At 49.5% G+C, this 57,671-nt stretch carries 52 protein-coding genes and 2 pseudogenes (1 of these 54 running past the window's edge); 8 read left to right on the forward strand and 46 right to left on the reverse strand.

The window, feature by feature from the left end; genetic code table 11:
• The 3 genes and pseudogenes from UF06_RS11350 to UF06_RS11360 form a co-directional block, all read right to left on the reverse strand.
• Positions 1-368, reverse strand: a pseudogene (locus tag UF06_RS11350) (transposase); the annotation flags it as partial.
• Positions 369-419: 51 nt separating this feature from the next.
• On the reverse strand, positions 420-998 hold the full coding sequence (locus UF06_RS11355) for an NAD(P)H-dependent oxidoreductase (protein ID WP_045570564.1): 579 nt from the start codon (positions 996-998) through the stop codon (positions 420-422).
• 1 nt (position 999) lies between these two features.
• On the reverse strand, positions 1,000-1,899 hold the full coding sequence (locus tag UF06_RS11360; RefSeq protein WP_045570565.1) for an EamA family transporter: 900 nt from the start codon (positions 1,897-1,899) through the stop codon (positions 1,000-1,002).
• 120 nt (positions 1,900-2,019) lie between these two features.
• Between UF06_RS11360 and UF06_RS11365 the strand changes: the two genes are divergently transcribed.
• A complete protein-coding gene (locus tag UF06_RS11365; RefSeq protein WP_045570566.1) occupies positions 2,020-2,499 on the forward strand; it encodes a MarR family transcriptional regulator in 480 nt (159 codons plus the stop codon).
• Between the two features lie 55 nt (positions 2,500-2,554).
• Here UF06_RS11365 and UF06_RS11370 read toward each other — a convergent pair whose 3' ends face one another.
• A complete protein-coding gene (locus UF06_RS11370; RefSeq protein WP_045570567.1) occupies positions 2,555-2,779 on the reverse strand; it encodes a hypothetical protein in 225 nt (74 codons plus the stop codon).
• A 273-nt stretch (positions 2,780-3,052) separates the two neighbouring features.
• On the opposite strand from UF06_RS11370, the gene UF06_RS11375 reads away from it, so the two are divergent.
• Positions 3,053-4,015, forward strand: a complete 963-nt coding sequence (locus tag UF06_RS11375; RefSeq protein ID WP_045570568.1) for an L-threonylcarbamoyladenylate synthase — start codon at positions 3,053-3,055, stop codon at positions 4,013-4,015.
• A 269-nt stretch (positions 4,016-4,284) separates the two neighbouring features.
• Entirely contained in the window at positions 4,285-4,887 is a 603-nt protein-coding gene (locus UF06_RS11380) for a DedA family protein (protein ID WP_226972832.1), read from the forward strand.
• Positions 4,888-4,906: 19 nt separating this feature from the next.
• On the opposite strand, the gene UF06_RS11385 is transcribed toward UF06_RS11380, so the two are convergent.
• Both UF06_RS11385 and UF06_RS11390 read right to left on the reverse strand, forming a co-directional pair.
• The gene (locus tag UF06_RS11385) at positions 4,907-5,884 is read right to left on the reverse strand and encodes an ion channel (RefSeq protein ID WP_045570569.1); all 978 of its coding nucleotides are present in this window, start codon (positions 5,882-5,884) and stop codon (positions 4,907-4,909) included.
• 87 nt (positions 5,885-5,971) lie between these two features.
• Entirely contained in the window at positions 5,972-6,883 is a 912-nt protein-coding gene (locus UF06_RS11390) for a LysR substrate-binding domain-containing protein (RefSeq protein ID WP_045570570.1), read from the reverse strand.
• Between the two features lie 100 nt (positions 6,884-6,983).
• Here UF06_RS11390 and UF06_RS11395 point away from each other — a divergent pair, with 100 nt between their 5' ends.
• Both UF06_RS11395 and UF06_RS11400 read left to right on the forward strand, forming a co-directional pair.
• Positions 6,984-8,237, forward strand: a complete 1,254-nt coding sequence (locus UF06_RS11395; protein WP_045570571.1) for a D-amino acid dehydrogenase — start codon at positions 6,984-6,986, stop codon at positions 8,235-8,237.
• Between the two features lie 294 nt (positions 8,238-8,531).
• The gene (locus tag UF06_RS11400) at positions 8,532-10,073 is read left to right on the forward strand and encodes an alanine/glycine:cation symporter family protein (RefSeq protein ID WP_045570572.1); all 1,542 of its coding nucleotides are present in this window, start codon (positions 8,532-8,534) and stop codon (positions 10,071-10,073) included.
• Between the two features lie 120 nt (positions 10,074-10,193).
• Here the strand turns inward: UF06_RS11400 and UF06_RS11405 are convergent, their stop codons facing one another.
• The gene (locus tag UF06_RS11405; RefSeq protein WP_039424320.1) at positions 10,194-10,787 is read right to left on the reverse strand and encodes a GPR1/FUN34/YaaH family transporter; all 594 of its coding nucleotides are present in this window, start codon (positions 10,785-10,787) and stop codon (positions 10,194-10,196) included.
• 157 nt (positions 10,788-10,944) lie between these two features.
• Complete coding sequence (locus tag UF06_RS11410) at positions 10,945-12,648, reverse strand: chitinase (RefSeq protein WP_045570573.1); 1,704 nt, start codon at positions 12,646-12,648, stop codon at positions 10,945-10,947.
• Positions 12,649-13,191: 543 nt separating this feature from the next.
• Between UF06_RS11410 and UF06_RS11415 the strand changes: the two genes are divergently transcribed.
• A complete protein-coding gene (locus UF06_RS11415; protein WP_052702553.1) occupies positions 13,192-13,590 on the forward strand; it encodes a hypothetical protein in 399 nt (132 codons plus the stop codon).
• Here UF06_RS11415 and UF06_RS11420 read toward each other — a convergent pair.
• From UF06_RS11420 to guaB, 12 genes and pseudogenes are all read right to left on the reverse strand, one after another.
• Positions 13,582-14,184, reverse strand: coding sequence for a 4Fe-4S cluster-binding domain-containing protein (locus UF06_RS11420; protein WP_052702554.1), 603 nt, complete (start codon positions 14,182-14,184; stop codon positions 13,582-13,584). The genes UF06_RS11415 and UF06_RS11420 overlap by 9 nt on opposite strands.
• Before the next feature lie 2 nt (positions 14,185-14,186).
• Positions 14,187-14,693 carry a hypothetical protein gene (locus UF06_RS11425; protein WP_045570574.1) on the reverse strand — a complete coding sequence of 169 codons (507 nt, stop codon included), beginning with the start codon at positions 14,691-14,693 and terminating at the stop codon, positions 14,187-14,189.
• Positions 14,693-14,902, reverse strand: coding sequence for a DUF2997 domain-containing protein (locus UF06_RS11430; RefSeq protein ID WP_045570575.1), 210 nt, complete (start codon positions 14,900-14,902; stop codon positions 14,693-14,695). The genes UF06_RS11425 and UF06_RS11430 overlap by 1 nt, the downstream gene beginning before the upstream one ends.
• Complete coding sequence (locus tag UF06_RS11435; protein WP_045570576.1) at positions 14,895-17,240, reverse strand: hypothetical protein; 2,346 nt, start codon at positions 17,238-17,240, stop codon at positions 14,895-14,897. Before UF06_RS11435 ends, UF06_RS11430 begins: the two co-directional genes overlap by 8 nt.
• Positions 17,240-18,931 (reverse strand): hypothetical protein, encoded by a 1,692-nt coding sequence (locus UF06_RS11440; protein ID WP_045570577.1) that lies wholly within the window; start codon positions 18,929-18,931, stop codon positions 17,240-17,242. The genes UF06_RS11435 and UF06_RS11440 overlap by 1 nt, the downstream gene beginning before the upstream one ends.
• Positions 18,931-22,383, reverse strand: coding sequence for an AAA domain-containing protein (locus UF06_RS11445; RefSeq protein ID WP_045570578.1), 3,453 nt, complete (start codon positions 22,381-22,383; stop codon positions 18,931-18,933). The genes UF06_RS11440 and UF06_RS11445 overlap by 1 nt, the downstream gene beginning before the upstream one ends.
• A 15-nt stretch (positions 22,384-22,398) precedes the next feature.
• Positions 22,399-23,994, reverse strand: coding sequence for an AAA family ATPase (locus tag UF06_RS11450; protein ID WP_045570579.1), 1,596 nt, complete (start codon positions 23,992-23,994; stop codon positions 22,399-22,401).
• A 68-nt stretch (positions 23,995-24,062) separates the two neighbouring features.
• Complete coding sequence (locus tag UF06_RS11455) at positions 24,063-24,389, reverse strand: glutathione S-transferase domain-containing protein (protein WP_045570580.1); 327 nt, start codon at positions 24,387-24,389, stop codon at positions 24,063-24,065.
• A gap of 258 nt (positions 24,390-24,647) precedes the next feature.
• Positions 24,648-24,953 carry a hypothetical protein gene (locus UF06_RS11460; RefSeq protein WP_045570581.1) on the reverse strand — a complete coding sequence of 102 codons (306 nt, stop codon included), beginning with the start codon at positions 24,951-24,953 and terminating at the stop codon, positions 24,648-24,650.
• 22 nt (positions 24,954-24,975) lie between these two features.
• A pseudogene (locus UF06_RS28375) lies at positions 24,976-25,320 on the reverse strand (group II intron reverse transcriptase/maturase); the annotation flags it as partial.
• A gap of 826 nt (positions 25,321-26,146) precedes the next feature.
• Positions 26,147-27,700 (reverse strand): glutamine-hydrolyzing GMP synthase, encoded by a 1,554-nt coding sequence (gene guaA, locus UF06_RS11470; RefSeq protein ID WP_045570583.1) that lies wholly within the window; start codon positions 27,698-27,700, stop codon positions 26,147-26,149.
• A 113-nt stretch (positions 27,701-27,813) separates the two neighbouring features.
• A complete protein-coding gene (gene guaB, locus UF06_RS11475; RefSeq protein WP_039424315.1) occupies positions 27,814-29,277 on the reverse strand; it encodes an IMP dehydrogenase in 1,464 nt (487 codons plus the stop codon).
• A gap of 231 nt (positions 29,278-29,508) precedes the next feature.
• On the opposite strand from guaB, the gene xseA reads away from it, so the two are divergent.
• Positions 29,509-30,840, forward strand: coding sequence for an exodeoxyribonuclease VII large subunit (xseA, locus tag UF06_RS11480; protein WP_045570584.1), 1,332 nt, complete (start codon positions 29,509-29,511; stop codon positions 30,838-30,840).
• Here the strand turns inward: xseA and UF06_RS24405 are convergent.
• From UF06_RS24405 to trmJ, 20 genes are all read right to left on the reverse strand, one after another.
• Complete coding sequence (locus tag UF06_RS24405; protein ID WP_082069687.1) at positions 30,833-31,057, reverse strand: zinc ribbon domain-containing protein; 225 nt, start codon at positions 31,055-31,057, stop codon at positions 30,833-30,835. The two genes, xseA and UF06_RS24405, sit on opposite strands and share 8 nt — an antisense overlap.
• A 37-nt stretch (positions 31,058-31,094) precedes the next feature.
• Positions 31,095-32,117, reverse strand: a complete 1,023-nt coding sequence (locus UF06_RS11485) for a sensor domain-containing diguanylate cyclase (RefSeq protein ID WP_045570585.1) — start codon at positions 32,115-32,117, stop codon at positions 31,095-31,097.
• A gap of 426 nt (positions 32,118-32,543) precedes the next feature.
• Complete coding sequence (der, locus tag UF06_RS11490) at positions 32,544-34,034, reverse strand: ribosome biogenesis GTPase Der (protein ID WP_045570586.1); 1,491 nt, start codon at positions 34,032-34,034, stop codon at positions 32,544-32,546.
• 180 nt (positions 34,035-34,214) lie between these two features.
• Entirely contained in the window at positions 34,215-35,375 is a 1,161-nt protein-coding gene (gene bamB / locus UF06_RS11495; protein WP_045570587.1) for an outer membrane protein assembly factor BamB, read from the reverse strand.
• 12 nt (positions 35,376-35,387) lie between these two features.
• Complete coding sequence (locus UF06_RS11500) at positions 35,388-36,002, reverse strand: YfgM family protein (protein WP_045570588.1); 615 nt, start codon at positions 36,000-36,002, stop codon at positions 35,388-35,390.
• A 67-nt stretch (positions 36,003-36,069) separates the two neighbouring features.
• The gene (gene hisS, locus UF06_RS11505) at positions 36,070-37,338 is read right to left on the reverse strand and encodes a histidine--tRNA ligase (protein ID WP_045570589.1); all 1,269 of its coding nucleotides are present in this window, start codon (positions 37,336-37,338) and stop codon (positions 36,070-36,072) included.
• 61 nt (positions 37,339-37,399) lie between these two features.
• Positions 37,400-38,518 carry a flavodoxin-dependent (E)-4-hydroxy-3-methylbut-2-enyl-diphosphate synthase gene (ispG, locus tag UF06_RS11510; RefSeq protein ID WP_039424301.1) on the reverse strand — a complete coding sequence of 373 codons (1,119 nt, stop codon included), beginning with the start codon at positions 38,516-38,518 and terminating at the stop codon, positions 37,400-37,402.
• Positions 38,519-38,524: 6 nt separating this feature from the next.
• Entirely contained in the window at positions 38,525-39,448 is a 924-nt protein-coding gene (locus tag UF06_RS11515) for a RodZ domain-containing protein (protein WP_045570590.1), read from the reverse strand.
• Between the two features lie 400 nt (positions 39,449-39,848).
• Entirely contained in the window at positions 39,849-40,973 is a 1,125-nt protein-coding gene (locus UF06_RS11520) for a bifunctional tRNA (adenosine(37)-C2)-methyltransferase TrmG/ribosomal RNA large subunit methyltransferase RlmN (protein ID WP_039424297.1), read from the reverse strand.
• 224 nt (positions 40,974-41,197) lie between these two features.
• Positions 41,198-41,623, reverse strand: coding sequence for a nucleoside-diphosphate kinase (ndk, locus tag UF06_RS11525; RefSeq protein ID WP_039424295.1), 426 nt, complete (start codon positions 41,621-41,623; stop codon positions 41,198-41,200).
• Positions 41,624-41,686: 63 nt separating this feature from the next.
• Positions 41,687-42,985 carry an aminopeptidase PepB gene (pepB, locus tag UF06_RS11530; RefSeq protein WP_045570591.1) on the reverse strand — a complete coding sequence of 433 codons (1,299 nt, stop codon included), beginning with the start codon at positions 42,983-42,985 and terminating at the stop codon, positions 41,687-41,689.
• A gap of 153 nt (positions 42,986-43,138) precedes the next feature.
• The gene (gene iscX, locus UF06_RS11535; RefSeq protein ID WP_045570592.1) at positions 43,139-43,333 is read right to left on the reverse strand and encodes a Fe-S cluster assembly protein IscX; all 195 of its coding nucleotides are present in this window, start codon (positions 43,331-43,333) and stop codon (positions 43,139-43,141) included.
• Positions 43,334-43,380: 47 nt separating this feature from the next.
• Positions 43,381-43,719 carry an ISC system 2Fe-2S type ferredoxin gene (gene fdx / locus UF06_RS11540; protein WP_039424290.1) on the reverse strand — a complete coding sequence of 113 codons (339 nt, stop codon included), beginning with the start codon at positions 43,717-43,719 and terminating at the stop codon, positions 43,381-43,383.
• Between the two features lie 12 nt (positions 43,720-43,731).
• Entirely contained in the window at positions 43,732-45,585 is a 1,854-nt protein-coding gene (hscA, locus tag UF06_RS11545; protein ID WP_045570593.1) for a Fe-S protein assembly chaperone HscA, read from the reverse strand.
• Between the two features lie 20 nt (positions 45,586-45,605).
• On the reverse strand, positions 45,606-46,121 hold the full coding sequence (gene hscB / locus UF06_RS11550) for a co-chaperone HscB (protein WP_045570594.1): 516 nt from the start codon (positions 46,119-46,121) through the stop codon (positions 45,606-45,608).
• Positions 46,122-46,176: 55 nt separating this feature from the next.
• Positions 46,177-46,500, reverse strand: a complete 324-nt coding sequence (gene iscA, locus UF06_RS11555; RefSeq protein WP_045570595.1) for an iron-sulfur cluster assembly protein IscA — start codon at positions 46,498-46,500, stop codon at positions 46,177-46,179.
• A 73-nt stretch (positions 46,501-46,573) separates the two neighbouring features.
• The gene (gene iscU / locus UF06_RS11560; RefSeq protein ID WP_039424283.1) at positions 46,574-46,957 is read right to left on the reverse strand and encodes a Fe-S cluster assembly scaffold IscU; all 384 of its coding nucleotides are present in this window, start codon (positions 46,955-46,957) and stop codon (positions 46,574-46,576) included.
• A gap of 47 nt (positions 46,958-47,004) precedes the next feature.
• Positions 47,005-48,219, reverse strand: a complete 1,215-nt coding sequence (locus UF06_RS11565) for an IscS subfamily cysteine desulfurase (RefSeq protein WP_045570596.1) — start codon at positions 48,217-48,219, stop codon at positions 47,005-47,007.
• A 30-nt stretch (positions 48,220-48,249) separates the two neighbouring features.
• The gene (gene iscR, locus UF06_RS11570; RefSeq protein WP_045570597.1) at positions 48,250-48,756 is read right to left on the reverse strand and encodes a Fe-S cluster assembly transcriptional regulator IscR; all 507 of its coding nucleotides are present in this window, start codon (positions 48,754-48,756) and stop codon (positions 48,250-48,252) included.
• A 112-nt stretch (positions 48,757-48,868) separates the two neighbouring features.
• Positions 48,869-49,600, reverse strand: coding sequence for a tRNA (cytosine(32)/uridine(32)-2'-O)-methyltransferase TrmJ (trmJ, locus tag UF06_RS11575; RefSeq protein WP_045570598.1), 732 nt, complete (start codon positions 49,598-49,600; stop codon positions 48,869-48,871).
• A gap of 243 nt (positions 49,601-49,843) precedes the next feature.
• Between trmJ and suhB the strand changes: the two genes are divergently transcribed.
• Positions 49,844-50,647: an inositol-1-monophosphatase gene (gene suhB, locus UF06_RS11580; protein WP_045570599.1), complete on the forward strand. Its 804-nt coding sequence runs from the start codon at positions 49,844-49,846 to the stop codon at positions 50,645-50,647.
• Between the two features lie 176 nt (positions 50,648-50,823).
• Here the strand turns inward: suhB and secF are convergent, their stop codons facing one another.
• The 6 genes from secF to UF06_RS11610 all read right to left on the reverse strand — a co-directional run.
• Positions 50,824-51,771 carry a protein translocase subunit SecF gene (secF, locus tag UF06_RS11585; protein ID WP_045570600.1) on the reverse strand — a complete coding sequence of 316 codons (948 nt, stop codon included), beginning with the start codon at positions 51,769-51,771 and terminating at the stop codon, positions 50,824-50,826.
• 14 nt (positions 51,772-51,785) lie between these two features.
• The gene (secD, locus tag UF06_RS11590) at positions 51,786-53,642 is read right to left on the reverse strand and encodes a protein translocase subunit SecD (RefSeq protein ID WP_082069688.1); all 1,857 of its coding nucleotides are present in this window, start codon (positions 53,640-53,642) and stop codon (positions 51,786-51,788) included.
• Positions 53,643-53,663: 21 nt separating this feature from the next.
• Positions 53,664-53,993 (reverse strand): preprotein translocase subunit YajC, encoded by a 330-nt coding sequence (gene yajC, locus UF06_RS11595; protein ID WP_039424269.1) that lies wholly within the window; start codon positions 53,991-53,993, stop codon positions 53,664-53,666.
• Between the two features lie 117 nt (positions 53,994-54,110).
• Positions 54,111-55,247, reverse strand: coding sequence for a tRNA guanosine(34) transglycosylase Tgt (gene tgt / locus UF06_RS11600; protein ID WP_045570602.1), 1,137 nt, complete (start codon positions 55,245-55,247; stop codon positions 54,111-54,113).
• 161 nt (positions 55,248-55,408) lie between these two features.
• Entirely contained in the window at positions 55,409-56,461 is a 1,053-nt protein-coding gene (gene queA, locus UF06_RS11605; protein ID WP_045570603.1) for a tRNA preQ1(34) S-adenosylmethionine ribosyltransferase-isomerase QueA, read from the reverse strand.
• A gap of 199 nt (positions 56,462-56,660) precedes the next feature.
• A protein-coding gene (locus UF06_RS11610) for a serine protease (RefSeq protein WP_045570616.1) crosses the window boundary here: on the reverse strand, positions 56,661-57,671 show its 3' portion. The gene runs 192 nt beyond the window's last position; the window shows 1,011 of its 1,203 coding nt (coding positions 193-1,203); the start codon falls outside the window, past its right edge; the stop codon is at positions 56,661-56,663.

Raw genomic sequence — 57,671 nt, forward strand, 5'->3', positions numbered from 1 at the left:
AGAGCGAGCAATATTGAGCAGCTCACACTGGCGCTTTTTCGGCAATGGGGTGGATTTAACCAGCGAACTCTTTCTCTGGGCTCGGTCTAACGACCGAGCACTTTGGCCAAAAAATCATTTTCCATGGTCAATTGACCGATCTTGGCGTGAAGTTTGTCCACTTCTTCGGAATTCTCTTTTCCTGTGTGATTTTCGGTGGCAAAAATCATGGCTGCGTTTTCAAGCAGCTCCTTTTTCCATGTCGAGATTTGGTTAGCGTGCAGGTTGTATTTCTGAGCTAACTCAGCGACGGTTTTATCGCCTTTAGCGGCATCGAGTGCCACCTTAGCTTTAAACTCAGGAGAGTGGTTTCTACGTTTTCTAGTCATAATCTGTCCCTGTATTGTTGGGTACTATCAAAACAGATCGACCACTTAAAGTCATGTCCGAAAATCGGGGGCCACTTCTCGATGCACTGGCCCGAGCGCATTGGCATAAGCCGCCAGCAACGAGATGGTGTACTCGCTGCGGGCATGAAGTTGCTCGTCTGCACATCTGTGCTCTTGAGTAAACAAGGTGTCGCATTGGCGGAAAATAAGGTGATCCGGTAAGAAACAGACATGATTGTTCTTATTGCCCGTCATACGCAGTTCGCTGATAGGGTACACGCCGTTGACACTGGCAGACACACTGACCAGCAATGCGGGCTTGTGGGCCAGTTCATCATCGGTGGCTAGCATCAGAAAGTTCTTCAAGGCGGGCGTTGCCATGCCGTGCCACTCCGGTGTAATAAAAATAAAGGCATCTGACTGCTTGAGCATTTGCGCGATGGGCGACCACACTTGCCACTCTTCACTGCCCTGCCAAACCCCTTCATTCCAAAACGGCAAGTTGAGCTGATGCAAATCAAGCACGTTCACCTGAGTGAAATGCTTCTGCGATAGGGTTTGTAGATAGTAAGCCACTTTGGCGCTTTGCGAGTTGGCACGTTGGCTACCAGAAACGATAGTGATGTTCATATTAGATTCCTTTTAACGGTAAAGTAGTTTGATTGGCTCGCAGCTCAGAGCGAGGCACAGCCAATAAAATAGCGAGTAAAATAGCGCACGCGCCGAGTAATTGCGGCCAAGTCAGCGCTTGATTGAGCAACAGATAGCCAAGAAAACAGGCCGAGACACTACTGAGAAAGCCGAGAAACGAAACAGTAACCGGTGGCAATTTTTCGATGCCTCGAAACCAGAGAAAGTAGCCAAGCACTGCGCCAATCAAACTCAAGTAGCCGTAACCTAGATAGTTAGTGGGGGTCAGTTGGGAAGGAATGCCCTCTAGCCACAGCGATACTGGCAATAAAGCCACGCCGCCAAACAGCAGTTGCCAACCCGTAAAACCCAGCAGTGACATACCACTTGGCCGGCCCCACTTTTTGGTCAACACCACACCTGATGCCATACTCAACGTCCCCAAAGCGGCAATCACTAACCCTTGTAGATTCAGAGCGACCGAACTATTGAGGACCAAAAGCGCAATGCCGATCACCCCTACGCCACTCGCCAGCCACTGCCTTGATGTCACACGCGCATTCAACCAGAACCAACTCAAGAACATGACCAGCATCGGCTGAAAAGACATCACCAAAGACGCCATACCACCGGGCAAATAGGTCGCCGCAAAAAAGAGGCAATAGAAAAACAGCCCAATGTTCAGTAGGCCTAAGGTCGCAAGACGCCCCCACCAGATGCCTTGCAGCCAAGTTCGGCTCAGAAGCACCAGCAGAATGCCCGCAGGCAGCGCGCGAATGGTCGAGGCAATCAACGGACTTTCTGGCGGTAAGGCTTGCGTGGTCACAATATAGGTACTGCCCCACACCAATGGCGCAACAGCAGTGAGGACAATGGTTTTTACCGAATTCACTTTATTCATGGCTCACCTGACTTGTGCTATAAGAAAGTATCTTACACAAAAGATACTTTTTAAAAAATAATGGAGAATTCACTTTTGATCAAGTATCTTTTTGGAAAGATATTAAGTTGAGAGAAAAGCATGGCAAACGATCAAGTCGACACGATTTTGTCGCAGTGGCGTGAAGTGAAACCCGATATGGATTGTTCCAGCATGGGGGTGGTCGGAAGGCTGAGACGCACTAGTGAACTGTGGAAGAAACAGTTAGAAGCGGTTTTTCAGGCCCATGAGCTGAGTAGCATTGAGTTTGATATGCTCGCGACCATGCGTCGCAGCAACCGTGACATCACCCCAACCGAGTTGTATCAGACGCTGATGCTCTCTTCCGGTGCGGTCAGTACACGGATTGAACATCTGGTGCAACGTGGGTTGGTGCAGCGTGTCGCCAGTGCGCATGACAGGCGCAGTTGCAGCGTGTCACTCACCGAACAAGGTGTTGACGTCATCGACAAAGCGTTACAAGCACACGTGGCCAATATGGATCAGATGCTGAGTGTGTTGGACAAACAAGAGCAAGCACAACTGGCGGAACTGCTGAAAAAGATTTTGCTAGCACAGTAAGTACCGACAGGAATACGTGCCGTTGGCGAGCACACGGTTTGCTCGCCAAGGCTTTTTAATGTCCCTGATGGGTGATAAACGCTTTATCCCATTCGGTTAAATTGTCGGTTACTCGCGCCACCAGCGGCAATAAAGTGGCCGCTTCACGCTCTTTGAAAGGATGATTGGTGATCACCGCAAAACCAGCAACGTAGCAGACGCCGCCTTTGCGGTGGATAAAGCGAGCAATCATGCTCACCGCTTCTTCACTGTATGATTCAATTTTGTAGAGAGATTCCATTGTCATCTCCTTTTTAATTTGCTCAACGACGAAATAGTGTTGCCAGATTTTCGCCGCTTAGTCGATGGAACAGACTGAGTCCTTTGTCTAATTTTCAAGCATATTTGATGCCAGTTATTTTCGGTCACCGATGCATTGGCATTGCTCTCGCATCTTGTTAGCAGTTGAGTATAATGTCGCCTTTGTTTTAAACCGCGCCTTCTGGCAAACGCCATGGTGTTGGGTAAGATTGTTATCGGGCCTTCGTATTAGGCCGCCCCAGAGGAAGTCACATTGAACACGCTTTATCTTTCTGCCGCTGAGCAAAAAGAGATCGACCAGGCTAAAGAGCTGCTTGCTCAAGGTGAGCTGGTCGCAATCCCGACTGAAACGGTTTATGGTCTGGCGGCGGATGCCACCAACCCAGAAGCCGTTAAGAAGATTTTTGCCGCGAAAGGAAGACCGGCTGATCACCCGTTGATCGTGCATATTGGCCAAGTTGAACAATTGACGGATTGGGCTGTCGAGATCCCTGAAGAAGCTTATGTACTCGCACAAGCTTACTGGCCCGGTCCACTAACTCTGCTGCTGAAAAAAGCCGCTCACGTGACTCCAGTGGTGACGGGAGGCTTAGAAACCATTGGTATCCGAATGCCTGCCCATCAGGTGTTTGCCACCTTGCTGCAATCGTCGGGAATGGCCGTCGCAGCGCCTTCGGCCAACCCTTATAAAAAGCTCAGCCCAACCTCTGCGCAGCACGTCATCAACTCGCTGGGCGGCAAAATTGCCGCTGTCCTCGATGGCGGTGACTGTGCTCACGGCCTTGAATCTACGATTGTCGATCTGACCGAAAAGCCATTTCGCATTTTGCGAGCCGGGCCAATCTCCGCCGCGCAGCTATCGGCCACGTTAGGCGAAGAGGTGAGTTCACCAGTGAACCACACGGTTGCCGTACCTGGTAACGTAACCAGCCACTACCAGCCAAATACGCGGGTACGTTTGGTTGATGCGAGCGAACTGATTCACTTAGCCAATGACAAGATCGCCTATTTGCACTATTCGCCATTTGAGAATCACGCCAATATCAAAGCGAAACAAATGCCGGGATCGGTAGCAGACTACGCTCACGCGCTCTACCGCACACTTGATGAGGCAGACAAGTGGGGCTGCGAGGAAATTTGGGTAGAAAGACCACCGATGGACGAAAGCTGGTCAGCGGTGCATGATCGACTGAATCGAGCGCAATCAAAGCTCTGATTTTACATAAGAAAAGTTATATAAAAGCAACCCGACACTAAGTCGGGTTACTTTTACTCAGCATTTGGTTTGCCATGTTCCAAAAGCAATTGAACCATAGGGTTCCCAACGCTTTTGGCCTACGATGATCTCAATACTTGTCACACCTAACTTGGCGAACCATTTCTATCAGGGTTATGTCAATTTCCAGCTTGCCGATGCCGTAAGCGTTGATTCTTTACTCGAACAGCGCTATTAAAGATCAGCGTTTCTCCAAGCGGATATCCAACTTGCAACAGCTCAATCAACTGCTTCTTGTCATGCAACCCCTTCTGGAACAGTACGGCTATCTTGCCTTGATCGTCAGTATTTTTCTTGAAGGCATTGGCGTGCCGATGCCCGGACAATCCTTGATGATTGCTGCCTCGATCCTCTCTGCGCAGCAAGTGATGAGCTTTCCGGCGGTGATGTTGGTTTCTTGGCTCAGCTGCTTTACTGGTAATACTCTGGGCTACCTGCTTGGCTACTATTTTGAAGAGTGGTTGGATAAGAAAGGCTACATCTCAGGCAACAAGTTTCGCAAACTGCAAAATGCCATTCAAAAATACGGTCCGGCCTGTTTGGTAGTTAGTCGTTTTATCGAAGGGATGAAGCAGTTTATGCCGTTAGCGTGTGGCGTCGCAAAAATGCCACTCAAGGAGTTCTTACTGGGCAACTTACTCGCCACCACCATTTGGGTGACTGTGTTTGGCCTTATCACCCATTATGCCTTTGAGCATTTAACGCAAATAAGCCAGTTCTATGCAGGCCATCGCCTCATCGTCTGGTTTGCCACCGCGGTGCTGTTTGCTTTCATGCTCTACGCCTTACTCAAAAAGCGCCGTAATGTCTAAAAGATCATCCGCACGCCGGTTATCGGGTCATCTTTTTGACAAATACCACCACAAACAGCGCCATGGTGAAGCTGCCGAGGAAGGCTTCGAGGGCCGCGATAAAGCGCGCCATTCCAACTGGTGAAATATCGCCATAACCGAGAGTGGTGAAGGTCACGACACTAAAATAGACCGCGTTCAAAAACTCAAACAGATAGAACTTCCAGCCCGTCATGTCGGCGTAAATCGGGTTGGCAGAAGTGGTATCGAGAAAGAAATAAGCGCTGGCGCAAGCCAAAATGAGGAAGATAGAAAACAGCACCACACGCAAAGGATCTTCACCGTAACCACAAAAAATATCCACCAGCTTGGAAAGAACACGTTGCATGCTCATTTTCGGCATTTGATAGCGGCGAAAACGCATCTCTTTTTTGAAAAACATCCCAGCCGTTTCAAATAAGCCCTGCTTTTCACACTGCTTACGAATGCCACGGCACACCTCTTCCACTTCCTGCCAAAGCGATTCGGCTTTGTGCAGATCGCCCTTTTGCTTGGCTTCCCGAGCTTGACGCTCCTGCTTGAGCTCGCTGCCCCAATCGATGTTTTCCAGCCGTGCTCGCGAAAGATCCGCGCCGAGTAGATTGCACCCTTCTAGCCGCGCGCAATGCAAGTTGGCGCTGACCAGCTTGCACTTCATCAGCGACGAGCCGCGCAGATCCAAGCCAAAAAAGTGCGCATTACTGAGATCGGCACGGTAAAAATCGGCCTCACGACACTGATAGCCCACTTTGCTGCCACGATTGACCAGATTAAGATCCGCCAAGTTTGTTTTTGCCAACTGAAATCCGTCTAAAGGTTTACCTTCTGCTGCCCATTGCTCAACCTGAGATTTTACATCGTCGTTGCTTTTATCTATCTCGGGATCGTGCCAATAACAGAGGCCCGATTCGCCACTGGGTTGATCGCAGCACCAGCCATCAGGATTTTGATAGCGGCATCGGCCTTTATCTGACTTCATTTTGCTGCCTCGTTGTGCCAAGCGAGAAGCGCGGATACACACTTTCGCTGTCAGACTAAGTGTAGATGCCTGCTATTGAGTTTCAACTCAATTGTGAATTTGCCGTTTGAGCCACGCGATAAACGCCGCCGTGCTGTCGTTCTCGCTATTGCGGATCAAGTAGTAACCCGCGTTGGCTTTGACCGGCTGAAAGGGAGAGACCAAACGCCCGCTCTCCAGTTCGTTGTCAATCAGCGCCATGCGTGCCATGGCAATGCCAACGCCCGCCTCAGCCGCCGACATCGCCATATCGGTACGGTTAAAGAAATGGCCGCGATCGGTCGGTAGATCCAAACGCCGATCGGCCACCCAACTGAGCCATTCAAAATCGCGGGCCGCTTTTTCCCACGGCATGGCATCATGCAGCAGCACCACGCTGGCCCACTCCTGTTGGGTGTAACTGGCCTTGCTCAGCCAAGGGTGAGCGTGCAAATATTTGCCACTCATCACCGGCAACAAAGACTCATCCAACAGCAATTCGGCGTTGGGGTGACGATAGGGATGAGGGCGGTAATCGATCGCCAGATCAAAATCTCGGGTGTCACTGTTAACCAGCGCCCCTTCGGCGAAAATTTGGATCTGAATTTCCGGATATTGCTGATGAAAACTGTCCAGCTTGGGCACTAACCATTTGAAAGCAAATGACGGCGTCAACTTGAGGCGCACTTCTTGCGCTCGCCCCTGCTCTTGACGCAAACGCCCCACTTCCGCCTCGATTTCACCTAAGTGCACACCGGCACACTGATGCAGTTGCCGACCTTTGTCGGTGAAGCGAATACCGCGCGAGTGCCGTTCAAATAAACTAAAACCAAGTTGCTGTTCCAACTGGAGAAGTTGCTGACTAACCGCCCCAGTGGTTAAGCATAACTGCTTGGCAGCCGCTGTCAGGCTGGTGTGTTTTCCCACTTCGACAAAGGTGTAGAGTGCGGCAAGGTGGCTACTTTTGATTAATGTCGTCATTCTGCATTTAGTTTTTCTATAAGCTGCGATTAATTTATATCGATTGTTACTGGCTTGTAAACAATGGAAACTCACGCTGTTTCTAACGAGGAGAACGTCGATGAAAGCAGTGGTGTTAGGCAGCGGTGTCGTGGGTTTAATGAGTGCATGGTATTTGCAAAAAGCAGGCTATCAAGTGACCGTGGTCGATAGGCAGTCTCGCAGCGGGGAAGAGACCAGTTTTGCCAATGCCGGACAAATTTCCTATGGCTACTCCTCGCCTTGGGCCGCGCCGGGCATTCCGCAAAAAGCCATCCGTTGGCTGCTGGAAGAGCACGCGCCACTAAAAATTAAGCCATCGCTCGATCCGCAACTGTTCAAGTGGGCGACGCAAATGCTAAGCAACTGCCAGCTCAGCCGCTACCAAATCAACAAAGCACGTATGCTCGGCATCGCCAATCACAGCCGAGAGTGCCTGAGTGCGCTGCGTCAAGAACACCACATTGAGTATCAAGGCCGCCAGCAAGGCACGCTGCAAGTCTTTCGCAATCAAAAACAGCTCAAAGCGATAGAAAAGGACATTGCACTGCTTGAACAAAGTGGCACTCGCTTTCAACGTATGAGCGTAGAGCAGTGTATCAAACAAGAGCCCGGGCTTGCCGCAGTGAGTGACAAGCTGACTGGCGGTTTATACCTGCCCGATGACGAAACGGGCGATTGCTATCTCTTTTGCCAACAAATGACGGAACTGGCGAAAGCCCACGGGGTGACGTTCTCGTTCAACACGCAAATTCAAGCGCTGAAAACCGAAGGCAATCAGGTGGTCGCCGTCGCCACTGACCAAGGCGATTTGCAAGCCGACGTATACGTGGTAGCCATGGGCAGTTACTCCACCTCGCTTTTGGCAACCGTAGGCATCGACATTCCGGTTTATCCGGTCAAAGGCTACTCGCTGACGGTGCCAATCAGCGATGCGCAGCAAGCCCCTGTATCCACCGTGATGGACGAAACCTATAAAGTGGCGCTGACGCGTTTTGACGACAGAATCCGCGTCGCGGGCACGGCAGAGTTGGCTGGATTTGATCCCGCTATTCCTGAGAAGCGCAAAGCAACGATTGCGATGGTGGTAAAAGATCTTTTTCCACACTGCGGTGATTTTACTAAAGCCGAATTTTGGACAGGATTTCGCCCAATGACGCCCGATGGTACGCCACTGATTGGCCGCACACCGATAGACAACCTTTACACCAATACCGGACACGGAACACTTGGCTGGACCATGGCGTGCGGCTCTGGACACCTGCTAGCGCAAGTGATTAGCGGCGCACAGCAAAAGCCCATTTCTGGCTTAGATTACTTCCGTTACGCCAGTTAACAGCAGATCACTCTAACATCCTGACTAATTGCAGTGACACTCAGCCGCCTGCTCTGACGGTCACTGCAATGCATTATTCTGCATTTATCCGCAATATCTATTAAAACCTCTTCCCTTTTATCAATTTCGGCAAACCCGACCAACTTTTAACATCTTGTTAGCATTTTGTGTTCACAATCACGAACCTGACAGTTTGTAGATATTTTGGTTAACATTTGAGTTACAAAAAGATTAATATACCGAGCAGAAAATACTCAAAACAAACACTACAAACACACAACAGGGAAAATACTCATGCAGTCATTCGTTGATTTTCTGAATGGAATAATTTGGAGCCCAGCACTCATTTATCTGTGCTTGGGCGCAGGTCTGTTCTACTCCATCATGACGCGCTTTGTGCAAGTTCGTCATTTCTTTGAAATGTGGCGTTTGCTTCTTTCTGGCAAAAGTTCCACCAAAGGTATCTCTTCTTTCCAAGCACTCGCCGTTTCACTGTCTGGTCGTGTGGGTACAGGTAACATTGCCGGCGTTGCTGCCGCTATCGGCTTCGGTGGCCCGGGTGCGGTTTTCTGGATGTGGGTCGTGGCGTTTTTCGGCGCGGCAACCGCGTATGCCGAATCCACTCTGGCACAAATCTACAAAGAAGAAGACAACGGCGAGTTCCGCGGTGGCCCAGCTTACTACATTGAAAAAGCCATGGGACAGAAGTGGTATGCGTGGGTTTTCGCCATCTCGACCATTTTTGCCTGTGGTGTGCTGCTACCGGGCGTGCAGTCCAACAGCATCGGCAATGCGGTTGAAGCGGCATTTGGTTCAGGTGACATGATTGACACCGCTATCGGTACCTTCAGTTTTGCGAAAATTTTCACTGGTACGGTTATCTCAGTCATCCTCGCTTTCATTATCTTCGGTGGGGTAAAACGTATTGCCAGCTTTACTCAGGTGGTGGTGCCTTTCATGGCCTTGGCGTACGTCATCACAGCATTCGTCATTATCCTACTCAACATAGGTGAAGTACCACGTATTGTTGCCATGATCGTCGGTGATGCGTTCACACCAATGGCTGGAATTGGTGCGGCCATTGGCTGGGGGGTAAAACGTGGTGTTTACTCGAACGAAGCTGGCCAAGGTACGGGCCCTCACGCAGCCGCTGCGGCCAGTGTTGAGCACCCTGCGCAGCAAGGTCTGGTGCAATCTTTCTCTATCTACATTGATACACTGCTAGTGTGTTCGGCAACCGCGTTTATGATCCTGATTACTGGTGCGTACAACGTACACGGTGCAGAAGGTTTCTTGGTACAAAACATTGCCGCAGACATCGCTGCCAACAGCCCTGTCTATACGCAGATGGCGATTGAAAGCGCGCTACCTGGCGTCGGTAAACCATTTATCGCCATTGCACTGTTCTTCTTTGCCTTTACTACTATTTTGGCTTACTACTACATCGCTGAAACCAACATCGCTTACATCCGTCGCACCTTTAAAGTCGATGGCCTGATGTTTGTTCTGAAAGTGGTATTGATCTCTGTGGTGTTCTACGGCACGGTGAAAACCGCAGACTTAGCTTGGGCAATGGGTGACGTCGGTGTAGGCCTAATGGCATGGCTCAACATTGTTGGTATTCTGATCATCTTCTTCATGTCTAAACCCGCTCTCAAAGCGCTGCAAGACTATGAAGAACAACAAAAGCAAGGCGTGACAGAGTTTATCTTTAACCCGGTCAAACTCGGCATTACAGGTGCGACTTACTGGGAAGAGAAGTACAAGCGTAAAACTGGTCAAGCACCACAAGCGGATGAGAAAACCACCCGCGCTGTGGAGCAGCCTTCACTCTAACTTCTACGGAAGTGCAACACACAACATCACACAATAATAAAAAGCAGTATTCCCTAAGGGGTACTAAAAAAGGGGTTAGCCACTGGCTAACCCCTTTTAACTGTTCCCAAAATTTTCAGCTTACGCAGCAAGCTCTTGCGCTTTCACTGCTGGTGCTTTCTTCTCACCGATTGGCAGAATAGTGCGGCCGTATTCGTTGTTCAGCACTTGCGCCATCGCAAAGTAAACCGCACTTGCGCCACAGAAAATACCTTCGAAACCAGCGATGGTGCCGATCAGTTCGCTGCCGGTGAAATCACGTGCAGCCAATAGCGCAAACAGAATAGTCAGTGAGCCGAATACCACTTGCTTCGCCGTTGGGTAGCACAGAGAACCGATAAACATGAAACCAGTGAAAATCCCCCATAGCGCCAAGTACCATCCCATGAATGGTGCTGGGCTGGCAGGCAGACCCATTTTGGGCATCACGATCAAACCGACTAAAGTTAGCCAGAAAAGACCGTAAGAGGTGAAGGCAGTCGTACCAAACGTGTCGCCACGTTTAAAGCACATGATGCCGACGATCACCTGGCTCAGACCACCGTAAAAGATGCCCATTGCCAGAATCATAGAGTCGATTGGGAAAAAACCTGCGTTATGGATGTTCAGCAGGATGGTGGTCATACCAAAACCCATCAGACCGAGTGGCGCTGGGTTAGCCAGTTTAGTAGACATCGGCACTTACCTTTCAAAAATGTTGATAAAAATTACGCGCGGATTTTAATTGAGCCTTGAATAAAAGATAGAAGGCGAAAGTGCAAACTAAGTTTCCAGATAAAGCCGGTAAAAAAGAGAGGCCCCGCACATGCAGAGCCTCTTTAGCTAACTTCTTTTACTGGCAGGAAATTTCATCCCAGAACCAGTTAGACTGCGTTGGCGTTTCCCATACGCCCGGGCCATTTTTGGCCACAAAACATTTTCCGTTGTACGTCACTTTGTCGCCATTGGCCACTTGGCTTGCTCCCGGCTCCCACTGCACAAACGTGTCTGGAATGGGGGTAGGTTCGGGAGTTGGGTCCGGTGTTGGGGTTGGATCTGGCGTCGGATCCGGCGTGGGAACCGGATCTGGTGTTGGTGTTGGTGTTGGCGTAGGCTCCGATGGTGTTCCCGCCACTAGCTCCCACGGGCCACCTTTGCTTGGATCATCACCTTGAGTCCACCATTTCGCTTTATAGGTCGCGCCTTGGTAAGTCACAAGATCGCCCGCTAGGTAAACTTTACTGCTCTCCCAACCATTGCCGCCCGGCTCAGTTCCAGGGTCGACCGGATCGAGTTTATCCACCACTCGTACTTGCGGCCAGCTGGCGTGTGAGCCATAAAAATTGCTCACGCATTTTTCGTAGTCTCCGGGCACCAAAGCCGAGTACGCCGTTTGAAAGCCGACTAACTCACACTCGAACGAATAGCCACCTGGGCGATCTGCATAGTATTTCCAGTTACCATCCCAGTTGGTGTACAACACGTCAGTCGCACCATTGAGATTGAGGCTGCCGTACGGCGTTTGTTGCCAGCAAGTGTTTTTCTCATCGGCTTCAATCGGGATCTGATAATGCTCCGCCAACCCTTCCCAGTAACGAATACGGTTCACTGGCTGGCCTTTGTTTTTGTTCTGCTCACCGCACTCAATCCCGCCATTGATCACATTGATGGTGGTGCCAAAGCCATAGCCAATTCCAGCATCGATTTCACGCTGCGACGGAACCCAAGTGCGATCAATCACGTGCAGCATAGCGGGTTTGGGGGCTTGCGGTGTTAAGAAAAACCAGATTGCCGAAGCTAAATTGAGCCAAGAGTCCGCCACCAGCGCAGGATTTTTCAGTAGTACTGTCGCATCGCCGTCAAACATCACTTCGGAAAATGCGCCGTAATTGAAATGATAAGAGAGCTGTTTAGCGCCGCGACCAAAATAGCCTTGACCGGCTTCACACGGCCAGCGCTGATTCTGCCAATCGTTTTGACCACAGCCTGTCGTGTAACCCGCTTGACCTTCAGACCAGCCCATTTCACGCACATGCACCAGCGCTTGCTGCCACTCTTCCAAAGCTAGAGGGTTATCTGAAACATTGCCTTTGGCAATGTGGCCACCAGTCTCTTGAGAGAAGTGAGCAAAAGCGGTCACGATGGACTGTTTACAAATCGCATCCGCGTTTCGCCCATCATTGTACTCCCCACAAAAAGCAGGAAACTTACCCACGGCACGCAAAAAACGGGTGTAAGTGTACTCCGGCGCCGCCATCTGGGTTAAGAAATCCCACTCACTTTGCGGGAAAACACGTTCGACTCGTTTCACGTTTTCTGGATTGCTGCTGGCCCCCGGCTCTATCGCTTCGACCACGGAGTTGGGGCGTGTTTGCAGGGCTTGCGACCAAATCGCATACATGGGATTGGCCGTTTTGGCTTGTTCCGCCGCTTGCAACTCTGCGCGCGAAACCAAATAGCCATTGGCATTTTGCGGGTCGGGTTGAATCGTCATCGCGGCCTGCGCTCCAGCCGCCAGTGCGCAGCCAATCAACAGCGACAGATGGGAGATGTCCATCGTTTTATCCTCTACTCTACACAGTGAATTTACTCAGCAGATTAGACCGTTATCGATAAACTCGGCAGTAACAAACGCGGGTAAACACGAGAAATGCGAGTCATTTTGATGAGATGAAAACCGCACAACATCCTACGACATCGCTTATGCCTGCCCTGTTCCAAAACCAACAGAATGGGAGATCCGCTGATAAAAAAAACCTGAGACACAGCTCAGGGTTTGTCGAAAATACCTCGTGAGGATTATTCCAACTCTATTATCAATAGAACAATAAATAAATTATAAAACAATACCTTGAAGAAAAATTCAATCAAAAAACCATGAAAAATGCCATGCATCGTAAAAACGCTCAAGATGTCGGATTAGCATCTTCAGATGGCCAACTCACCCGCATTACCATCACAAACATCCCGCTCAACTAGGAGGCCTCGGGCGGCTTTTACAAAGCATCTTTCGCCAAGATGCTGCATATTGAGATGCCCCAGACACGCTAAAGACCATTTCTGTGTTCACGACAGCAGCAGTCACAGCATTTCCTACAAGGTGTTTGACTCGCCTGCGGGCGAAAACCTGTTGTTTGTCACCACCACACCGGTGCACTTAGACCCGTTCGCCACTCGTGCGAGCATCGAACTGCTGGTTGCACTTGAACCCAACTTTATGTACCTGACCCACCACGGGCCGGTGCAGTCGACGGCCGCGAATGTCCGGCTGTTACTGGCATCACTGGATTCCTTTGTCGCCATCGCCGAACAACACGCCAGCCCGCTTGAAGGTCGTCACCAGTGCATTGCAGCAGCCATGCTCGAGTGGCTGACAGCACAACTGGCAACCATCAACCCTTTGGCAGACCTGCAACAGGCCCGGGCCTGGCTGGCAACAGATGCCGACTTCAACACCCAGGAGCTGAAAGTCAAGCTAGACAAATCCAAGTTACTCTGAATCTATTAAAGTCCCGAAAAAGCCGCTGTCCGGGTAACCAAGAACTCTGATAGCAGCATTTTCATCAATAATGACTTCGACCTCGTTAGCGTCTTCTGGCGGCTCCAGAGGAATTCTGCCTCCCGCCAGGTAAATTAATTCCTGATTTGACGAGCCCCTCCAACGAAGATTCGTATTCCTTAAAGAAGAAGAGTAGCGACCGGTTATCATCAAGTCACAATGTTCTCTGAGCAATGCCCAATCCTTGCGCTTTACTAGCTCACTATACGTAAAACCGGTATATAAAACCGTCGAGCAGCCCGAGGAGCGCCTAATAGAACTTAATAACCAACGTGTGTTTGGTGCCTGTTGTAGAGGCTCACCTCCAAGTAGGGTTATGCCATCAATATCCCTATATTGAAGAATGTCATCCAATAATTGCTCCCGATGTATCAATTGTTCAGGCTCAAATGACCACATCTGCTGATTCCAGCATCCTTCACAAGCTAACGAACAACCCTGAAGCCAAATAACGTAACGTTTACCAGGGCCATATATATGGCTTTCTGGTTCAATATGCGCAACGTTAAAGTACTCACCATAGTCCTGTCGCATAACTACACCATACGGGTCAGTACCAACTGAATCTGGCCTTTGCTGTTGGTAGTTTCCTTAACTGAGTAACCCTGGGCTTTGGCCTTGGCAATGGCTTGCTGGCGAGTAGTTTCAACCCTCGCTTTACGTTCTTCCTCAAGGCGGATTCGTTCCTGCTCAGCCAGTTTTTCCAGATGCATTCCATAAGCAGATTCATAAGCACCGCTAACATCATTCAGGAATTTTGAAACCTTGGTATAACCCTTTTCCGAATAGCGACCGACGGTAAGTGCACTATACTCATCTGAATCATGCATCATCACCCAGCGATCTCGCTCAAATCGAAACAGCTGACGGCCGTTGTAATCACTGCGATTAGTTAGAATATCCCCAACCTGAAGTCGATTGCGCTGAACCAGGCCAACCTCATTCGAAGTGACTTTTTTTGGTTCTGCTCCAACAGTCTGCAATGCTTCCATCAGCACTTCTTCAATTACAAATGGCGTAACTGTTTTGATTACGGCACTCATCAGGACTTCCCCTTGAGAGACTGAGCCCGATTCGTTTGTTGGGTCTGCTGCTGATGATACTCATCGGTCTTTTTGACGCTGCTGACGACACCGTTCAGATTCAGCAGTTCATCCAGCGCTTCTAGACAGCTTTCGCCCTTGAATCCACTGGTTTTGGCGCTAATGGCTCCGTCGTCATCAATCGTCAGGGTAATTTTCTGTTCAGGCATTGGCGGACTCCTTGTCACACACAAGTTGAGCTTTCAGGCGTTCTGCATCTCGACAGGCTTGCTCGATCTGATCGGTATCAAATACCACCAGATAACGATTCTGCTGATACTTACGTAACTCTGTACCATTGGCAGGCAGTTCTTCTGATGGCCACTGGAATTGGTTTTCAACAGCTGTATTACCTTTCAGACCGAGCTGTTTGGCAAAGGCATCGGATGCTTGTTTCGGCTGATACACAAACGATGAACCGTGTTCATTCAGTGCCTTTTCTGCTCGTTCCTGTTCGGTTCTGCTGTTATCCAGTGCTTTTTGAGCCTCATGGATATCACGCTCGATTTTCTTCACGCCTTGTTCATGATCAGCCAAGCAGCGCTCAAAAGCGCTGTAATGCTTTTTCCAGGGTTTCTCTTTAATGGATGTTTTCCAATTGTTAGCCTGACCCACATCCATCGACTGCAGAGCTTCTCGTCTGGCTTTTATACAGGCCTGGCGAGCCTGTTGTGTTAATTCTTCACGTCTGGCTTTGGCTTGTTGAATAGCCTCCTGTCGAGCCTGCTTTTCCGGCTCAACAGCGTCTTTTGGTGCCGCCTGAGGTTCAGGCAAAGCTTCTGCAAAAAACTGTTCAGGTTGGATGCCGTTGACTTCGATGTCATTCAGCTGCTGATCTGTCAGCCTTTCGGCAGCCGAGATCCAGCTAGCTCTGAATTTTTGCTCAACCTGAAAAGTGGCCTCGGTTTTGTTCTTTTTCAGCTGTTCGAGAGCTGACAACACCTGTTGGGACAAGTCGCTCTTTTTCATCTGTTCGGCTTTCAGATTGTCACGCTGCAGTTCCCAGCGCTGGTTTTGCTCGGCTTTATCCAACTCCTGATCAGTGTCGGAACCACGCTTGCGAATTTTATCCTGCAAGGACTCTAATTGCTGGCGATGCAGCTCTCGCTCAGCCGGTGTAGCCTTGGTGACAGACCAATTCTTAAGGGTGTCTATTTCCAGATTCAGGGATTTCACCGATTGTCCCTGCCCGAGTAAGAACCCCTTGATAAAGCCTCTTAACTTGTCAGCGATACTTGCTTGCTGTTGGTCGATTTTGGACTGGGCATTAGTGAGCACTTCAAGACGTTGCTGCCAATCTTTTTCTGCATTTTCCCAGGCCTGATACAAGGCATCCGGCTTTGCAGACTGAGGACAGTAGGGCGGATGCACCACCACGTCATAATCAATAAAGTGGGCAAGATGACTACGTTGCAAACCAGTCACTCCGGATGCAAGCAGTTCGGCTTCATCATTCAGGAAGCTGTCAATGTCCTGAGTGTTGATATCCTCAAGTTCAATTTCACGAACCACCTCAACCAAATGTTCCAGACCCGGTTGGTCAGCGAAACGAAGTAGCTGTTGATCAGCACATTCGAGAATCAAAGTTGCATCTTTATACTGCCATGCAGCCTCTTCAAAGGCCTGATCGTAGGCTTGTTCAAGTTTTTGGCTTTGCTGTGCAGATAACTTTAAGCACCAGTTGGCAGCAGCAAAGTCGGTTTCATCTGGCAATAACCAGTTGCCATCGTTCGATAACAACAGCGACGGGATCGGACGCTCTGTCAAGGCTACGCCGGTACGTGCCTTATTTTTTATATCTCGCGATTGAAGGCTCAGCAACAAACGCCAGCCATCACCGGAAGCACTAAAGCTGGAATGAGTTGCCGCTTGTAATTGTTTCAGGGTATCTCTCAGGCAATCGTTTAAGGTGCCGCATAGCTGATGGGAGTGGTTGGTAACGACCGCGCCATCCGGATGCTGAACGCTGGATTGTTGCTGGTTCTGTCGCAGGTATTCCTCATTGCTATTTTCCCAGAACAGTTTGCAAAAGCTACGAAAACTGTCATCGATCTGCTGACGCTCCAGCTGGATTCCCCAGACAGGCTGATCAGCAGATACCAGATGCTGACCAGACATCAACAGCAACCCTTGAGCCTGAGTAGTGGTGTGATCCACCACCATCAGAGCACCTTTCTGGCTCACACCAGTGCGAATAAGGCAGCGGCCAGACAACACGTCAATTGCAACCTTGTTGGCGTTTTTCTCGCCCAGCAGCAGATAAATACGAATGCCTTTTTCTGCCTGCTCTTTGATGGCCTGAATCAGCGATTCGTCTTTCAGTTGCTCACAGGCAATCATCAGGGTCAGACGAGCCATGGAGATAATCCGGCTGAGAAACTCACTATTCAACATCGGCAAAGCGCTACTGAAGTCTGCATCAGACGCCTGCTTGCTGAACAACGCCGGTAAATGCTCGTTCTGGTAATCGATTCGAAATTGTTCCTGACGAGGTACGATCCGTGTCATCAGAGAGCCTCCACTGCGGTGTTATTGATCTGGTCTTGCAAGTATCGAGGCAGCTTTGCCACCTCTTTCGGAGTGAAGGTCGGTGAGCCATCAACAATGAATAGCCCACTATTCTCGCGAATAAAATCCAGCCCGCAGTTGTATTCCCAACACCAGGTATGCTCCGTACCGACCAGAATCCAGTAGCGACCGTGGTTATCATTTTGCTTGTGCAGGATGTCGCGTGACCAGTTTGCTGGCAGTTCTGCTTCTTTTCCATGTTGCCTATCCAGCGTCAACAGCAAGCCTTCGGCATCAGAAAAATAAGCAGCCACATAACTCAGGTTGCGGCTCTGACGTGAGGTATGTACATAACGATCTGAATAGATGATGTGTTTAATGTATTCGCCTCCTGACAACTGTTGGATCAGCTCATCGAGATCCAATACATCACCGTTGACCAGACTGAGCGGCATGCGCAGCTTGCGGCTTTTGGACGGAGTCAGATCGGCCATCGCCGCAATATGCCAATACGCCAGTGGCTGACTTTCGCGTGATAGCTCAGACAACAAGGACTGCTGTTCTTTAAATGGCAGTTCAAAATCATGTAAGGCGATATGATCCAGCCATTCGGCCTGCTGTTTACGGGCCTCTGCCGATGAGTGGTATTTTCGGCTGTAGAAGTCTTCAAGCCAGAAACGCTGCCATTTCTCAGCATCGGATTGGTTAAGTGGCTGAATGGGAATGTGTTTGGCCTGAACCGACTGAAACTCACCCATATCGGTTGTCAGACCTGAGCGATTAAAACTGCCGATCTGAAATTTCTGCACTGCTGATGGATAACGCTGAATCGACTCCAGCGAACTCTGCAAGCGACGGTCTTTAGGCAGCCAGTGGCCGTCGAATTCTCCAGCGATAGCCGCCATGACATCGTTCAGGCGATCACCAAAATCATTAATGGAGAGTTCCAACGTTTCGGGGCGTGAGCTGGTTTTATTCTGATTGAATTGCAACATATCCAGCTGACCTTTCAGGCTGAGCTGCGATGCTGAAAAGCCGAGCCTCCATTCAAGATGAATCTCTGCTGACTTCTCGGGAGAGCAAATCACTTCCGGCTCAAGCGATACGATCTGCAAACTGATATTTTTCAGTTCCGTCTTGTTGCGATCGACAAAGGATTCCTCCAGAACCCTCAATTGTAACGAGTCATCTACCCGGAATTTTGATCGAGCCGCGTCAGATCCTTTTTTCCAGCTTTGCATATTGGGTTCAAAGAACGCTGTATCCCTCTGAATAAACGTCGGATGAATCCCCAAAAGCGGGTCGTTCTCTGTGTACCAGATATGGTAAAGACCGCGCTCTTTGGCTTCGAACAGGCCACTATCAATGACTTGCTGGCCTTTATCTGTAATGCCTGATTCGTTCCACAGCGTTTCCTGTTTTAGATACTGCTTCAGTCGAGGCGGCATATCGGCCGGATTGTTTTGCATACTCTTTAACAAGGACACCAGATCGGGGCGTTCCCGTAAAAACGTAACTCTCGCGATGATGGGATAACGTTTCAACTGAACGGTTCTGATGAGCGTTAAGGCTAGCGAGCCTGTTTTGCCATCAGCCTGTTTGCCGGGACTGGATTGATTAGCAGCATCTGCTGGAGCATTCCCTTTACATTCCGCTAAAGACTTCATTCTGTTTTTCTGATTGCCACTCATTAATGAGACTTCCCTTTCTTACCTGCATGATGGTGCGACTGTTTTTGGCTACTTGCAGTCGAAACATGGCAGGATTCTGCAAGTTTCTTAAGTTCCAGCGTACGGGAGCGCTGAGAGAAATATTCATGATGTCCAACAATTACTAACTGATATCGGGCACGGGTAATGGAGACGTTAAGGCGATTGGGTGAGTCCATAAAGCCATCGCGATGGGTATTCACCATCGACAGGAACACCACATCCGCTTCCTGGCCCTGGAAGTAGTCCACTGTCGCCAACTTGATCGATATGCCTTTGTAATTAAATCGTGCGTAATGGTTAGTATTTCCTGGCAATTGCTGCAGGGCTTCCCGCAAGGCTTTTTCCTGGCCCTTGTAGAACGTCAGAACTGCTACATCAAAGGGTTCACCTTTTTTGTTTTTGCTTTTGCCTTGTCCCCAATCACAAAACGCTTTCAGCTCAGTCATCAGAGCCTGTGCTTCCTGCTTGTTACTATTGCCTCGTAATGTGGTTCCCCGAATGTCCAGCCAGATATTTCGGGAGTCATATTGCGGATAGTTCCAGGCTCGGTCGGAGGTCGTTTTGCCTCCATCGGCCAAAACACCTTTGGTGTAAAACTGCTGCCGAGGAAATGCTGAAATATCCGGGTGCATTCGATGCTGATAGGTCAGCGTCGTATAGCGCTGGGATTTTTCAGAAGGATTAAAACCCTGATTCAAGGTCGTTGGATCATCATTCTTGCGTTTGACCAGACCATCCCCCGATAGCGCCTCAAGAATCGACGGGAAAGCGATATTTTTGAGTACATGAATTCGGCCATCAGCTGATACTGACTTGGGGAAAAGCCGTTCCAGTGTGTCCTCCAGATAACCGGTTTTCTGCCCCTGGTTGACGGATAACCGCAGCCAGTACTCGCGCTCCAGACGCCAACACACTTCTTCCGACCATTTTGTGTTGTCGATCCGGTCGAGTAGCTCCTTATGAACCTGCACGGTATCCGTGTAATCAGAGGTTTTAACTTTGAACGACTTACAGCCAGTTCCCGAAACTCTATGCTGCGCTGCTTGGGAGGTGTGGCACCAATCGGGATGAAGAATCAACATATCGTCAGGAATCCATTGGGCAATCTCACCCAGACAACCTTCTTCGACGAAACAAAGATTGTGACGATACAGTTGATCCGGCTTCTGCTGGATCTGTTTCAGCCCAAGCTGATGGCGATCGGCATAACGTCCCTCTCTTGCCATTACGACCAACAGGTTATCCAGGCCCTTGGCAAGTTTTGGCAGTGAAGTGCGTGTTCGAATTTCTGCAAGCAATGCGTTTGCAACGTCACGTGTAACAGGCACCAGCATTGGCTGTGAATACGGAGATTTATTATTGCCTCGCAGCTCTTCCAAAAGAAAACAGGCTTGCTGGACTGCTGCAGAAAGGTTCTGACCTGGTGTTTTGCCTTTGGGCGGAACCAGCATCAGATTATCGAGGTTGGCAACAATTTGCTCACGATCAGTAAACGGCGATAGCTGACGCACGTCGCCCACCAAGACCCAGCGCTTGGCGAAGCGGGCAGGCACCAGGAATTCCTGAAAGGTGGTTTTACTGCACTCGTCAATAATCATCACATCAAACGGTGGCTCGCCGGTATCCAGTGACACCTCGCGATCATTGAACAGCCTCAGAATACCTATGGTGGTCCCACAAACAAGATTGGAAGAATCCACCATTAACTGCTTGCTGAGCTGATCACACCCTTGGATTTTCTGAAGACCGCTGAGCAGATTATCGAACTGGAATTCTTCAACACCGATGGCGTTGTTTTCATCCCCGATGCGCAGCGGAAATATTTGTGCTGACAGCGCTGGATTTTCCTTGATGCGTTCAAGCACGTTGTTGATAGCTGCATGGGTTGAAGCCGACAACAGAACACGTTTACCCTGCAACACCAGTTGCATGATCAGTTCAATAATTGTGGTGGTTTTCCCTGTACCCGGAGGGCCATCCAGAATGGTGAAATCTTCGTTCGCCAAGGCTTTGGTAACAAACTCGCGCTGACGATCACAGCCATCGAAGTTCGGGTCTGTCAGTACTTTCCATTCGGATTCAACGATTTGTACAGTCGGAATGTCTGGCCAACGAGTTTGCTCACGCTTTTGCAACATCTGAATCAAAGGCCAATGACCACCCGATGGTCGGCTCATCAGTTGGTTGATGGCATCCTTCTGACGTTTGAGCTGGCTGGTATCCACGCTCACGCGGATCTCGCGGGACTTCCCGTGTTGGGATGGATACTCGCTATTCCAGTTTTTCTTGCCTTTGATATTCCTGGCCAGCAGGATCTGGCGTTCATCCTGACGAGCCTTGAGTACGCGGAAGCCATCATCAAATTTGCCTTGAGTAGAATCGAGGATTTTGATGTTCTGGTTATCGTCAAAGAAATAGTCCAGATCGGACTTGCCGGTATCGTCGCTACCTTCCTTCTCGAACAGCTGAATCCATTTTTCTTCGACTCGCGCTTTTTCCAGTTGCCAGCAAAGAGCTGGAAATACTGGGCATATAAGAGAATCGGTATCCTTGAACTCTTGATTAGTACGGCTTTCCAGTATCAGGCTTCGCGTTTGCTTGTTGCTTTCTACACGTAACTCCCAGTGATCACTTTGCAGGGATTGCCCCTGACTTTGAAAGTGACCACAACTCAGCCCTGCCAGTTGCTTATCTGTAATGTCTTCGAGCTTATGGCCATCCAGCTGTGGACGCACCTCTGAAAACAGCAGCCAACCATTGCCATTGGATTTGGCTTGCCATTGTTTAAGCCGGGATTCGTCCATTCCTTTAATCCAGGTGAAAGGCGTGTCTTGCCCGCCAATAGACAGTTTACTGCTGGCTTTTACATGGCCTTGCAGAGCCAGACGAGCACCAGCCTGTTTCGAAACCTTACATGGCTGGCCGTCGATATAAACCGACTCTAACTGGTCAAGCTGAACACCTAATGGACGCAGTTCCAGCTGATAACCGCTCCATGAAATCGGATCGTCATCCAACTCAAGGTTGGGTAAATACAGTTGGTAAGCTGAAGCGATATATCCACCATCAGATATCTCTGTCTCCCGCCGACCTTTACCTTTACCTTGCTGAATCGGATCTTTTTCATCCGGGTCAAAATCAGCATCAGGTAACTCACCATCAACAGTAAGAATCTCAAACCAGCCTTCCTTACCGACGAAAACATCTATTTCGCTCACTGGCAACAGTTGCCAGATACGTTTGTCAGGCTTGAGCTGATAGCGTTTACTGGCAACAGGCTTCCATTCACAGCTGACTTCCTTGTTCTCCAGTGCCTTGATGCTGTTGTTCAGGTAATGCATAAACGGCATCAGGACACTATTGGTCTCGCTTGCCAGCGTGGCAGCCTTGAAGCCTTGTTGTTCAAGGGCAGTAAAAAACGGGTTTTCCATCACAAGCAGTCCTGATTATTTTTTGACGAACGGGTTTTCGCCTTCTTGTTTAAGACGTGGTTTTTTACTGGCGGACACATCTAGGATTTCAGGCTCGGCCGAACTCGCAGCAACGGCACGCCCCTTGGCCCATGCGCGAGTGTCATTAATCATTTCTGCCATGGTTAAAGACAGTGGTGAGGTGGCCTGAATGGCCTTGAGGATATCGTCCTTGTTTAACTGGTGACCTTCATCAAAAGCCAGAAACATGGCTTCCTTGACGGCTTCTTCCAGTTCAGCCCCGGTAAAACCCTTACTGGCGATCGCCAGCTCATCCAATTCGTCTTGCGTAAAATCTTCGAGACGATTACGGCGTTTCAGATGGATCTCGATAATATCTTTTCGATCCTGCTGTACCGGCAAGTCCACAAAGAAGATTTCATCGACACGGCCTTTACGCAGCAGCTCGGGCGGTAATTGGGCGATATGGTTAGCGGTCGCCACCACAAACACCGGTTTTTCTTTTTCCTGCATCCATGTAAGAAAGGTGCCCAGCACCCGAGAGGTGGTTCCGCCATCGGTCGCGCCAGAGCTTTGCATGCCAGACAGGCCTTTTTCGATTTCATCGACCCAAAGAATACTCGGTGCCAACGCCTCAGCCGTTTGCAAGGCCGAGCGGATATTCGCCTCAGATTGACCAACAATACCGCCGTAAATTTTACCCATGTCCAGACGCAACAAAGGTAGCTGCCAGGCATTAGCGACCGCTTTGGCTGCGAGGCTTTTACCCGTGCCGGGCAATCCCAGCAGTAATACACCTCGGGGAGTTTCCAGACCAAAATCACGGGCGTCTTTGGTGAACGACTGGCGACGGCGATTCAGCCAGGATTTGAGGTTATCGAGGCCGCCGATATCATCGAGCGAGGCTTTTGGATGAAAGTATTCCAGATGTCCGCTCTTGCGAATCACCTGCTCTTTTTCTTTAACGATAAAAGGAATTTCAGATTCGGTGAGACGTCTGAACTGGCAAGCGGCCTTTGAGAAAGCCAGTTGGGCTTCGCTGGTTGAGAGACCAAGTGCAGACTCGATCAGAGCGGATGACTCTTGATAGTCCCTGTCGCCCAGCTCATACCGCTGCTTGGCCTGTCGCATCAGAGTTTTGAGGTCATCGGTATCCGGTAATGGCATTTCCATCACCTGTACCTCTTTCTCCAATTCTGGAGGCAGTAAAGGAGCGGGCTGGGATAACACAACAGTGACGTTATTGATTTCACGGCTGGCAACAGCGATCGCAAATGCACGCAAGCGGCTGATCAGAGTGTGCTCGTTAAGGAAATGATGGAAGTCTTCCAGAAGCAGGATGAAGTCAGGCTCTTCATCGCCTGCACTGATATCCACTAACCACTCGAGAACTTCTTGAGGCTGTTCCCCCTCATCCGCCGACTCCCAGCAATTGTCTTCAAAATCGTATTTCCTCAAGCCCTGGGGCATGTTCCAGATGTAGAGGTCTCTGCTCAGATCTGTGGCTGCCTGAATGCAACAGGCGCGAATCCGCAGGGTTTCGTGACTGATGATTTGAATAACCGGTGCCGCTGCTTCCGTATTTAGCTTGAACAAATCAGCAAATGTCACTGTCTAATCTCCATGTTGAATTGCCAGTAACTATAACTCATGGCAGATGTATATAAGCATTAGAAATATCAAGACTCCGCCAACACCCAAGCGGAGCTTCTGGCCCTGACCCGCTGTAAATAATCCGCACAGACTGATCCCGCCGCAATAATCGGCCCCTGTTCATCCAGCACTGGGATACCCTCAAGGTGATCGAGAAATGGCGTCAGCATACTGTCGGCCATGCTGTAGTACTCACCGACCAGCCACTGGCTATGACTCAGCTGCTGTTCAACAATCGCAATAAAGCCACGAGCCGAAAGTTGATAAAGGAGAGTACGTTCCGGGCGATAGCGCACATGCAGCGGTGCGCCGACACTCGGGCTAGCTTCCCTGCAAACCAGCAACGGCAACATGTTTGCATCCTTGCGAAGTTATTACAGGCTCAGGTTAGCACGTTGAGCAGGGCACCCTGTAATTCCATCTATCAGTCGGCATAGAGCCTGCCGTTGACAGCCAGTACCAGTCACTCCAACTCTATCATCAATAAAAAAAATAACCAATATATTTCAACCCCTTACAAACTGAAAATATAAAAATACCATAAACTATACCACACCTAGGAAAACTCGCTTTTTAAACGAAAGGCAATGACCTGATATTCAAAATCCAGACTAACGATCAAGGAGAGGTATGAACAGGTCCCGAAGATCCATGTCGTCAAACTTATCACTTTCACTGCTTTTCGAAGACGTAAAGGTAACCGGGGAAGCATTACTGCTCTGCTCCTCGATTTCTCCTATCGGATCCTCGATGGCTGAAACAGCGTCATTCAACGTTTTCTCCGACACACCGAACCGCGGTGCAAACTTTTTCAGGTCATTAATATGATTCTCTAAGGAGGATTCGCTATCATCCTCACAAATACGGCTGCTGTTCTCCTCAAACTCTTCGAGCACAGCTTTGTGTATCGCACTCATAATACTGTCAGGCAGCCCGGTCGCGGTATCCAAAGCTTGATGGATGGAACTGCTCTTCGAAGATTGGCGTTAAGAGGTCGTTTAGGGTTTGTTGGACAACTCTGTCCCGAACTGTCGGGATGCCAAGCAATCTCACTCCACCGCCGTCTTTCGCAATTTCTACCCGTCTGACCGGTTGTGGTTGGTATTGCTTGGTTTTGAGTTCAGAGAGGAGTTGGTCAAGGTTATCACTCAGATTTGAGGCGAAGTCGCTCAGGCTCTGCCTATCTATTCCGGCCGCGCCTTTCGCTTTCCACACCTTTTTAAATCCTCTGTATAGTCGCTCTTTATTGAGCAAGTGACCGTACAGGCTGTAATAAACTCTCAACGTCTTCCCTTGGGTTGTGTGCTGTGTGGGGACAGGATGCTTTCTTGAGTGTCGGTTTGTTTCACTTTGCTGTTTAGCTTTCTAGCTCAATGGCAATTGACTAAAGTGAGCCAAAGCTACTCCCGTGCACGGTTTCTCATTGCAGTCTTCTGCTTCCACAGGTGACCACACCGGAATACCCCGATAGCGAATCGGTTTGGGTGCCACTAAAAAAAAACATCTGCTCATCACAGACTTAAAGTGTACTTCCTCCCTTCGCAGCACTCGTTTGCTTTTGGCAAAACGGTGCTCCATCAGACGCGATGCTAATGGTCAGCTCGGTTTTCTCCTCCACTCCATTACTGGGCTTCTCAGGCCGTGCCTTACTCAGTACTACGGATTCACCGAGACGTCGGACCGCTGCCACCTCACACCAACACGAGTCTTGGTTTTCGCCTTGTACTCGTGCTTCCGGCGTTTGCCCGGATGTGGTACCAGGCCTCCCCAGTTACTGCACTGGCTCCCTGTTAACAATGCCACCCTCAAGCACAGCATAGGTCTGACTGAGTATCGGGCTTCGCGATGTTTCGGACGCTTACCCACCTACGCTGCCGAAGTAGGTTCACTTACGTTGTGTACTGTTAACTTCCTATTGCTTCCTTCAGACCCTGCCGTTGGCCAGCAGCGCCCTTGCAATTCGGATTATCTTCCCCTCAGTCGGGGTGATTCAGGTTTCTTTCAACCCGACGGGTTTGCCAGCTTCGCTGGGCAAACAAAAAAGTCCGCAATTACGCGGACTTAAGTATGATTTAGTGCTTGTTAATGCCAGACCTTTCTTAAAGGAGCATTATTCCCACTCGATGGTCGCAGGCGGCTTGCCGGATATGTCATACACAACGCGAGAAATGCCATTCACTTCGTTGATAATGCGGTTTGATACTTTACCCAAGAATTCATACGGCAAATGCGCCCAATGTGCGGTCATAAAGTCGATGGTTTCCACCGCTCGCAGCGACACAACCCAGTCATATTTACGGCCATCGCCCATCACCCCCACTGAACGCACAGGAAGGAACACGGTAAACGCTTGTGAGACTTTGTTGTACAGATCGGCCGCATGTAGCTCTTCAATGAAGATAGCGTCAGCGCGACGTAGCAAGTCACAGTACTCTTTCTTGATTTCACCCAATACGCGGACACCAAGGCCCGGACCTGGGAATGGGTGGCGGTAAAGCATGTTGTAAGGCAGGCCTAGCTCCAAACCAATCTTGCGCACTTCATCTTTAAACAGCTCACGCAGTGGTTCAACCAGCCCCATTTTCATGTCATCTGGCAAACCGCCCACGTTGTGGTGAGATTTGATCACGTGCGCTTTACCCGTTTTCGATGCCGCAGATTCGATCACGTCTGGGTAAATGGTGCCTTGAGCTAACCATTTAGCGTTTTTCAGTTTCTTCGACTCTTCGTCGAACACTTCAACAAAAACACGACCAATGGTTTTGCGTTTCGCTTCTGGCTCATCAATGCCTTTAAGCGCATCAAGAAAACGATCTTCAGCGTCGACTTTGATGATATTCAAACCGAACTTGTCGCCGAACATGTCCATCACTTGCTGGCCTTCGTTCAAACGCAGCAAGCCGTTATCCACGAACACACAAGTCAGGCGATCACCAATCGCGCGGTGAACCAGCATGGCAACCACTGAAGAATCAACGCCCCCTGAAAGACCTAGGATAACTTCATCATCGCCCACTTGCTCTTTAATACGCGCCACGGCGTCTTCGATGATCGATTCAGAGGTCCACAGACGCTCACAACCACACACGCCAAGAACAAAGTTCTCCAGCATTTGTAGGCCATTTTTGGTGTGCGTCACTTCTGGGTGGAACTGAACGCCGTAGTATTTCTTCTCTTCATTGGCCATAGCTGCGTAAGGACAAGTGTCTGTCTCGCCGACTTTAACGAAATCCGCAGGGATCTCGATCACTTTATCGCCGTGGCTCATCCAAACGTCTTGAGTCAGTTCAAGGTCTTTAAACAGCGCCGACTCGCCAGACACTTTGACCGCAGCGTAACCAAACTCACGCTCATCCGAAGTCGACACTTTACCGCCGAGCTGCTCAGCCATAGTTTGCATGCCGTAGCACACACCCAGTACAGGCACACCAGAATCAAATACATATTGAGGCGCACGCGGAGAGTTCTCTTCCGTTACGCTCTCTGGGCCACCAGAAAGAATGATGCCATCTGGATTGAATTCACGAATATCCGCTTCTTCGACATCCCAGCTCCACAGCTCGCAGTAAACACCAATTTCACGTACACGGCGCGCAACAAGCTGAGTGTACTGAGAACCGAAGTCCAAGATCAGAATACGTTGGTCATGAATATTTTTAGTCATTTTGGGCAGTCTTTTTTAAGCTGGTTAAGAAAACGAGGCGAGTCTACCCGCCTCTCATCAATGCTTCAAGGAAAAAGCAAACGTTTACGTTGCGCTTATCCTTGTCGAAGCGATTAGCCTAAACGGTAGTTTGGCGCTTCTTTGGTGATCTGTACGTCGTGAACGTGAGACTCTTGCATACCGGCACCAGTGATACGCACAAACTCGGCTTTGGTACGCATCTCTTCGATGGTGGCACTTCCCGTCAGACCCATGCTTGAGCGCAGACCGCCCATTTGTTGGTGAACGATCTCTTTCAGGCGGCCTTTGTAAGCGATGCGGCCTTCAATACCTTCCGGAACCAGCTTGTCTGCTGCGTTATCAGATTGGAAATAACGATCAGAGGAACCTTGAGACATCGCACCCAAAGAGCCCATGCCACGGTAAGCTTTGTAAGAACGACCGTTGTACAGAATCACTTCACCCGGTGCTTCTTCAGTGCCCGCAAACATCGATCCGACCATGACGCAAGAAGCGCCCGCCGCAATCGCTTTACAAATGTCACCAGAGAAGCGGATACCGCCGTCAGCGATGACAGGAATCCCATATTGGTTAGCCACTTCAGCCGCATCGGCGATGGCAGTGATCTGTGGCACACCCACACCCGTTACGATACGCGTCGTACAGATAGAACCGGGGCCAATGCCCACTTTCACTGCACTTACGCCAGCTTCAATCAATGCTTTTGCGCCCGCAGCCGTTGCCACGTTGCCACCGATAATATCAAGATGAGGGAACGCTTCGCGAGTTGCACGAATACGTTGCAGCACGCCTTCTGAATGGCCGTGTGAAGAATCAATCAGCAGCACGTCAACGCCCGCTTCAACCAGCGCAGCAACACGCTCTTCATTCCCCGCACCTGCGCCAACCGCAGCGCCAACACGCAGACGACCACGCTCATCTTTACACGCATTCGGTTTGCGCTCCGCTTTATGGAAGTCTTTTGCGGTGATCATGCCGGTCAGTTGGAACTCATCGTTCACCACCAGCACTTTCTCTACGCGTGCTTCGTGCATTTTTTCTTGCACTTCTGCACGAGTCGCACCTTCTTTGACCGCTGCAAGGTTCGCTTTTGGCGTCATTACAGAAGAAACTTTCTTAGAAAGATCAGTGACAAAACGCACGTCACGACCAGTGATGATGCCCACCAGCTCATTGCTCTCAGTCACCACGGGGAAACCAGCGAAACCGTGTTTTTCCGTAAGCGCCACCACATCCGCGATGGTCGCGTCAGGGCTCACTGTCACCGGATCGCTCACCACGCCCGCTTCGAACTTCTTCACTTGGCGAACTTCAGCGGCCTGCTGCTCGATTGACATGTTTTTGTGGATAAAGCCAATGCCACCTTCCTGCGCCAATGCGATAGCCAAACGGGCTTCCGTCACAGTATCCATAGAAGCAGAGATCATCGGAATATTGAGGGTAATGTTCTTGGTCAGCTGAGTACGAAGATCAGCGGTGTTTGGGAGAACGGTGGAGTGTGCTGGCACGAGCAGTACGTCATCGAATGTCAGCGCTTCTTTGGCAATTCTTAGCATTTGCAATATCTCACAACTAGATAAGTAAAAAGAACAACCCAATCTCATCGTTTCGCGGAATGAGGACAACTCGTCATGGGACTCAGTTGCATTTGGATTAGATATTGCGGACGGATTATACGGTCAACGCAATCGCTTGACCACAAATTTTTTAATTTTTTTCTTGCATTCAACCCCTTGCTATGTATTATATTGCGGCTAACTTCCATACCCACGTCCACGGGATTAGCTTTGTCTTCTCTGACCAACCAAAATATCTTCACCGTCTCGCGTTTAAATTCAGAAGTTCGTCTGTTACTCGAAAATGAGATGGGGATTGTGTGGTTAGTCGGTGAGATTTCTAACTTTTCTGCTCCGGTCTCTGGTCACTGGTATTTCACTCTTAAAGATTCGATGGCCCAGGTCAAATGCGCCATGTTTCGCGGTAACAACCGCCAAGTCTCTTTCAAACCCACCAACGGCAATCAAGTACTGGTGCGTGCTCGGCTTTCGCTCTATGAGCCGCGCGGCGACTATCAATTAATCATCGAAAGCATGCAAGCGGAAGGCGATGGCCGCCTCCAGCAGCAATTTGACGCTCTCAAGATGAAATTAGCCGCCGAAGGCTTGTTTGCCCAATCGAACAAACGGCCGATCCCTGAGCACCCTAAGTGTGTCGGTGTTATTACCTCCAAAACAGGCGCAGCGCTGTTTGATATTCTCGATGTACTGAAAAGGCGAGATCCCTCTTTGCCTGTCGTTATCTACCCCACGTTAGTTCAAGGGGAAGAAGCGGCGATTCAGATCGCTCAAGCCATCGGCAGAGCCAATAGTCGCAATGAGTGCGACGTACTGATCGTTGGACGTGGTGGCGGTTCACTGGAAGATCTGTGGTGCTTCAACCATGAAATTGTCGCTCGTACGATTGCCGCCAGTCAGATCCCTATCATTTCCGCGGTAGGGCATGAAATTGACGTGACCATCGCCGATTTCGTTGCCGACTTGCGTGCCCCGACCCCATCGGCGGCGGCGGAGCTGGTAAGCCGTGATCACAGCCATAAAGATCAAGCGCTTCTCAGCCTAGAACAGAAACTGCGTAGTGCATGGCGCCACTACCTAAGCGCACAACATCGTCAAGTGGTTGAATTTGCTCATCGCCTGGAGAAGCAGCATCCCCGCTATCGTTTGTTGCGCCAAGCGCAGCAAGCCGATGAGCTGCAGATTCAACTGCAACGGGCGATGGAAAAATATCTCGCTAAACGAGAAAACACACTCTCGCGTGCTTTTCATCAATTACAACTCAAGTCACCTGTTCGCCAAATTAGCCAGCAACAAAACAAAATGGCGCGGGCAGAACAGGCGCTGCAAGATGCGATGGAGCGAAAATTACTGTCGTTTCGCCACCATATTGCTCTGGCGGCAGAAAAACTGGATGCTGTCAGCCCACTAGCGACGCTCAAACGCGGTTATTCGATCACGCAAAACGCACAAGGCGACGTGATTACCCGCCAGGCACAAACAAAAACAGGTGACACTCTGGTCACCCGTTTAATGGACGGTGAGATTCGCTCGACCGTTAACTAATGCACTGAAAGACAAACCGTACTCGAGATTTGGATTTGAGTTCATTGCACGTATTGCAAAAGTAGTTTGCGGCGCCGCACGCCTGTAGTTTTTCCAACTCTGCCGTACATTCTGGGCAAAAGCCCACTTTCTTAAAATCTTGCTCACACTGATGGCAATGATATTGGCCATTCCACTGCAGTTCGTTTTGACACTGTGGGCAGAGATTCTCATTCATAACACTTACCTTACTTCAACTTGTTGATTGTGACCTTTCAGCTCAAGCCTGCACTTACCTCACGGTGCTGGCGCTTAACACGGTACATGCTGAGATCCGCTTGACGGATCAGCTCGTTGAGAGCAACCACCCCTTGCGCCGGTGTAGATGCCGCACCAATACTGACGGCCACAGAATAATCTTCTATGACAAAGAACAATTTGATCCCGATGCGTAACTGACGATAAAAGTGCTCAAAGTCTTGCTCGGAAGCAAAAGTAGTAATGATGACAAACTCATCACCGCCATAACGGGCAATCATGGCTTCCTGCGGGCTGCGACTCATCAGCCACTGCGCGAGATCAATTAAGACTTGATCGCCCACGTCATGCCCAAAGCGATCATTGATGTATTTAAAGTCATCCACATCGACAAAAAAGCAGCCAACCACCGCTTGCCCATGTTCCGCTGTGGAGAACTGCTGATGCGGAGATTGTAGCAACACTCGCCGATTGTAACATTGGGTTAAAGGATCGCGATTAACATGGTCATAGAGCTGCTGTTCACACTGATATTTCTCTAGTGCGACCGCGTACAAAGAAGCCAACATCTGCAGAATTTCTAACTCGGCTTCAGAAGGGGAAGACGGCTGCTCACTGTAAATAGCAAAGGTCCCCAGCACTTGCTCATCTTGCGACAAAACGGGGACCGACCAACAAGCGTGTAGGTTCGCTTTTTGCGTTAACGCGAGATAAGGCTGCCAGTTGGAGTGATGGTTTATGTTTTCAGCAACCACCGTTTGCCGTAGGAAAGCTGCAGCGCCGCAAGACCCCACCTTTTCACCGATGCGTACCCCTTCGATTGCTTGGTTGTAAAAGTCGGGTAAAGAAGGAGCATATTCGACGTGCAGTGTATTTTGCTGGGGATCAAACCTTAAGATCGAAGCCTTGCGTTCACCAAAGAGATGTTCTGACAGTGAAATGATCTCTTGATTAAGCTGATCTTTCTCCAGCCCAAGAGCCAATTTACCCAGCAAGCCATTCACCGCGCGGTGAGCCTGCAAAAGCTTATTACTGTGCATAATCTGTACTCTTCTGTCGTGACTTTACGCTACATGGCGGTGATTTATTATTATTTCGGTGACATTTTAGCCACTCATATATTTGGGTCAAAAGAATAACACAGAAAAAATAGCTATAATCTGAACTGAAACACGCTTGTATGATCTTATATTGATCGTCTGCTTATTGAAATTTGATCAGCGATCAGCGTCTAAAAGAATATTTATATCACCACGGCCCGAAAGCATAAGTTACATGTTCTGCATTTCAATTTAAAACAGATTAATAATCTAAAATAGCAGCAAAAATATCAGTTTTTCAGGATTTTTAAGATCGATCTTTTCGAGACTATTTCCCGACAACATCCGTTTGACGCTGTAGTGACGAGAACAGTAGGTAAAAAAAAAGCCCAAGTCAAAACTTGGGCATTCGATATAAAGCTCGGTTTATTTACTACGGTTCTTCACCGCTGAAACCATACGCTTACGAGCGCGCTCTTGAGAGAGCGTCATCTTGCTGGTGCGGCCTTCAAATGGGTTTTCGCTGTTTTGGAACAAGATACGAATCGGTGTACCCATGATATCCAAAGACTTACGGTAGTAGTTCATCAGATAACGTTTATAAGAGTCAGGCAACTCGCGCACCATGTTACCGTGAATCACGATAATTGGTGGGTTGTAACCACCAGCATGAGCGTACTTCAGTTTTACTCGACGACCACGAACCATCGGCGGTTGGTGATCTTCGGTTGCCATTTTCATAATGCGTGTCAGAACTGAGGTACTCACTCGAGTAGTCGCAGAGCGATACGCTTCCTGTACCGACTCAAACAAGTGCCCTACACCTGTACCGTGCAGCGCAGAGATAAAGTGAATACGCGCAAAGTCGACAAAACCAAGACGACGATCGAGCTCTTTCTTCACATGTTCTTTAACTTCATTATCTAGGCCATCCCACTTATTGACCGCCAAAACAATTGAACGACCAGCGTTTAGAGCAAAGCCGAGCAAGCTCAAATCTTGATCAGAAATATTCTCACGCGCATCAATCACCAGCAGAACGACGTTAGCATCTTCGACGGCTTTAAGCGTTTTCACCACAGAAAATTTTTCTACTGTTTCGTTAATGCGTCCACGGCGGCGTACACCAGCCGTATCAATCAACACATATTCACGACCATCACGCTCCATTGGAATATAGATAGAGTCGCGAGTCGTTCCAGGCATGTCATACACCACGACACGCTCTTCACCTAGAATACGGTTGGTCAGCGTCGATTTGCCTACATTGGGACGACCAATGATCGCCAGCTTAATTGGCTGATCTTGAAGACGTTTGAATACTTCTTCCGCTTCTTCTTCACTGTAGTCAAACGGATCTTCATCTTGATCAGCAAATTCGGTTAAATCTTCAATTTCACCTTCTTTACCAGCGCTGAGCATATTATCAAAGAAAGGATCGAGCGCACGTTCGATCAACGCAGTCACACCACGACCATGCGCAGCGGCGATCTGGTACATATCATCGACACCCAGCTGCCAGAAATCCGCGCTGGCGGCATCGGCGTCAATTCCATCGATCTTGTTCACCACGAGCATGGCTGGCTTTTCGATTTTACGCAGATGCGCGGCAATCGCTTCGTCGGCGGATGTCAGACCAGCACGACCATCCACCATAAACAGCACCACATCGGCTTCATTGATCGCCGCTAGTGACTGCTGCGCCATCTTGGTTTCAACACCCTCTTCAGAACCGTCGATACCACCTGTATCAATCACGATAAAGTCGTGTTCGCCTACTTTGGCCTGGCCGTACTTACGATCTCGCGTCAGACCGGGAAAGTCTGCCACCAATGCGTCACGAGAACGAGTCAAACGGTTGAACAAGGTAGACTTACCTACGTTCGGACGCCCAACTAGGGCAACAACAGGTACCATAATAACCTCTACAATAATCTGTTCGTATGTAGTTATAGGTAACGACGAGGGTTAGCACAACCCACACCAAGCCTTTACCTATAACCACATGGTTTATTTTAAGTTTTACAAAAGTTTCCAGCAATAAAACGGCTCCTAGCTGTTACCAGCCAGGAGCCGAATGTGAATTATATCACGATATTATTGGCTGAGCGTCAGTTTCTTTATTTTGCCATTACGAGTCACAATCAGATAACCGTCTGGCAATACAGTCGGTCCAACGGCAAAACCGCTATCGTTGACCATCTGCTGTGCAACAAACTCGCCTGTGCTTTTGTCCAACCAGTGCAAATAACCTTCACTGTCGCCAACCACCAGATAGTTGTCCACGAGCACTGGTGCAGTCAGCAAGCGGTGCTGCAACTGAGCATTTTCCCACAGCTCAGTACCGCTACGGGCATCTACTGCGACTAAATGATCTTTGTCTGTAACAAGAAACAAGCGACTACCATCGGTCGCCATATCAATAGCTGAAGAGTAATTGCGCTTCCACGTTGCTTTACCTGAGCGCAAATCAATCCCAATCAGTTGGCCGTTGTAACCGACTACGTACAAGGTGCCACCGAGCAAAATCGGCGAGGAGTCGACATCGACCAGACGATCAATTTCAGTCGCGCCTTTTGGGGTACCAACAGGTTGCTGCCAAATCAGTTGACCGCGTTCGACGATCGCAGCAGCCAATCGACCATTTGCTGTGCCCCAAAATACCCCACCAGAAACCGCCACCGGCGTGCTATCGCCACGTAAGGTCAGATTCGGCACATCGGTGCTAATGGCCCATTTCTGTTCGCCATTGGTTTGATCCAGCGCGATAAGAATACCATTGCTGGTATTCACAATCACCAGACTGCCTTCCGCTACCGGCTTGGCTAAGACTTCACCCGCAACCGTTACACGCCATTTCTCTTCGCCAGTATCCTGATCTAGCGCGATCACTTCACCATTTTCGCTGCCAATGAAAACCTGACTGTAGGCTGCTGTGATGCCACCCGACAACTTCGCGCTGCCGTCTTTGCCAAGCTGCGAACGCCAAAGGGTGTTGCCTTTTTGCGGATCAAGTGCTTTGACTTCCCCATCACGACTGGCGATAAACACTTTGTCGTAAGCGTATTCAGGGGCGAGCTTAGAAAAGTAATGACCAAAACCATCACCAACCGAAGTACTCCAGCTACTCTTTGGAGTAAACTGACTTTTTACCTGAGGCACTGGTGCCATAATGATGGTGTCTTCTTCACCAGCACAACCCGCAAGAATACCAACCGTGATCAGTCCTAATACGGCTCTTCTGAACACATTCTTCATGCCATGAAGTCCTTATTTCGCTAGATCGTCAAGCTTCATCTGCAGTGTTTGACCAGCATCTTCTGCTTGTTGGGCTTCCGAGTAAGCAGCGTATGCTGCTTCTTTATTACCTTGACGCAGAGCAATGTCACCACGCAGTTCGGCAATACGGCCAGTCCAACCTTTGTTGCTCACTTTAGCCAGTTCAGCATTTGCCGCATCAAAGTTGCCCAGCGCTGCTTCGATACGCGCGATCCGATAGCTCACAAGAGGCATAATGGCGGCATCTTTGCTGTTGCTTTGAGCCCATTTTAACTGCACTAACGCAGCGTTAAGATCGCCAGCATCCACTTGTGTTTTCGCCAGTTGCAAAGCCGCCAGCACAGAGTACTCTTTGACTTCATTGCCATCGATAAAACTTTGCACATCCGCCGCAGCGTCCACACCTTTCGCTTGCAGAGTATTAATTGCGGAAGTATAGCTTTGAGAAGCCGCTTCACGAGCCGAAGTCACAGAATCTTGGTAGTAACGCCAACCAAAAAGGCCGCCAAGACCAACAACAGCGCCGATAATCACGGCTTTGCCATTCTCTTTCCACCACTCTTTTATCGCTTCTACTTGTTCTTCTTCAGTATTGTAAACTTCCACTTCCTGTCCTCTTTAAAACTTCAAAAATGGCAGGTTTTCCTGCCATTTAAATTCGAAATTGCTGCACTTAGATCAGTTCAGCGATTTTTGCCGCCACTTCAGCTTGCGCATAGGTGTTTTGCTCACCACCCGCGAGATCTTTCAGCACAACGGTACTATCGGCCACTTCATGTTCGCCCAGCACGAGCGCAACTACTGCGCCGGCTTTGTCTGCACGCTTGAACTGCTTCTTGAAGTTGCCACCGCCAAAGTGATTCATTACCCGCACGCCGGGAAGCGATTCACGTAATTGCTCAGCCAGCTTCATGCCTGCCATCATAGTCCCTTCACCTGCGGTTACTACGTACACATCGACACTGCGACGCACGTCCGTCAGTTCTAGAGTTTCGAGCATCAATACTAAGCGCTCAAGCCCCATGGCAAAACCAACCGCTGTCGTTGGCTTACCGCCAAGTTGCTCAACGAGGCCATCGTAACGACCACCTCCACACACAGTGCCTTGCGAACCTAAGCTCTCAGTAATCCACTCAAAAACCGTACGATTGTAATAATCCAGGCCGCGAACGAGGCGCTGATTGACTGTGTATTCGATACCCGCGGCGTCAAGAAGTTCACACAAACCTGCAAAATGTTGCTTGGACTCTTCATCCAAATAATCGGCCAGACATGGCGCATCACCTAAAATTGCCTGCACCTCTGGATTTTTAGAATCCAGCACGCGCAGTGGGTTGGTGTGCATACGGCGTTTACAGTCTTCATCAAGCACTTCGATGTGTTGCTCAAGAAACTCAATCAATGCGCTGCGGTAGTTGGCACGCGCTTCCAATGAACCAATCGAGTTCAACTCTAAGCGCACGTGCTTGTCGATGCCCAGTTCACGCCATAGGCGCGCGGTCATCATGATAAGTTCAGCATCCACATCTGGGCCATCCAAGCCGAACACTTCAACACCACACTGGTGGAATTGGCGATAACGACCTTTTTGCGGGCGCTCATGACGGAACATCGGCCCGATGTACCACAAACGTTGCTCTTGATTGTACAAAAGACCATTTTCGATCCCGGCACGGACACAGCCCGCGGTGCCTTCCGGACGCAAGGTCAGGCTATCGCCGTTGCGATCCTCAAAGGTGTACATCTCTTTCTCAACCACATCGGTCACTTCACCAATAGCGCGGCTAAACAGATGGGTCATCTCAACAATTGGCATGCGCACTTCATTGTAGCCGTAGGCGCTGATGACATTCTTCACTGTGTTTTCTAATTTCTGCCACAGCGGTGATTGAGTTGGGAGGCAGTCGTTCATACCTCGGATTGCTTGAATTGTTTTTGCCACAATAGTTACCGTAATGTTGCTGACTACCCGTTCGTTTGCTGAACCGTAACGGGTACTGAGATTAATCGTGAACTTTCACGTCGATGCGGTTGCTGGCGTCCATCCGCGCCGCTTTAGCACGAATTTTTGCTTCCAACTGATTCACCAAGTCATCGTTATCGAAACGCTCTTTCTGACGCTTACCGTCTTCATAGAAAGCGCTCTTCTTGTTGCTGCCCGCAAGGCCAAGGTGAGACACTTCCGCTTCGCCCGGGCCATTCACCACGCAACCGATGATCGAGACATCCATCGGTGTGATGATGTCCTCTAAGCGCTCTTCTAACGCATTTACTGTATTGATAACATCAAATTCCTGACGCGAACACGAAGGACAGGCAATAAAGTTGATACCTCGAGAGCGAATACGCAGCGATTTGAGGATATCAAAGCCGACTTTGATCTCTTCAACCGGATTAGCCGCCAGCGAGATACGCAAGGTGTCGCCAATGCCTTCGGCCAGCAGCATACCAAGGCCAACAGCTGACTTCACCGAGCCCGCGCGCGCGCCACCTGCTTCGGTAATCCCCAAATGCAGTGGTTGATCGATTTTCTTTGCCAGCAGGCGGTAGGAATCAACCGCAAGGAATACATCCGATGCTTTGACGCTGACTTTAAACTGATCAAAGTTGAGACGGTCTAGGATATCAACGTGGCGCATCGCCGACTCCACCAAAGCGGCTGGGGTCGGTTCGCCATATTTCATTTGCAGATCTTTTTCCAGAGAACCGCCATTAACACCAATGCGGATCGGGATATTTTTATCGCGGGCGCAATCAACCACCGAGCGAATACGCTCCTCGTTACCTATGTTGCCAGGGTTAATTCGCAAACAATCGACACCGTATTCCGCCACTTTCAGTGCGATTCGATAGTCGAAATGAATGTCGGCCACCAACGGTACAGATACCTGCTGCTTAATCAGTTTAAATGCTTCAGCGGCATCCATGGTTGGCACAGAAACACGAACAATATCAGCACCCACTTTTTCCAGTGCTTTGATTTGTGCGACCGTGGCTTCAACGTCGGTGGTTCGGGTATTCGTCATGGACTGCACCGCGATCGGTGCGCCATCACCAATAGGAACATTACCCACGTAGATACGCGTCGATTTACGACGGATAATTGGAGATTCGTTGTGCATAATTCTTTATAAAGGTAAGGTGAATCTTGCTACTTTGCCTGCAGTATACCGAGAAAGGTCGACAGGTTCACTTGCAAATGTCATGGCGACGCCTTCTGGCGCACCTAAAATGACTTTAAACGGAGCTTCTCCTGAGAGCTCAAGATCTTGTCCCGCTTTGCGGATACCAGAAATCAATGTATTGCCCTGTGCGTCTTTCACTTGGATCCAGCAATCGGCTTCAAAGGTCATGGTGATCATTTGTTGATCGCTTGCCAACGTAGGAGAAGTTTGCACGGATTCAGCCACTTCGGCTTCAACCGCAGCAGGCTCTTCAACAAGCTCTACATCAGGCGTTGCGTCTGGAAATGGTTCCTCAACAACAGAAGGATCGACCTCCTCAGGAGCAACCGTCAGTTCTTGCATGACCACGTCATCTAGCGCGGGTATGTTTTCGCTCTCTTCCACCACCGCTGGTACCTCGACTGCCGAAGTATCATTCACCGATTGGGAAAGACTGTTATCTCGTTGGTTTTGCCACCACCACAGGGAAGAAATCCCGATAATAATGATAAACACGCCCCAGGTGATGAGCATGATACGGCTGTTGTGTTTTTCCGTTTTGGTCTTGCGAGAAAAACTTTGCATCTCCTGCTCTTGGTGCTGTGCATCGCCCGCATCATCCAAAGCGGCTAAAACAACCGCTTCGTCCACGCCAACCAATCGGGCATAAGAGCGTAAATAGCCACGGGTAAAGGTGGCTACTTGATCGGTGGCAAGTTGGTTGCTATCGATTTGTTCTATCACCGCCAAACGCAACCGCAGGCGATCCGCCACTTGTTTTTGGCTATAACCCAGCTCTTCGCGCTTACGCTTAAGTAACGTGCCGACTTCAATTGCCGGAGCGGTGTCATGGGATGTTTGTGCTAAATTTTCGTTTTCTGTCGTCATAACTTCTTAAAATCTTTTTTAATTAACACCCGCACTCTCTTTTTCTCTATCGTTATTTTTGCGTGTGCCTAAGAGTGAACAATCTGTAGATCAGATTATAAAGAGACTTCCCTCGAACCGAACTGGCTACTGAGTATTGTGCTATTGGGAAGATTTCTAGCACATTTTATCCGCCAAGGCTAAACATGCTTTACTCATGATAAGCCAATGTCTTGAATTGACAAAAACTCTTTGCTGAGAAATTTACCCTCAGCTCAAGCTTTTGTCCAAAACTTGACACAAGAAATTCGAACTATCGTCCAATAACGCTGGAAATGGCAAGAAATGGTGGACAAAAAGTGCCCGAAGATTGAAATAAAACAGCCAGAGCATGGCTCTGGCTGACTTAGATAGGAGACGGTTACAGCGCGCGAACTTCGATGGTTTCCCCTTTAGCCGCTTTGAGCACCGCAGTACGTTTGGTTCGATCAATCACATCACCGACCAATTGGCCACACGCAGCATCGATATCATCCCCACGAGTTTTACGGATAGTGACGGTGTGCTCGTATTGCATCAAGGTTTTTTGAAAGCGGTCAATACGCGAGTTGCTTGGTTTTTTATATGGCGAACCTGGGTACGGGTTGAATGGGATCAAGTTGATCTTACAAGGGGTGTCTTTCATCAACTGCGCCAACTCATGCGCGTGCTCGGTTCCGTCATTAACGTGATCCAGTAGAACGTATTCCACCGTCACTTTGCCGCGATTGGCATTCGATGACGCGATGTAACGACGCACGGATGCTAGGAAGTCTTGAATGTCCCAACGGTCGTTAATCGGCATAATTTCGCTACGCAGTTTGTCGTTCGGCGCATGCAAAGAGATAGCAAGAGCCACGTCGATTTTGCCCGTCATCTGATCCAAGCCAGAGACCACGCCAGAGGTAGAAACAGTCACACGACGCTTCGACAGACCAAAACCGAGATCATCGAGCATAATTTCCAGTGCCGGGATCAGGTTTTTCATATTAAGCAGTGGCTCACCCATCCCCATCATCACCACGTTAGTGATTGGACGTCGACCCGTCTCTTTTTCCAGACCGATTTCACGCGCGGCACGCCATACTTGACCGATGATTTCCGATACTTTGAGGTTACGGTTAAAACCTTGCTGTGCCGTTGAGCAGAATTTACATTCCAGCGCACACCCCACCTGAGAAGAGACACACAAGGTCGCGCGATCTTCTTCAGGAATGTAGACGGTTTCAACATCTTGATCACCAACGCGCATTGCCCACTTGATGGTGCCATCCGATGAGTGCTGAGCTTCAGAGACCACCGGAGCGACAATTTCACATTTCTGCTTAAGCTTTTCTCGCAAGTTCTTATTGATGTTGGTCATGTTATCGAAGTCATCCACACCGAAATGGTAGATCCACTTCATAACCTGATCGGCACGAAATGCTTTCTCGCCTAACTCTTGGGCGAAAAGCTCACGCATGCCTTGGCGATCAAAGTCGAGTAGATTAATTTTCCCAGTGCTCATGTTGCCTCTCAATGACTGAACAAGATTAAGGGCGCGAATTGTACAGGCTTTACGCAGTGACAACAAGGGTTGTAAAACCCCGGATTTGCTAAGAGATTAAATCCTCTGCGATTATTTTTTAACCGAATTTAACGTCTGCTTGAGAACCTTGCTCAATGGCGAAAACAAGTACACAGAAAACAAAAAACCCAGCGTTTACGGCTGGGTTTGCTCTGCTCAAACGATTAACGAGGACAGATTTCTGACTCAGGGAAAAAGAAGGCGATTTCACGCTCAGCCGATGCTGGGCTATCACTGCCGTGCACTGAGTTGTGACGCATGCTCAGCGCATAGTCCGCACGAATCGTGCCACACGCCGCTTCTTCTGGATTGGTTTTTCCCATCAGTTCACGGTAACGAGCGATGGCGTTTTCGCCTTCCAACACTTGCACCATAATAGGACCCGAGGTCATAAACTCTTTGAGTGGTTGGAAAAACGCTTTACCTTCGTGTTCCGCATAAAAGCCACTGGCCTGTTCGTCGTTCAGTTGCACCATTTTAGCGGCAATAATACGCAGACCCGCTTTCTCGATACGATGGTAAATCTCGCCGATCAGGTTACGTTCTACAGCGTCGGGCTTGATAATAGAAAATGTTCTCTCTAGAGCCATAAGGAGTCCTTTTACTTCATTCGTTGTTATAGTAAGCAGCCGAAAACGGCCGCCTTAGTGAATTTATTTGCTCGCTTGTTCAGTGAGAATACGCGCTAAGGTACAAACCCCCATGCCGGTTGCTCCCGCTGACCACTTGTCGCTGGCAGACTTACGGTACGTGCCAGAGCAGTCAAAATGCAGCCAACCTTTTTGGTAGTCTTCCACAAAGTAAGAAAGAAACGCCGCTGCGGTGCTCGCGCCCGGTGAATAATCACCACCACTGATGTTCGACAGGTCGGCAAAGTTTGAAGGCAACATTTCACGATGAAACTCCGCCAGCGGCAGAGGCCACAAGCCTTCTTTCTCTTCATCTGCGGCCGCTAGCGCTTGTTGTGCTAGGGCTTGATCAAAAGTCAGAAGTGCGTGGTAGTCATTACCCAGTGCATTTTTTGCCGCACCAGTTAGTGTCGCACAATCGATGATCAACTCAGGATTGTGTTCACAGGCGTAGATCAGACCGTCGGCCAAAACCAGACGCCCTTCTGCGTCGGTGTTCATGATTTCAACCGTTTTGCCGTTTTTGTAGGTGATAATATCGCCCAGTTTCAGCGCACGGCCGGAGATCATGTTTTCTGCGCAGCACAATATTAACTTCACGCGCTTATTCAGACCACGCATGATCGCTAAGCCTAAACCGCCAGTGATAGTGCCGGAGCCGCCCATGTCCGCTTTCATCGCATCCATAAAGTTGGATGGCTTGATGCTGTAACCGCCAGAGTCAAACGTGATGCCTTTGCCGACCAAACAGGCCCAGACAGGCGCGTTTTCATCACCGGTTGGGTTGTAGTCGAGTTGTAGCATCGCCGAGGTGCGCTCAGAACCGCGACCCACCGCGTAAATCCCTTCCCAACCTTCAGCCAGCAAATCTTTATCTTTGACGATGCGAGCGGTGACGGTGCCTTCTGGTGCCACTGAACGGATAAACTCCGCCGCCATGGTGGCCAATTGACGTGGCGCGACTTCTTCTGCCGGCTTGTTAATGATATCGCGCGTAAACTCGGTTGCTTTAATGCGAGCGTCTAATTCCGCTTGCGCTTTTTCTTCGAGCGCAACCCATTCCAACTGATTTTGTTTCTTTGGACTGCGATAGCCCTGATAAAATGCCCAAACGGCATCAAGGTTCCACCCGTCGCCCACGAGCATCACCGCTTTTACGCCTTGTCCATCGAATTTACGTGCCGCACGTTGGATTTTCACCAAGTCGGTCTTTTCTCCGAGGTGAATGGTCGCCCCGTTGTCATTGAACGAGACCAGTGCTTTTTCACCCCACTGTGGAGCTGCAGCCTCCTGGCTTAAATATACAGACATCTGTGTAGACATGGTTTCTCCTTGCCTTATAACGGCGTTACCTACGCCTTTCTTTTTTAATAACCCACGGATGTTAGCATTATGTAGGGCAGAAATGTCAACTTGATAAAAAAACGGACCATAAGGTCCGTATTTTTTAATAAAAATTGTTAACTGAGCTGGGTTTTATTGCCACTCATCCAGCCAGCACAAGATAACCGCTTCGAGGATTTTTTCATTGGAACGGTTTGGTTCATCGTCAAAATCGTCCAATTCTAGGATCCACTGATGCAAGTCGGTAAAGCGAACCGTCTTAGGATCCGTATTTGGGAACTTTTCACACAGTTCGATAGCGATGTCTCGCGAATCTGTCCATTTCATAACTTTTCCTCAGTGCATTTAGCCAAGCAGCCTTTGTATGGCAATAATTAGTGATCTTCCGATGCGTGGTTAAGCGTATATTTCGGGATCTCAACCACCAGATCTTCATCAGCGATCTTCGCTTGGCAGCCAAGGCGAGATTCCGGCTCAAGCCCCCAAGCTTTATCGAGCATGTCGTCTTCTAATTCGTCACTTTCATCAAGAGAGTCAAAGCCTTCACGGATAATCACGTGACAGGTTGTACAGGCGCAAGATTTCTCACACGCGTGTTCAATCGCAATCCCGTTTTTCAGTGCCACATCCAGCACAGTCTCACCTGCTTGGGCTTCTAACACCGCGCCTTCAGGGCATAGATCTTCATGAGGCAGTACAATAATCTTAGGCATACTTTTTATCTCTTAAATAGTGTCGATTGACTGGCCAGCCAGAGCGGCACGGATCGATTTATCCATGCGACGCGATGCAAAATCTTGGCTCGCTTTATCGGTATCTTTAATTCCCTGCTCGATCGCAGTGGCATCATCGCCGTTACGCAGCGCAATCAAAGATTCAATCGCTTGCATTAGCGCCTGTTTTTCTTCTTCGCTAAGCAGCGCATCGCCATCCGCTTGCAGCGCAGAAATCAGCCCTTCAATCACGCGGTCAGCTTCGACTCGTTGCTCAGCCAGCGCACGCGCTTGCATGTCTTCTTTGGCGTAGGTCATCGAGTCACGCAACATGTTGGCCACTTCATTATCGCTCAGGCCATAAGACGGCTTGACTTGGATTTCAGACTGAACTCCAGTGCTCTTTTCCATGGCGGTTACTGATAGAAGACCGTCGGCATCCACTTGATAAGTCACGCGAATATGTGCAGCCCCTGCCGTCATAGGCGGAATGCCTTTAAGCGAGAAGCGAGCCAGCGAGCGGCAATCGCCGACCATTTCGCGCTCACCTTGCACCACGTGCACGCTCATTGCGGTTTGACCATCTTTAAACGTGGTGAACTCCTGAGCGCGCGCGACAGGAATAGTGGTATTGCGCGGGATAATTTTCTCCACCAAACCACCTATGGTTTCAATGCCGAGTGAGAGCGGGATCACATCCAGCAATAGCATCTCTGAATCCGGCTTGTTACCAGCCAAAATGTCAGCCTGAATACCCGCACCAATTGCCACGACTTCGTCTGGATTAATGTTAGTCAGTGGTGTACGTCCGAAAAATTCGCCGACCATCTCACGCACCAATAAGGTGCGAGTTGAGCCGCCAACCATCACCACTTGCAACACTTCGTCCGTTTCAACATCAGCATCTTTCAGCGCGCGGCGACAGGACATCAAGGTTTTTTTCACTAACGGACGAATGAGATCTTCAAACTGCTCACGGGTGACCTCACCCTTCCAGCCAAAGACATCAACCTCAACACTTTCTTTTTCAGAAAAAGCGATTTTGGTTGCCGTGGCAATATTGAGCAGAACCCGATTTTGCTCAGCAGAGAGCGGGGAAACCAGCCCTGCTTTCTCTTTGAGATAATCTGCTAGCAGATGGTCAAAGTCATCGCCGCCGAGTGCGGAATCCCCCCCCGTTGCCAATACCTCAAACACCCCTTTCGAAAGACGTAAAATGGAGATATCAAAAGTACCGCCGCCCAAATCGTAGACGGCAATCACGCCTTCCTGACCAGAATCTAGCCCATACGCAATCGCCGCCGCCGTCGGTTCATTGAGCAGACGCAACACGTGTAAACCAGCAAGCTTGGCGGCATCTTTCGTGCCAGCACGCTGCGCATCATCAAAATAAGCAGGAACGGTAATCACCACACCAGCGAGTTCGCCACCGAGTGTCTCTTCCGCGCGTTTTGCCAGTACTTTGAGAATGTCTGCCGACACTTCAATCGGGTTTTTATCGCCTTGCTGAGTGCACAGCACTGGCAAACCATTCTCACTGCTCTTGAACTGATAAGGCAAAGAAGGATAGCGCGCCTGAATGTCTTGCAATGAGCGGCCAAGCAGACGTTTAACGGAGATGACCGTCTCTTCTGGTTGAATTTCCGCTTGGGCTTTTGCCTCATATCCGACCAAAAGCGTTTCACCGGCGTAATTCACAACCGAAGGCAACAGGCTTCGCCCTTGCTCATCTTTTAATGTGGTGGCCTCACCACTTCGTACCGAAGCAACCAGTGAATTGGTTGTGCCGAGATCAATACCAGCCGCGAGCTTGTGCTCATGAGGTGCCGAGCTCTGACCCGGTTCTGCGATTTGAAGTAATGCCATGATGGATCCTTGTTTTTCAACTAGCCGAAGAGCTTCTCTTCCACTAGTTCGATTTCGTTCTTTAATTTGGCAATAAATTTCAGCTTACGAACACGATCTGCGGCTTGCTGCCACAGAGTATCGTTAAGCTCTTGCTCTATCGCACTCAGATGCTGCTTATACATTTTGCTCACTCGAGCATCAAATTCCGCCAATACATCTTGTGCGTCTGAAGCGCTTGGGATCGCTTCGAGCTCTTCTCTCAGCTCCATCTGCTCCATGAGGAACATCGGGTCTTGTAAAGTTTGTTGCTCACCACGAATTTCCACCCCATTTTGCGCCAATAAATATTCCGCGCGAGAAATGGGATGTTTCAAAACTTGGTAAGCGTCGTTGATTTGTGCCGCTTTTTGCACCGCCAGCAAGCGATCCCGCTCAGAAGCGGTGGCAAAGTTATCCGGATGGAAACGCTTTTGCAATTCCCGGAACTGAGAAGAAAGAAGGCTACCATCCAGCTGATACTGAGTTGGTAGCCCAAATAGTTCAAAGTGATTCATCGAGTTCTGGCCCTTGATTAAACGTTCTGAGCCATCAGGCCCAGAACTTCAGTCGTTAGACGTTGAAGCTTTCACCACAACCACATTCACTTTTCACATTCGGGTTATTGAACTCAAAACCTTCGTTCAACCCTTCTTTGACATAGTCAAGCTGGGTGCCGTCGAGATACACCAAACTCTTTTTGTCGATAATCACTTTCACGCCTGAATGTTCGAATACTTCGTCTTCTTCATTCAGTTCATCAACAAATTCCAGCACATACGCCATACCTGAACAGCCAGTGGTTTTCACTCCCAGACGCAAACCAATCCCTTTACCACGGTTATCAAGGAATGCTCTTACTCGACTTGCTGCGCTTTCTGTTAGTGTAACGGCCATACTGCACCTTAGTTAATGTGTTGACGATTCTAATGGGAGCGAAAAGGCTCCCATTATAGCTGTAAAGAGTGGCTTAAAGTTGGTGTTTTTTCTTGTAATCCGCAACTGCGGCTTTAATCGCGTCTTCGGCGAGAATAGAGCAGTGCACTTTCACTGGTGGCAACTCTAACTCTTCGGCTATCTCAGAGTTTTTGATCGACGCCGCTTCTTCAATGCTCTTGCCTTTCACCCACTCAGTAACCAGTGAGCTGGATGCGATCGCACTGCCACAACCGTAGGTTTTAAACTTCGCGTCTTCGATGATGCCTTCTGGCGTCACTTTGATCTGCAGTTTCATTACGTCACCACAAGCGGGTGCGCCAACCATACCACTACCGATAGACGGGTCGTCTTTGTCAAACGAACCAACGTTACGTGGGTTCTCGTAGTGATCAATTACTTTTTCGCTGTATGCCATGATATTTCCCTCGAATCCTCTATAAATTGCTCTGGATTAACTTGTGCTTAGTGGTGCGCCCACTCAACCGTGTTCAAGTCAACCCCATCTTTGTACATATCCCATAGAGGAGACATGTCGCGTAGCTTGTTTACGGCTACACGGATCTGTTCAATAACGTAGTCAATCTCTTCTTCGGTGGTAAAACGACCAAAGGAGAAACGAATCGAGCTGTGAGCCAGTTCGTCATTCAAGCCAAGTGCACGCAGCACGTAAGATGGCTCAAGGCTGGCTGAAGTACACGCACTGCCTGATGAAACCGCGAGATCTTTTAGCGACATCAGTAGAGACTCGCCTTCAACGAAAGCGAAACTGACGTTAAGGTTATGTGGGACGCGCAGATCAAGATCGCCGTTGACCGTGACCGCTTCCATGTCTTTAACGCCATCAAGCAGACGGTTACGCAATGCCAATGCATGGTCGTAATCTTTTTGCATCTCTTCTTTGGCGATACGGAACGCTTCACCCATGCCAACGATTTGGTGAGTAGCCAGAGTGCCAGAGCGGAAACCGCGCTCATGACCGCCGCCATGCATTTGTGACTCAAGACGAATACGTGGTTTACGGCGTATGTAGAGTGCGCCGATACCTTTCGGACCATAAATCTTGTGTGCTGAGAGTGAAATCAAGTCCACTTTCATCGCTTGAACGTCAATCGGCACTTTACCGGCAGATTGCGCAGCATCCACGTGGAAAATGATCTTGCGCGCACGGCACAATTCACCAATCGCAGCGATGTCTTGAATCACGCCAATTTCATTGTTGACGTGCATGATGGAGACGAGAACTGTGTCGTCACGCATCGCGGCTTCGAGTTTGTTCAGATCGATGATGCCGTTCGCTTCAGGCTCAAGGTAAGTCACTTCAAAACCTTCACGCTCTAGTTGGCGAGTCGTGTCGAGCACCGCTTTGTGCTCTGTTTTGCAAGTAATAATGTGCTTGCCTTGCTTTGAATAGAAATGGGCCGCGCCTTTGATTGCCAGGTTATCTGACTCGGTTGCACCCGAAGTGAAAACAATTTCACGTGGGTCTGCATTAAGCAGATCGGCAATTTGCTCACGAGCGGTGTCGACCGCTTCTTCCGCCTGCCAACCGTAACGATGAGAACGTGACGCCGGGTTACCAAAAATACCGTCCATCGTCATGTGCTGAACCATTTTCTCAGCGACGCGAGGATCAACGGGGCACGTTGCCGAATAGTCTAGATAAATAGGCAGTTTCATTCTTCACTCCAATGTAAACATGCTGACCGCTTAAGAGCGGAAATTTACACCGATGGGCGCGGTGCTTGTATTTTTGTTAGCCAACCCATGATTTACCGCTAGGGTTATCTCCTGACGGTCAGAAATTTCGAGGACTTCATTGTCGCTCATCAACTCACCAAGAGTGATGTTGTTCAAGAAGTCACTAATACGCGAGCTTAAATCACGCCATAGTGTGTGTGTTAGGCAACGCGTGCCGCCTTGGCAGTCACCTTTGCCTTGACACTTGGTCGCATCAACCGACTCATCAACCGCCGCGATCACCGTACCAATAGAAATGGAGAAAGCATCAGCGCCTAGGCGGTAACCACCACCAGGACCACGCACACTGGCAACTAAGCCTGCTTTACGCAATTTAGAAAAAAGCTGCTCAAGATAAGAGAGCGAAATCCCCTGACGCTCAGAAATGTCAGCCAGAGGAACAGGACTTTTTTGCGAATGCAGCGCCACATCCAGCATTGCTGTTACCGCATATCTTCCCTTAGAGGTCAGTTTCATAACACACCGTATCCACACTTTTACAATGGATAGATTTTTCCATACCCGAGTAAAACGGTCAAGTATTTATTTGACTATTTTACTCAGGTATTCATCCCTTATTTTTTAAGGGTTATTTTTTGCTCAGGTGCAATTTTTCAATCGCCGTCAGCACGCCGCGCAAAATGTTGAGCTCTTGCGCCTCCGGGCGAGCACGACTGAACAGACGACGCATTTTGTTCATCACTTGATTAGGTTGATCGGGACTGATGAACTCACTTGCCAACATCACCTTTTCGAGATGTTGATAGAAAAGTTCTAACTCTTTGTGTCGAGGATATTCCACTTCGGCAATGGGTGCGTACTGACTTTGCTGAGCATTCAGGTACGCCATACGCACTTCATAGCTGAGTGTTTGTACCGCCATGGCAAGGTTTAATGAGCTGTACTCTGGATTGGCTGGAATGCAGACGTGATAGTGGCACTTTTGCAGCTCTTCGTTGGTCAAGCCAGTGCGCTCGCGACCAAAAACCAGCGCCACCGCACCTTGCTTGCTTTCTTGGATCATCTTCTCACCGCACTCTCTTGGCTCAAGCATCGGCCATTCCAAAGTACGCGAGCGAGCACTAGAACCCACGACTAAAGCGCAGTCACCCACCGCCTCTTCTAAAGAAGAGACAATACGGGCATTCAAGGCCACATCAGAGGCACCAGAGGCCAGCGCAATCGCCTGAGCATCCACTTCGCATTCCGGTTGTACGAGAACCAATTGGCTTAGGCCCATCACTTTCATTGCGCGAGCGGTAGAGCCGATATTACCTGAGTGGGACGTTCCGACGAGAACAACTTTGACCTGATCTAACATGCGAGTTTTTAGTACCTGATTTAAAACCGCAGGATGTTAGCATATTTTTCTCTATCGCCCTATATTGTTGGCGGCATGTAGGGAATTAATCACTTGGTCGAAGAGCGTAGAGCTGCGTTTTCTTGATGCTCATCACATCAAGTAAGGAGCGCCGCTTAAAAAATCGCCACTTCACATTTCATTTTTCTCTGGTATACTCGCCGCCGCTTTCATTTGTTCTTTAACATCCGTTGGGAAATTCGTATGCATCCAATGCTAAACATTGCTATTCGCGCTGCGCGAAAAGCAGGCAACCATATTGCTAAATCACTAGAAAACGTTGAGAAAATTGAATCTACGCTAAAAGGCACAAACGACTTTGTGACCAACGTAGACAAAGAAGCAGAAACGATCATTATCGATACTATTAAAAACTCTTACCCAGAGCACTGCATCATCGCTGAAGAAAACGGCACGATTGATGGTAGAGATAAAGACGTACAATGGATCATTGACCCACTGGATGGCACCACCAACTTTGTCAAAGGCATTCCTCATTTCGCGGTTTCTATCGCCGTGCGCATCAAAGGCAAAACTGAAGTGGCTTGTGTTTACGACCCAATGCAAAACGAATTGTTCACCGCTCAGCGTGGTTCAGGTGCACAGCTCAACAACGCACGTATCCGTGTAAAACAGCCAAAAGATCTTCAAGGTGCGGTTATTGCAACCGGTTTCCCATTCAAACAGAAGCAACATTCTGAATCTTACTTCAAAATCATGTCTGCCATGTTTGTTGAAGTCGCAGACTTCCGCCGTGCTGGCTCTGCTGCACTGGATCTTTGTTACGTTGCCGCTGGTCGTGTTGACGGTTACTTTGAGCTTGGTCTCAAACCTTGGGACATCGCTGCGGGCGAGCTGATCGCACGCGAAGCGGGTGCGATCATCACTGACTTTGCCGGCGGTACAGAATACCTGAAATCAGGTAACGTCGTTGCTTCAAGTGCACGCGGCGTTAAATCATTGCTGAAACACATTCGTGAGAATGGTAACGACGCAATTCTTAAGTAATCCATAGCCCGTCACGCTGATTGCTTTTGAATGAGCCCCTTCCGCAAGGTTGGGGCTTTTTTATTTACGGCCAATGCATAAATAAAATAAATGGCCTACGCAAAATAGAAAAAAGGCAAAATAGAAAAAAGCCGCTGTGGTTTGCAGCGGCTTTTGCGTTTTATGCTGTAAAGCGGTTAAGGCAGTTCTTCGAACTCTGCACCTTCTTTTTCCACTTGCGGTGGCATCAGGTGCTCTTTCTGAATACCCAGTTTCAGCGCCAGCGCCGAAGCCACATAAATAGAAGAGTAAGTACCAACGGTGATACCCAGTAGCAATGCGGTAGCAAAACCGTGGATCATCGCCCCGCCCTGTGCAAACAGCGCAATCACCACAAATAAGGTCGTGCCAGATGTAATCAGCGTACGGCTCAATGTTTGCGTGATCGAGTTATCCATTACATCAGCAGGCTCGCCTTTGCGCATCTTGCGGAAGTTCTCACGAATACGGTCAAATACCACAATAGTATCGTTCAGCGAGTAACCTACTACCGTCAACAAAGCGGCAACAATGGTAAGATCCACTTCGATTTGCATCATGGAGAAAACACCCAACGTAATGATTACGTCGTGCGCCAATGCCAGTACCGCACCCGCTGCCAGACGCCATTCAAAACGCATCGAGACATAGAGCAAAATACACAGCAAAGAGACCAAAATCGCCAGACCGCCCGCTTCGGTGAGTTCGTCACCCACGTTCGGGCCCACGAACTCGATACGGCGCATCTCAACGTTTTTGCCTGTACCTTCTTTAATCGCACTTAAGATCTGGTTGCCCAGCGTCTCACCCGCAACATCTTCACGAGGACGCAGACGCACCATCACATCACGCGCTGAACCGAAGTTTTGTACTGTCGCATCAGCAAAGCCTTTGCTTTCCAGCGCACTACGGATCTCTTCTAGATTGGCAGGCTGTTCAAAGCCTACTTCAATCAAGGTACCGCCGGTAAAATCCAATCCCCAGTTCAACCATTTAGTAGAGAGGGTAAAGAGCGACGCCCCAATCATCACAATCGACAACGCGAATGCGACTTTCGACCAACGCATAAAGTCGATCGCTTTGTCTGCTTTTAGAATCTGAAACATAACAATTCCCAGCCTTAGATCGACAGTTTATTAATACGTTTGCCGCCATACAGTAGGTTGACAATGCAACGCGTACCGATGATGGCCGTAAACATGGACGTCAAAATACCGATAGATAACGTCACCGCGAAGCCTTTGATCGCCCCGGTTCCGACCGCGAACAAAATAATCGCCGTGATCAGTGTGGTGATGTTGGCGTCAGCGATGGTGCTAAACGCATTCGCGTATCCTTGATGAATCGCTTGCTGCGGATTGCGCCCTTCACGAAGCTCTTCACGGATACGCTCAAAGATCAGAACGTTGGCGTCGACCGCCATACCAACCGTCAAGACAATCCCAGCAATGCCTGGCAGGGTCATGGTCGCCCCCGGAATCATCGACATGACACCGATAATCAGTACCAAGTTCGCCATCAGCGCCACGTTGGCAATCAAGCCAAACTTGCGGTAGTAAAGCAGGGTAAACAGCATAACCGCCACCATACCCCAGATACACGCTTGGATACCCATGTCGATGTTCTGCTGGCCCATAGATGGGCCGATGGTACGTTCTTCAACGATTGAGATAGGGGCAATCAAAGCACCTGCACGCAATAGCAACGCCAAGTTGTGAGCTTCAGAGACAGAATCGATCCCAGTAATGCGGAAGTTGCGTCCCAACGCCGACTGAATGGTCGCTTGGTTGATCACCTCTTCATGCTTAGTGAGAATCACTTTGCCTTCCGGCGTGCGACGGCCGCTATCTTTGTATTCCGCAAACACCGTCGCCATCAGCTTGCCGATGTTCTTCTTCGAGAAGGCGGACATTTTATTGCCCCCTTCGCTATCGAGCGAAATATTTACCTGCGGACGACCGTATTCATCGGTACTGGAGCTAGCATCGGTAATACTTGCACCACCGAGAATCACCCGTTTTTTCAGCACGACCGGACGACCATTACGATCCGTTTTGATTTCACTGCCTGCTGGAGCACGGCCACTCGCCGCTGCAGCTAGGTCAGCTTTGTCATCCACTTCACGAAACTCAAGTGTTGCCGTTGCCCCTAAAATTTCTTTCGCACGGGCAGTGTCTTGCACCCCTGGCAGTTCAACCACAATGCGACTCGCGCCTTGGCGTTGAACCAAGGGTTCTGCCACACCGAGCTCGTTCACACGGTTACGTAGGATGGTAATGTTCTGCTCAACCGCGTAGTTGCGGATCTCTTGCAGACGCGCTTCGGTAAAGGTACCAACCAACTCATAGCGACCATCTGCCACTGACTCAACAAACGTCATGTCGGGATGGTTTTTGACTAACAGCTGTTTCGCTTCGGCTACTTGCTCTGCATCACGCAGCAACACTTCAACCGCTTGTTTACCCGTCGGACGAATAGAACGGTAACGGATTTTGGCATCGCGTAGCTCACTGCGAAATGCTTCTTCTTGCTGGCCGACCAGCTTCTCCATCGCGGCGTCCATGTCCACTTCCATCAGGAAATGCACACCACCACGCAGGTCAAGGCCAAGCTTCATCGGCGCAGCACCGATGGATTCCAGCCAATCTGGCGTTGAAGGCGCCAAGTTAAGCGCGACAATCTTGTCTTTGCCAAGCGCTTCACTGACAACATCGCGAGCACTCAATTGGGTGTCGGTATCGTTGAAACGGACAAGAATCGAGCCATTTTCTAGGGCAATCGATTTGTGGGTAAGGTTCTCTTTGGTAAGAGCGTTGGTGACAGCATCCAGCGTTGACATATCTACAGAGGCGCCACGCGCCCCTGTAACTTGAATTGCCGGATCTTCACCGTAGATATTTGGAAGTGCATACAAGGCAGCGATAGCGATGGTTAACATCACCATCAAATACTTCCATAATGGGTAACGGTTTAGCACAGCGAGGATCCTCTAGCTGTTTTATAAAGATTTAAGCGTACCTTTTGGTAGCACAGCGGTAACGAAGTCCTTTTTGATCACAACTTCGTTGTTGGTGTTCAACTCAATTGAAATGTAATCGTTGTCTTCTGCGATCTTAGTGATTTTACCCACCAGACCACCACTTGTAAGTACTTCGTCTCCCTTACCCATCGCCGCCATTAAGCTTTTGTGCTCTTTAACACGTTTCGCTTGAGGGCGGTAAATCATGAAGTAAAAGATAACGGCAAACATGCCAAGCATGATCAGCATTTCGAAACCACCACCTTGTGGTGCACCTTCTGCCGCAGCGTGAGCTTGAGAGATAAACATTAAAACATCCTCATTAATTTTTATTGATAATCCAACAAATTGGGTAACGCCACCTCATTTTCAAGCGAAGTCGCTCATAAAAACAAGATGGCGCAACATTTTTTTACTTTTACAAAATTAAGCCTGTTGACCAAGTGGCGGCACTTCGCGATTGCGCCTTGCGTAGAACTCTTCCACAAACTGCTCGAAGCGATCTTCATCAATCGCCTTACGAATGCTTTCCATCAAACGTTGGTAGTAACGTAGATTGTGGATAGTGTTCAAGCGAGCGCCGAGGATTTCGTTGCAACGGTCCAAATGGTGCAGATACGACTTTGAGTAATTTTTACAAGTGTAACAGTCACAATGTGGATCGAGAGCGCTTGTATCGGTTTTATGTGTCGCATTACGGATCTTGATCACACCGCCAGTGACAAACAGGTGTCCGTTACGCGCATTTCGCGTTGGCATCACGCAGTCAAACATGTCGATCCCGCGGCGAACGCCTTCCACCAAGTCTTCCGGTTTACCCACGCCCATCAAGTAGCGAGGTTTGTCTTCCGGTAGCTGCGGGCACGTATGCTCAAGCACGCGATGCATATCCTCTTTGGGTTCACCCACTGCAAGACCACCGACCGCGTAGCCATCAAAGCCGATTTCCGTCAGCCCTTTGACCGAAACATCACGCAGGTCTTCGTAAACACCACCTTGCACGATGCCAAACAGGTTATTGGGGTTTTCGAGCTTATCGAAGTGATCACGCGAGCGCTGAGCCCAGCGCAGTGACATTTCCATCGACTTTTTCGCTTCCGCATGCGTTGCTGGATACGGGGTACATTCGTCGAAAATCATCACGATGTCAGAGCCGAGATCTTTTTGGATCTCCATCGATTTTTCTGCATCCATGAAAATCTTGTCGCCGTTAACCGGGTTACGGAAATGCACGCCCTCTTCGGTGATTTTACGAATGTCGCCCAAGCTGAACACTTGGAAACCGCCTGAGTCGGTCAGAATCGGGCCTTGCCAGTTCATGAAATCGTGCAAGTCACCGTGCATTTTCATTACTTCTTGACCCGGACGCAGCCACAAGTGAAAGGTATTGCCGAGGAGAATTTCAGCGCCTGTGGCTTTCACTTCTTCTGGTGTCATCCCTTTTACCGTACCGTAAGTCCCCACTGGCATGAACGCTGGCGTTTGCACGGTACCGCGTTCAAAGGTCAGTTGACCACGACGGGCATTGCCATTTTTCTTTTTAAGATCGAACTTTAATTTCACGAAGCCTCCAACGTCAGAGAAACAGTCTGACGGTTTAGTCACGGACGATGTACGTCCCACGAGAGCGGTCGCTGTCTCCTTGCGAAGCGGTTACCGTGGCGGTAACCCCTCTAGCTTTCTGCTAGCACTCGTAATTGGTTCACGCGGCGATTCTGCCGCGCTTAGCAAGTCTTCTTTTCAATAAACATCGCATCACCATAAGAGAAGAAGCGATATTGGTTGTCCACCGCATGCTGATAAGCGCGCATGGTATGTTCATAACCCGCGAACGCGCTCACTAACATGATGAGCGTCGACTCTGGCAAGTGGAAATTGGTGATCAAACAATCGACCAACTGGTATTGATAACCCGGGTAGATGAAGATCTCGGTATCGGCAAAAAATGGCGCGAGCTCAGCGCCTTTTTTCAGCGCATCTTGCGCGGCACTTTCCAAAGAACGTACCGACGTGGTGCCTACCGCGATAATGCGCCCACCACGTGCTTTGGTCGCCGCAATGGCATCCACCACCTCTTGCGGCACTTCCGCATACTCTGCGTGCATGTGATGGTCGTGAATATTGTCCACCTTCACTGGCTGGAAAGTGCCCGCCCCAACATGCAAAGTCACGTAAGCCAGTTCGACACCTTTGGCTTGCATTTGTTCCAGCAATTGCGCGTCAAAGTGCAATCCAGCCGTTGGCGCTGCAACGGCACCGGGTTTCTGGTTATAAACGGTTTGATAGCGTTCTTTATCCGCCTCTTCGTCTGGGCGGTCGATATAGGGAGGAAGGGGCATGTGGCCAATCTCTTCCAACACCTCTAATAGCGTTTTATCGCCGTTAAGCTTGAGTTCAAACAAGGCACCATGACGCGCGATCATCTCCGCACTGTACTGGTCGTTTTCACCCAGAATGACGGAGCTGCCCGGTTTAGGCGATTTAGAACAGCGAACATGCGCCAGCAGACGTTTGTCATCAAGCATCCGCTCCACCAGCACTTCCAGTTTACCGCCCGAGGCTTTACGGCCAAACATCCGCGCCGGGATCACGCGGGTATTGTTAAACACCACTAAATCCCCCGGCTGAACTAAGTCCAACACGTCTTTAAAGGTGCCATCTTTTACCTCGCCACTGTTGCCATTTAGCTGAAGTAAACGACTGGCCGTGCGATCTGGTTGAGGATAACGGGCGATCAGTTCGTCAGGTAAGTCGAAGTGAAAATCTGAAACTTGCATGCTACTGCTCTTGGTAAATTCTTCTGGGGTTTAACGTCATTATAATGCGAGTGAATTTTTCGCAGTGGGGTAGTATAGAGCGACAAGGTTCAATAGCAAGCAAAGTTCTCGGCGAGAGTGTAACAAGCCTCGCCAAACTTAAGCCGAGGCGTAAACAAGTACTCAGCGAGCAAAATAGGCTCGCTGAGTGGATGAAAAGTTAGCGTTTTGTTCTGAAGATCCGCACGGCAAAGAGACTCAACACCCACAGATAGTGGACGCTTCCACCACCTTGGGCTTTACCGGTAAATTGACAGCTGTTGGTGGAGATGCCTCCGTGACAATCTCCCGACGCATTATCATCTCCTCCCCCGTTGTCAGCGCCCGCATCACTGCCATTGTCAGCGGCATAGTTGCGGATAAAATCGGGCGGCAAAATCGGTGAAGTGGGCGGATTCGCGGCATTGACGTAGCTCACTATCCAATCGTAGTAGGTACTGACTTTGGTATAAAAGCTTGGCAGGGTCACCGCCGCGCAGGTTGGTGTCAGTAGTGGAATTCCGCTGACGATACCAATCTGTTTGCCAGTGACATCATCCAGCAAAGGGCCGCCACTGTCGCCTTTACAGACGTTGTTGCCGTATTGCGTTCTCTCATCAGGGTTCCAAGGCAACACTTCATTGGCCATGGTGCAGATTTTGCTCACATTGGTTGGCGCTTCAATGATTCCCGGTAAGTCGTTACCCAGTTCTAAGCGCTGATAGCAGTTCGTGATTGGCAAGTAGGTTAACTGCGTTTTCTGTAGTGTAGGCGAAGGGGTGGATGCGTTGGCAACGGTTGCTCCCCACCCCGATGCGGTGACATTTTTGGGTCGCAGGTTGGTGGCAAATTCATCATCCCACTGGCTATTGAGTCGAGTTTCAATTTGGCGCATCTCTTCCATCGTCGGCAATGAAGATAACGCTACCCCCGTCACGGGCCGTTCGAGATACAGCAACGCGACATCACTATCCAGGCTGGTGCTCACCAAGGTCATCAGACCGTCGCTGCCCTTTTTGTATTCGCTCAAGCGTGTATAGCTTGGATGAACCACGACGTGAGAGACATTAAAGTAGTTCTCTATCTGCGACAGATTGAGATCCGGCGTGCGTGCCGTGACCGAGATTTGATGAGGTTTGGTGACAAAATAGCTGGCGAGATCGGTGCCTTCGCCCATGACCACACAATGCGC

Origin of the sequence: Vibrio sp. S234-5 (assembly GCF_000960595.1) — a bacterium.
GTDB lineage: Bacteria > Pseudomonadota > Gammaproteobacteria > Enterobacterales > Vibrionaceae > Vibrio.

Excerpts from the sequence above, each read along its gene's own strand:
- UF06_RS11355 (WP_045570564.1), bottom strand. The coding sequence starts at position 998 with ATGAACATCACTATCGTTTCTGGTAGCCAACGTGCCAACTCGCAAAGC.
- UF06_RS11360 (WP_045570565.1), bottom strand. The coding sequence starts at position 1,899 with ATGAATAAAGTGAATTCGGTAAAAACCATTGTCCTCACTGCTGTTGCG.
- UF06_RS11365 (WP_045570566.1), top strand. The coding sequence starts at position 2,020 with ATGGCAAACGATCAAGTCGACACGATTTTGTCGCAGTGGCGTGAAGTG.
- UF06_RS11370 (WP_045570567.1), bottom strand. The coding sequence starts at position 2,779 with ATGGAATCTCTCTACAAAATTGAATCATACAGTGAAGAAGCGGTGAGC.
- UF06_RS11385 (WP_045570569.1), bottom strand. The coding sequence starts at position 5,884 with ATGAAGTCAGATAAAGGCCGATGCCGCTATCAAAATCCTGATGGCTGG.
- UF06_RS11390 (WP_045570570.1), bottom strand. The coding sequence starts at position 6,883 with ATGACGACATTAATCAAAAGTAGCCACCTTGCCGCACTCTACACCTTT.
- UF06_RS11395 (WP_045570571.1), top strand. The coding sequence starts at position 6,984 with ATGAAAGCAGTGGTGTTAGGCAGCGGTGTCGTGGGTTTAATGAGTGCA.
- UF06_RS11400 (WP_045570572.1), top strand. The coding sequence starts at position 8,532 with ATGCAGTCATTCGTTGATTTTCTGAATGGAATAATTTGGAGCCCAGCA.
- UF06_RS11405 (WP_039424320.1), bottom strand. The coding sequence starts at position 10,787 with ATGTCTACTAAACTGGCTAACCCAGCGCCACTCGGTCTGATGGGTTTT.
- UF06_RS11410 (WP_045570573.1), bottom strand. The coding sequence starts at position 12,648 with ATGGACATCTCCCATCTGTCGCTGTTGATTGGCTGCGCACTGGCGGCT.
- UF06_RS11420 (WP_052702554.1), bottom strand. The coding sequence starts at position 14,184 with ATGCGACAGGACTATGGTGAGTACTTTAACGTTGCGCATATTGAACCA.
- UF06_RS11425 (WP_045570574.1), bottom strand. The coding sequence starts at position 14,693 with ATGAGTGCCGTAATCAAAACAGTTACGCCATTTGTAATTGAAGAAGTG.
- UF06_RS11430 (WP_045570575.1), bottom strand. The coding sequence starts at position 14,902 with ATGCCTGAACAGAAAATTACCCTGACGATTGATGACGACGGAGCCATT.
- UF06_RS11435 (WP_045570576.1), bottom strand. The coding sequence starts at position 17,240 with ATGACACGGATCGTACCTCGTCAGGAACAATTTCGAATCGATTACCAG.
- UF06_RS11440 (WP_045570577.1), bottom strand. The coding sequence starts at position 18,931 with ATGAGTGGCAATCAGAAAAACAGAATGAAGTCTTTAGCGGAATGTAAA.
- UF06_RS11445 (WP_045570578.1), bottom strand. The coding sequence starts at position 22,383 with ATGGAAAACCCGTTTTTTACTGCCCTTGAACAACAAGGCTTCAAGGCT.
- UF06_RS11455 (WP_045570580.1), bottom strand. The coding sequence starts at position 24,389 with ATGTTGCCGTTGCTGGTTTGCAGGGAAGCTAGCCCGAGTGTCGGCGCA.
- UF06_RS11460 (WP_045570581.1), bottom strand. The coding sequence starts at position 24,953 with ATGAGTGCGATACACAAAGCTGTGCTCGAAGAGTTTGAGGAGAACAGC.
- guaA (WP_045570583.1), bottom strand. The coding sequence starts at position 27,700 with ATGACTAAAAATATTCATGACCAACGTATTCTGATCTTGGACTTCGGT.
- guaB (WP_039424315.1), bottom strand. The coding sequence starts at position 29,277 with ATGCTAAGAATTGCCAAAGAAGCGCTGACATTCGATGACGTACTGCTC.
- UF06_RS24405 (WP_082069687.1), bottom strand. The coding sequence starts at position 31,057 with ATGAATGAGAATCTCTGCCCACAGTGTCAAAACGAACTGCAGTGGAAT.
- UF06_RS11485 (WP_045570585.1), bottom strand. The coding sequence starts at position 32,117 with ATGCACAGTAATAAGCTTTTGCAGGCTCACCGCGCGGTGAATGGCTTG.
- der (WP_045570586.1), bottom strand. The coding sequence starts at position 34,034 with ATGGTACCTGTTGTTGCCCTAGTTGGGCGTCCGAACGTAGGTAAGTCT.
- bamB (WP_045570587.1), bottom strand. The coding sequence starts at position 35,375 with ATGAAGAATGTGTTCAGAAGAGCCGTATTAGGACTGATCACGGTTGGT.
- ispG (WP_039424301.1), bottom strand. The coding sequence starts at position 38,518 with ATGCACAACGAATCTCCAATTATCCGTCGTAAATCGACGCGTATCTAC.
- UF06_RS11515 (WP_045570590.1), bottom strand. The coding sequence starts at position 39,448 with ATGACGACAGAAAACGAAAATTTAGCACAAACATCCCATGACACCGCT.
- UF06_RS11520 (WP_039424297.1), bottom strand. The coding sequence starts at position 40,973 with ATGAGCACTGGGAAAATTAATCTACTCGACTTTGATCGCCAAGGCATG.
- ndk (WP_039424295.1), bottom strand. The coding sequence starts at position 41,623 with ATGGCTCTAGAGAGAACATTTTCTATTATCAAGCCCGACGCTGTAGAA.
- pepB (WP_045570591.1), bottom strand. The coding sequence starts at position 42,985 with ATGTCTACACAGATGTCTGTATATTTAAGCCAGGAGGCTGCAGCTCCA.
- iscX (WP_045570592.1), bottom strand. The coding sequence starts at position 43,333 with ATGAAATGGACAGATTCGCGAGACATCGCTATCGAACTGTGTGAAAAG.
- fdx (WP_039424290.1), bottom strand. The coding sequence starts at position 43,719 with ATGCCTAAGATTATTGTACTGCCTCATGAAGATCTATGCCCTGAAGGC.
- hscA (WP_045570593.1), bottom strand. The coding sequence starts at position 45,585 with ATGGCATTACTTCAAATCGCAGAACCGGGTCAGAGCTCGGCACCTCAT.
- hscB (WP_045570594.1), bottom strand. The coding sequence starts at position 46,121 with ATGAATCACTTTGAACTATTTGGGCTACCAACTCAGTATCAGCTGGAT.
- iscA (WP_045570595.1), bottom strand. The coding sequence starts at position 46,500 with ATGGCCGTTACACTAACAGAAAGCGCAGCAAGTCGAGTAAGAGCATTC.
- iscU (WP_039424283.1), bottom strand. The coding sequence starts at position 46,957 with ATGGCATACAGCGAAAAAGTAATTGATCACTACGAGAACCCACGTAAC.
- UF06_RS11565 (WP_045570596.1), bottom strand. The coding sequence starts at position 48,219 with ATGAAACTGCCTATTTATCTAGACTATTCGGCAACGTGCCCCGTTGAT.
- iscR (WP_045570597.1), bottom strand. The coding sequence starts at position 48,756 with ATGAAACTGACCTCTAAGGGAAGATATGCGGTAACAGCAATGCTGGAT.
- trmJ (WP_045570598.1), bottom strand. The coding sequence starts at position 49,600 with ATGTTAGATCAGGTCAAAGTTGTTCTCGTCGGAACGTCCCACTCAGGT.
- suhB (WP_045570599.1), top strand. The coding sequence starts at position 49,844 with ATGCATCCAATGCTAAACATTGCTATTCGCGCTGCGCGAAAAGCAGGC.
- secF (WP_045570600.1), bottom strand. The coding sequence starts at position 51,771 with ATGTTTCAGATTCTAAAAGCAGACAAAGCGATCGACTTTATGCGTTGG.
- yajC (WP_039424269.1), bottom strand. The coding sequence starts at position 53,993 with ATGTTTATCTCTCAAGCTCACGCTGCGGCAGAAGGTGCACCACAAGGT.
- queA (WP_045570603.1), bottom strand. The coding sequence starts at position 56,461 with ATGCAAGTTTCAGATTTTCACTTCGACTTACCTGACGAACTGATCGCC.